Source organism: Bradyrhizobium sp. 139, assembly GCF_023074175.1.
Lineage (GTDB): Bacteria > Pseudomonadota > Alphaproteobacteria > Rhizobiales > Xanthobacteraceae > Bradyrhizobium.
In genome coordinates this window covers 1-54949 of record NZ_JADPKS010000135.1, presented here as the reverse complement: position 1 = coordinate 54949, position 54949 = coordinate 1, and the positions used below count along the sequence as shown (strand labels likewise).

Sequence of the window (54949 nt, the reverse complement as noted above, 5' to 3'; positions counted from 1 at the left end):
ATCATCGACATCCATCGCCTCGGGCGGATCGAAAAGCCGGCGCCGATCGTCGCGCTGCTCGATATCTCGGGCTCGATGAACGAGTACACCCGCCTCTTCCTGCATTTCCTGCATTCCATCGGGGACGCGCGAAAACGCGTCTCGGTGTTCCTGTTTGGGACGCGGCTCACCAACGTCACCCGCGCGCTGCGCCAGCGCGATCCTGACGAGGCGCTGGCGAGCTGCTCGGCTTCGGTCGAGGACTGGGCCGGCGGCACCCGGATCTCGGCCTCACTGCACAACTTCAACAAATTGTGGGCGCGCCGGGTGCTCAGCCAGGGCGCCATCGTGCTGCTGATCTCCGACGGGCTGGAGCGGGAGGCCGATTCCAAGCTCGCCTTCGAGATGGATCGGCTGCACCGGTCCTGCCGGCGGCTGATCTGGCTCAACCCGCTGCTCCGGTTCGGCGGCTTCGAGGCCAAGGCGCAGGGCATCAAAATGATGCTTCCGCACGTTGACGAATTCCGTCCCGTGCATAATTTGAGTTCGATCCAGGAGCTGATCACCACGCTCTCCCGTCCGCTGCCGCCGCATCACCGCAGCCTGATCCGTTCCGCAGCTTGAGAGGTAGGCCATGCTCGATCGCGACGAGGACATTCTAAGGGCGGCGGAGGACTGGCAGAAGGCCGGCCGTGGCGTCGCGCTGGCGACCGTGGTGGAGACCTGGGGCTCGGCGCCGCGCCCGGCGGGCTCGAGCCTCGTCATCAATGACGAGGGCACCTTTCTGGGGTCGGTCTCGGGCGGCTGCGTCGAAGGCGCCGTGGTCACCGAGGCCATGGACGTGATCCAGAGCGGCAAGCCCAAAATGCTGGAATTCGGCGTCGCTGACGAGACCGCCTGGAACGTCGGGCTGTCCTGCGGCGGCACTATCCGCGTCTTCGTTGAGAAAGTTGGCTAGCCGTGAAGCTCGAGATCCTGCACGAACTCAATGCCGAGCGCGCGGCGCGCCGGCCGGTGATCCTGGTGACCGACACCGAGAATGGCGAGCAGCGTCTGGTGAAGGCCAGGGACTTTGCAAAAGATCCGCTGCATGCCGAACTGGACAAGCAGCTTCGCATGGGCAAGAGCGCCAGTATCGAAGCTGGCGGCAAAAAACTGTTCCTCAACGTCTGCGCGCCGACTGCAAAACTGGTCATCGTCGGCGCGGTCCATATCAGCCAGGCGCTGGCGCCGCTGGCGCGCTCGCTCGGCTACGACGTCACCGTGGTCGATCCGCGCACGGCGTTTGCGAGCCCCGAGCGCTTCCCTGACATTCCGCTGGTTGCCGAATGGCCCGACACGGCGCTGCCGCCGCTCAATGTCGATCCCTACACGGCTTTCGTCGCGGTGACGCACGATCCAAAGATCGACGATCCGGCGCTGCTGCACGCCTTCGAGCGCAACTGCTTTTATATCGGCGCGCTGGGTTCGCGGAAGACGCATGCCAAGCGCGGCGATCGGCTGCGGGCGCAGGGCGCCAAGGAAACCGACGTCGCCCGCATCCACGCCCCGATTGGACTTGCGATCGGCGCAGTCTCACCATCCGAGATCGCGGTGTCGATCATGGCCGAGATCACGGCGGTGCTTCGGCTACCTTCCAAAGAAAAAGTAGAAGCGGCATGAAGTTCGGCCCGGCGAGCCCCAGGGATGCGATCGGCGGCGTGACCGTCCACACGCTGCGCCAGGGCCCGCTGGTGCTGAAGAAGGGCACCACGATCGGCCCGGCCGAGGTCGAGGCGCTGGAGCGCGCCGGCATCGAGGACGTCGTGGTGGTGCGCATGGAGGAGGGCGACGTCTCAGAGGACGTGGCAGCCGCCAGCATCGCGCTCGCCATTGGCGGCGAGGGCATCCATGTCGAGCGCGCTTTCACCGGCCGCGCCAATCTGTTCGCCGCGCGCCCGGGCGTGCTGGTGATCGACCGCGCCGCGGTCGATCGCATCAACAATATCGACGAGGCCATCACCTTTGCGACGCTCACCGCCTACAAGCCGGTGGTCGAGGGCGAGATGGTCGGCACCGTCAAGATCATCCCGTTCGGAGTTCAAGGAAATCTGCGCGATGCCGCAGTGAAGGCGGCGGGCAGGGACGTGCTGAAGATCGCGCCTTACGTGATCCAGCGCGTCGGCGTGGTCTCGACGTTGCTGCCGGGCCTGTCCTCCAAGGTGATCGACAAGACGCTGCGCGTCACCGCCGAGCGTCTCGCGCCGGCCGGCGCCAGCATCATCGCCGAGCGGCGTGTCGCCCATGAGGAGCAGGCACTGTCGGCCGCGATCAAGGAGTTGCTCGCGCTCGGCGCCGAGCTCGTCATCGTGTTCGGGGCGTCCGCGATCGCCGACCGCCGCGACGTGATTCCGGCGGCCGTCACCGGGATCGGCGGCGAGATCGAGCATTTCGGCATGCCGGTCGATCCCGGCAACCTGCTGCTGATCGCGCGTGCCGGCGGGGTGCCTGTGCTGGGCGCGCCGGGCTGCGCGCGCTCGCCGGTCGAGAACGGTTTTGACTGGGTGCTGATGCGGCTTCTCGCCGGCATCAGGGTGACGCGAGCCGAGCTGATGGGCATGGGTGTCGGCGGCCTCCTGATGGAGATCGTGACGCGGCCGCAGCCCCGCGCAAAGCCGGAGATCGAGGGCAACAGCCAGGTCGCGGCCATCGTGCTGGCGGCGGGACGCTCGACCCGTATGGGCGGACCGAACAAGCTGCTCGCGGAGCTCGACGGCAAGAAGCTGGTGCGGATCGCGACCGAGCAGGCGCTGGCCTCCAAGGCCTCCGAGGTGATCGTCGTCACCGGCCACCAGACCGAGCTGGTGGAGCAGGCGCTACAAGGCTTGAAGGTGAGGTTCGTCAAAAACCCGGATTTCGCCGGCGGTATTGCGAGCTCGGTCAAGGCCGGCATCGCGGCCGTGCCCGAGGCCTGCGACGGCGCGGTGGTCTGTTTGGGCGACATGCCGTTGATTGATGCCGGCCTGATCGACCGTCTTGTCGACGGCTTTGCGCCGGATCGGGGCAACCTCATCGTCGTGCCCGTCAGCGAAGGCCGCCGCGGCAATCCCGTGCTGTGGTCGCGCCGCTTCTTCAAGGAATTGATGACGCTCGACGGCGATGTCGGCGCGCGGCACCTGATCGCAAAGCATACGGAGGCGGTCGCCGAAGTGCCCGTCGACGGCGAGAGCGCCTTCCTGGACATCGACACGCCGCAGGCGCTGGAAGCGGCGCGCCAGGGATAGTGCCGTACTGCGTCTGGTGGGCAAAGCGAAACGTGCCCACCAGACAGTCGTGTTGATAGACGGTGGGCACGGCGCTTCGCGCTATTGCCCCCCCTACAGCACCTCTCAATCGTCCGATTTAACCACCCGTTCACCATCTGGAAACGACGACGGCTTAGAGTCCTCCCACCTGCCTTGGGGGGAGGGGTTTTTCCATGGCTTCGAACGTCGTCGCGCGCCGCTGCGCGATGTTTTTCTTTGCGCTGTCGGTTTGTGTCGCCGGCGCTCGCCACATCACGGATGCGCATGCTGCCGGTGCGTTTGCGGTCGGCAAGTGCGGCGCCTACGGTCAGGCCTTTGATTACGGCGCCGAGCACGAGGCGCGCGCGGCGGCGCAGAAGCAGTGCAAGGGCGACTGCACGACGGTGACGATGAGGCGCGCATGCGCTGCGATGTCGGTCGATCTCTCTAACCCTTGCGGCGCCTATGGTTACGCCGTGAAGCCGAAGATCTCGGCCACGCTAAATGCCGCCACCCGCGAATGCTACAAATACGGCGGCAAGGAATGCGTGATCCGCGCATGGGCCTGCGACGCGAAGGGCTGATTTTTCTTGCCGTCATTCCAGCGCGATGCGTAGCATCGAGCCAGGAATGACTGTTGGGGAATTCAATGCAGTTCGATACCAAGATCGCCGTCGTGATCCGCGCCGATCTTCAGGCCTGGCAGAAGCTCAACGTTGCCTCCTTTCTCACCAGCGGCATCGCCGCGGCCTTTCCGGACTGCATCGGCGAACACTATGAGGACGCCTCGGGTACGAAATACCACGCGCTGATCGGCCAACCGATCCTGATCTACGGCGCCGACGGTCCCGCGCGCTCGACCGTGCGCTCTCGCGCGACGTGACGGCCGCCGTGTATACCGAGGACATGTTCAAGACCACGCATGATGCCGCCAATCGCGAGGCGGTGAGGGCGGTGGCGCGTGCCGATCTCAATCTCGTCGGCATCGCCATGCGCGCCGAGCGTAAGGTGATCGACAAGATCGTCGACGGCTTGAAATTCCACAGCTGAAGGCTTGCCCGAACGGCGCGGGCAAAGCTTCAATCGCGTTACATCGGCGGCATGCCCTCGAACTTCGGCAGGTGCGGGTCGAGGTGATCCCAGCCATGCCCGCGCGCGGCGTAAGTCACCACCTGCGGCTTGTAGCCGCCGGGATCGTCGAGGCTTGCGGCGCGGATGGTGAAGACGTCGGGCATGGCGGAAAACGTCATGTAGACCGGCGCGCCGCAATTCGGGCAGAAGGCGCGCGTCTTCACGTTGCCGCTGTCGGCGGTCATGTCCCAGTGCTTGGCCTCGCCCGTCACCGTCACGCCCGCGCGGGGAAACGTCATGTGCGAGCCGTGGCCGGTGCCGCTTTCTCGCTGGCAGTCCCGGCACTGGCAATCATTGCTGAACACCGGCTCCCCGACGATCTGGTAGCGGATCGCGCCGCAGGCGCAGCCGCCGGTATAAGGCTTGTCCATTGCGATAGCTCCTTACTTTTGCTCGCCGCTGATCTCGTCGAGCTGCCGCACGACCTTCTTCCAGCCGCCGCTCATGAGCGTGTAGGCACTGTCGTTCCTGGGCATGACGAAGCCCGCATGAACGAGGCGGATCCGCGTACCGGCTTCGACCGGGGCGAGGGACCACGTCACCATGGTGTCGAGCGGCGCGCCGTAGCCGGTGTTGCGCTCATCGCCGCCCTTCCAGGCGTAGACGAGGCGCCGGTTCGGCACGACTTCCAGAACCCGGCAATGGATCACGCCGTCCCAGGCGCCGCCCGGGGTGGTCTGGAACGTGAAGGCGTTGCCTACGACGGCTTCGAAGCCGGTCGGCTGCATCAGCCAGCGCGCGATCAACTGCGCGCTGGTCAGCGCCTTCCAGATTGTCTCGGCCGTGTGAGGGAGGACCTCGTCGATGACGATGTCCCGGATATTTGCTTGGGTCTCTGCTTTCGACTCGGCTGCACTCACGGATCGATCTCCTTCAAGAGGTCACGCAGGTTCTGGAAGCGCTCGCGCCAGAAGACGCCGTAATGATCCATCCAGCTGACCAACGGCTCGAGGCCTTGCGGCGCGGCGCGGTAGTAGACGTTGCGGCCCTCCGCGCGCTCGGCGACGAGGCCCGCCTGCTTCAGCGACTTCAGGTGCTGCGAGATCGCGCCCTGGGTCACGCCGCTGCCGCGCGTCAGTTCGGCGACGCTGATCTCCTTGCTCTCGAAGACACGCTCGAACACGGCACGCCGGGTCGGATCGGCGAGGGCGCGCATCACGGTGGTGACGGGGTTTGGGTCGGCTTCAAACATGGCTGATAAATTAGCGCGTGCTAATGCATTAGTCAATGCTAATTGATGCAAGCCCCCAATCCGACATGTCGGTTGACTTGAATTTGACTGACCAGTCAGTCATAATTTCGAGCATGACAAAGAAAGCGACCATGGCCGTTGCGCCGTCCACCCGCCGCGCCAGCGCGAAGGGCCAAGCGCCGGATGCCAATGAAGAGGCCGTCGCTCCCGCATCGAACCGCGCGGCGCGCACGGCGGAGCGACGTGCAGCGATTGTGGAGGCCGCGCTGGAGGAGTTCATCGCGCGCGGCTTCGCGGCGACGCGGCTCGACGATGTCGCCAAGCGGGCCGGTGTCGCCAAGGGCACGATCTATCTGCACTTCAAGGACAAGGAATCGATGTTCGAGGAGCTCGTCCGCATGGTGATGGTGCCGGTGGTGGAGCGGCTGACGACGCTGCCGCCGCCGACTGGCTCGGTGCGCGACCTCGTCGAGGCCTTTGCCAGCAATTTCCTCAAGGAGGTCGCGAACACCCGTCGCGGCGATCTGGTGCGCCTGATCGTGGCGGAGGGGCCGCGCTTTCCGTCCGTCGCCGATTTCTACTATCGCGAGGTTGTCTCGCGCGGGATTGCCGGCATGCGCGCGCTGATCGAGCTCGGCATTGCCCGCGGTGAGATCCGCGAGAAGAACCTCGCGCGCTTTCCGCAGATCCTGGTTGCGCCGGCGATGATCGCGGTGATCTGGCAGAGCCTGTTTGCGCGGCACGCGCCGCTCGACGCACAGGACATGCTGCGCGTCCATCTCGATTTGATTTTTGGCGAACGGAGGACGACATGACGTCGCCGCAAATCGTCTCTCGCCTCATCCTGAGGAGCGCGGAACGCGCGTCTCGAAGGATGAAGGCCCGGCTGTTGCCCCTCGCCCTTCGAGACGCAGCTTCGCGGCTCCTCAGGGTGAGGGATCGACAGCATTGGTTGCCGCAAGAAATTTTGAGATTCGCATTGGCCGCCGTGCTCGCAATCGGGCTTGCCGGCTGCAACGAGAAGCGCGACCCCGGCTTCCAGGGCTGGGTCGAGGCCGACATGATCTTCGTCAGCCCGGACGAAGCGGGCCGGGTGACGAAGCTTAGCGTGCGCGAGGGCGATGAGGTGAAGGTCGGCGATGCCCTTTATACCGTCGATGACGACCTCCAGCTCGCCGATCTCAACCAGAACAAGGCGACGCTCGCGAATGCGCAGCAGAGCTATGATCGCGCGGCCTCGCTGAGCAAGACCGGCTCGGGCACGCAGGCCAATCTCGACTCCGCGGTATCGGCCTTGCGCGTCGCGGAAGCGCGGGTCGCGACGTCGGAGACGCGGATGGCGCGGCGCAAGGGCTTTGCCCCGGTCGCCGGCACCATCCAGCAGATCTATTTCCGCGAGGGCGAAATGGTGGCGGCGCAGCGGCCGGTGCTCTCGATCATGCCGCCCGGCAACATGAAGCTTCGCTTCTTCGTGCCCGAGGCCGAGCTGCCGAAGCTTGCGATCGGCGATACGGTGCGCATCGCCTGCGATAATTGCGCCGCCGATCTCACCGCAAAGATCTATTTCATCGCGACCTCGGCCGAATACACCCCGCCAGTGATCTACAGCCTCGAGGAGCGCAACAAGCTCGTCTATCTGATCCAGGCGCGGCCGGCGCGCCCCGACGCCTTGCGCGTCGGGCAGCCCATCAACGTTTATCTCAACCCCAAGACTCCGGTGGCGGACAAGCGATGAGCGACGGCAATGGCATCGCGATCGACGTCAAGGGCCTGACCAAATCGTTCGGCGGCCGCGAGGTCGTGCACGATCTGTCGATGCAGGTGAAGCGCGGCTCGATCTACGGCTTCCTCGGGCCGAACGGCTCGGGCAAGACCACGACCATCCGCATTCTCTGCGGCCTGCTCACGCCCGACAGCGGCGAGGGCACCTGCCTCGGCTGCGACATCTTGCGCGATGCCGAAAAGATCAAGCGCCAGGTCGGCTACATGACCCAGCGCTTCAGCCTGTACCAGGACCTCTCGGTCCGCGAGAACCTCGAATTTGTCGCGCGGCTCTACGGCCTGCGTGATGCCCGCGGCGCCGCGCGCGACATGATCAAGCGGATCGGGCTCTCTGGCCGCGAGGAGCAGCTCGCCGGCGAGCTCTCCGGCGGCTGGAAGCAACGCCTTGCGTTAGGGGCCTGCACGCTGCCCAATCCGAAACTGCTGTTGCTGGACGAGCCGACGGCGGGCGTCGATCCCAAGGCGCGGCGCGATTTCTGGAACGAGATCCACGCGCTCGCGGCCGACGGTCTCACCGTGCTGGTCTCGACCCACTACATGGACGAGGCCGAGCGCTGCCACGAGATCGCCTACATCGCCTATGGCCATTTGCTGGCGCACGGCACCGTTGACGAGGTGATCGCGAAATCCGCGCTGACCACCTACACCGTGACGGGCGAGGATTTGAACGGCCTCACGGCTGCGCTCACCGGCAAGCCCGGTATCGACATGGTGGCGCGGTTCGGCACGTCGCTGCACGTTTCCGGGCACGACGTCGCCGCGCTCGAAGCCAGCATCGCGCCGTGGCGCGAGAAGGCCGGCCTGCACTGGCACAAATCATCGCCCTCGCTCGAAGACGTGTTCATCGAGCTGATGAGCCGCTCCAAGGACAATTTCCAATGAGCGCGGTCGATCACCCCGCACCCGCGCGCGACATCCGCGAGCGCTTCGGCTTCTGGAGGCGCTCCTATGCGATGCTGGTCAAGGAGTTCATCCAGCTCAAGCGCGACCGCGTGTCGTTTGCGATGATCGTGATGCTGCCGGTGATGCAGCTTCTGCTGTTCGGCTATGCCATCAACACCACGCCGCACCATCTGCCGAGTGCGGTGCTGCTCCAGGAGGACTCGGATCTTGCCCGCTCGGTGCTGAAGGCGCTGGAGAACACCGCCTATTTCCGCTTCATCTACGAGGTGCACGACGTCGACGATTTCGACAACCTCCTGAAATCAGGCAAGGTGCTGTTCGGCGTCGAGATCCCGCGCGGCTTCGAGCGGGCGGTGCGGCGCGGCGACAGGCCGGCGCTGCTGGTTGCGGCCGACGCCACTGATCCCATTGCGGCGAGCGCTGCGCTCGGCTCGCTCGGCATGGTCGTGCAGACCGCGCTTGCGCACGATCTCTATATCGGCAATCCGCCCGAGATGCCGTTCGAGATCCGCGCGCATGCGCGCTACAATCCGGCCGCGGCGTCCAGCCTCAATATCGTGCCGGGCCTCGTCGGCACCATCCTCACGATGACCATGCTGATCTTCACCGCGCTCTCGGTCACCCGCGAGGTCGAGCGCGGCACCATGGAGAGCCTGTTGTCGATGCCGATCAGGCCGGTCGAGGTGATGTTCGGCAAGATCATCCCTTATGTGCTGGTCGGCTTCGTCCAGGCGTTCCTGATCATCGGCATCGGCGTCGGCCTGTTCGGCGTGCCCGTACTCGGCAATCTGGTCCTGCTGGCGTTGCTGTCGACGCTGTTCATCACCACCAACCTGTCGATCGGCTACACGATTTCGACTGTGGTGCAGAACCAGCTTCAGGCCATGCAGATGTCGATGATGTTCTTCCTGCCGAGCATCCTGTTATCCGGCTTCATGTTCCCCTTTGCCGGCATGCCGGCCTGGGCGCAATATGTCGGCGAATGCCTGCCGCTGACGCACTATTTGCGCATCGTCCGCGCCATCATGCTGAAGGGCGCGACCATGCAGAATCTGCGCTTCGACGCGCTGGCGCTGGCGATCCTGATGCTGGTCGCCATGACCATCGCCGTGACGCGCTTCCGCCGCACGCTGGATTGAGGCACAATGCCCCGGAATCGAGGGGTGGAATGGTCAGCTTTGCCAGCAGGAAGACCCGGCAGCATGCCGTGGTGTCGGAGGAATTCGAGCGCGAGCTGACACGGGAGGTGCTGCGGACCGAACTGTTGCGGGTGAGGGCTCTGATCACGACGGGCTGCGTGATGACGTTGTTCCTCACCGCGATCTACCTGGTCGATCCCGCCGTCGTGAACCGGGTCTGGCGCGGGACGGAAGGGCTGGTCGAGGTCTATGGCCTTCTCGCCGGCTTCATCCTGTTCGAGGTGTGGGTCCACACCGAGATCAGGAAGAACCTCAGGCTCGACCGCGATTTGCCGGTGGTCAGGCGCTATATCGGTACGCTGATCGAGACGTCGCTGCCGACCGTCATCCTGATGCTTCAGATCCGCAGCATGGGGGCAAGCCAGGCACTCGGCTTCGTCGTGCCGCTGATCTACTTCATCTTCGTCATCCTTTCGACCTTGCGGCTCGATTTCTACCTGTCCACCTTCACCGGGTTCGTTGCGGCCGCCGAACTGTTGGTCGTCGCGCTGATCTACGATCCCGCGAGCGGGAATGGGGAGCCGCAGCTCTATTTCCACGCCGTGCGCAGCACCATCATCCTGATCTGCGGCGTGCTTGCGGGCGCGGTCGGTGCGCAGTTGCGCCGCCAATTTACTGCGAGCATTGCGGCGGCGACCGCGCGCGACCGGGTGACCAACCTGTTCGGTCAGCATGTCTCGCCGCAGGTGGTGGAGCAGCTGATGGCGGCAGGAACCAGCGCGGGCGGCGACCTCCGCCGCGTCGCGGTGATGTTCGTCGATTTCCGCGGCTTCACCGCTGGCGCGCAGACGCGCACACCGCAGGAAGTCGTCGACCGGCTCGACGGCGCCTTTGCCGTGCTGGTCGACATCCTCGATCGCCAGGGCGGCATCGTGAACAAGTTTCTCGGCGATGGCTTTCTGGCGCTGTTCGGCGCGCCGCTGGAGGCCTCCGACGCCGCGCACCGGGCGGTTGCTGCAGGCCGCGAAATGCTGACCGCGATGGGCCGCATCAACGCGCAAACAAGCTGGCCGCTCAGAATCGGCATCGGTATCCATTTCGGCGAGGTCGTCGCCGGCAATATCGGCTCGCCCCGGCGCAAGGAGTACACGGTGATCGGCGACACCGTGAACTTCGCCTCGCGGCTGGAGGCGCTCAACAAGGAGTTCGGCTCCCAGCTTCTGATCTCCGCGTCCGTGCGCGAGGCGCTCGGCGACGACGGCGAGGACGCCGTCGCGCTCGGCGAGGTCGCGGTGCGCGGCTACGAGCAGAAGGTAGCGGTGTTTCAGCTGGGATAGGCAGCATCGCCCGCGGCTGGGGCGGCAGCTCTTTTGCTTCCGACTCTCCCGTCCGGGATTGCTCCGAATGCTCCGAATTTTGGGGAATGACGAGCGATATCGCCGGCCTGTAGACTGCCGGGACGCGACCAGCCATGGCCGCGATTGGCATGAGGAAATGAAGATGCAGCGCCGCTACATCACCGTCGACGTGTTCACCGACCGCGCCTTCGGCGGCAACCAGCTCGCCGTGGTGCTCGATGCCGGCGGGTTGTCGACCACGCAAATGCAGTCGATCGCAACCGAGTTCAACTATTCCGAGACAACCTTCGTGCTGCCGCCGCGCGACAAGACAAATGATGCCGAGGTGCGCATCTTCACGCCGGTCCGGGAGATGCCGTTCGCGGGGCATCCCAATGTCGGCACCTCCTTCGTGCTGGCGAGCCTCGCGAAGGAGCCGAAGCCGCGCCTCTTGTTCGAGGAAAAGGCGGGCCTCGTCCCGGTCGACATTTTTCGCGAGCAGGGCAGGGTGATCAGCACCGAGCTCACCGCGCCGCAGCCGCTGTCGCGATTGGCGGAGGTTTCCGCCGCCGACGTTGCGGCCTGCATCTCGTTGACGGCTGATGACATCAGGACCGATCACCATGCGCCGCAGGTCGTCGGCGTCGGAACGCCGTTCCTGGTGGCGGAGGTGCATTCGCGCGATGCGCTCAAGCGAGCGAGGCCCGACGCGGCCGCGTTCGGCCGGGTGTTGCCGCGCGACGATGCCCGCTCAGTGTGGTTCTATACGCGCGATGTGCCCGCGTCGGAGGCGTCTTGCGAGCGGCAGGCGCGGATGTTCATGCGCGGCGCCGGCGGTCTCGCCGAGGACCCGGCCACCGGAAGCGCCACCGTTGCGGCCGCCGCGTTGTTCGCCGATCTCGATCCCGCGCGCGATGGTGAACTCAAGCTCACAGTCGGCCAGGGCTTTGACATGGGCCGGCCGAGCATCCTCTTGACCCGTGTGCGCAAGCAGGACGGCAAGATCATATCCGCCCATGTCGGCGGCAGCTGCGTGCAGATGATGGAAGGGACGTTCCGGCTGGCGGGAGAGGGGTAGGCTCTCCATTCGTCATTCCGGGGCGCGCGTAGCGCGAACCCGGAATCCACTCATCCACCAACTCTGCGGCTCGATGGATTCCGGGTTCGCGCTACGCGCGCCCCGGAATGACCGAGCGCTATACCTGCCGCCCCGCCAGATTCTTCACCGCAACCCCATCCCGCTCCTCGATGATCTCCGCGATCATCTGGCGGTGACAATGTGTGTGGTCGCGCTCGTAGCAGAGCAGGCACACCGGGCCGGCCTTCATCACCAGCGCCGAGAGCTCGTCCATCTCTTCTCTGGCCTGCGGCGTCTTCAGGTGCTTTGCGTAGATCTTCTCCAGCACATCGTACTGGCCGCTGCGGGCGGCGAGGCGGCCTTCTTTGGGCGTACCGAGCGCGGCGAGATGGACATAGGCGATGCCGCGCTCATCGAGGCCCGCGGAAAGCTGCTTCTTCGAAAAGCCGGGCCGGCGCGATGAGGTCACCGCGCGCACGTCGACCACGAGCTTGACGCCGGCCTGCTCCAGCTCATCGAGCACCGCCTTGGGCGGCGTCTGCTCATAGCCGATGGTGAAGAGCTTTTTCGCCTTTGCCATGAGACACCCTCAGCTCACCCGCGCGATCAGTTCCATGGCGCCGGCCGGTGCACGCACCTTGCCCTCGTGGATGACATAGGCGAACACGTCGCGCGGCTCTTTCTTCGGCTTGGGCTTGTCAACCTTCGGCAGGTCGTCGGGTTCATTTCCCTCGGCCCAGTCCCGAAAGCGTTTGGCCCAGGCATCGAGCTGCTTCGGCGGATAGCAGGTCTTGATCTCGTCATCGCCCTTCTGGAGCCGTGCATAGACGAAATCGCCGGCGACGTCGGCGATCGCCGGATATTTGCCGTGCTCGGCGAACACCACGGGCGTCTCGAACTCGCGGATCAGCGCGACGAAGTCCGGCGTGCAAAAGCTGTCGTGGCGGACTTCGACGACATGACGCAGCGCGCGCCCCTCGAGCTTGCGCGGCAACAGCTCCAGGAACTTGCCGAAATCGGCGCCGTCGAACTTTTTCGTCGGCGCGAACTGCCACAGCACCGGACCAAGATGGTCGCCGAGTTCCAGCACGCCGGAATCATAGAACCGCTTGATGGAATCGCCGGCCTCGGCGAGGACGCGGCGGTTGGTGGCGAAGCGCGGTCCCTTCACCGAGAACACGAAACCGTCGGGCACTTCGCTGGCCCATTTGCGAAAGCTCTCCGGCTTCTGCGAGCCGTAATAGGTGCCGTTGATTTCGATCGAGGTCAGCTTCGAGGCGGCATAGGACAGCTCCTTGGCCTGCGTGAGCTTCTCCGGGTAGAACACGCCCCGCCAGGGCTCGAAGGTCCAGCCACCGATGCCGATGAAGATGTTGCCGGATTTTTGGGACGCGGTTTTTGCTTGGGCCACGGGAGGGTCTCGCATCGACGGGTGGAGGGACCTCATCCTAGTCAAACGAGATATGATTGGCCAGTTGCTCCGTCCCGTCTAAGCTTCACGCCGGGGTCTGCGAAAGGAGAACAAGCATGCGGATGCTGATGATGGGAGCGGCGCTCGTCATGATGACATCTGTGGCCATGGCCGACGATGACGACGACGCCAAGGGCGCGCAGAAGCTCGCCATGCAGGGCCGCGACGATTACTGGCATTGCCTGGCGCGGGAATATTCGCGCGACTCTCATCAGGGAATGTCGGAACAGGATTTCGGCCGCTCGGTCGCGGGCGCCTGTCCGTCGGAGCGGCAATATTACCGGGTGGCGTTGCTCGACTATCTGACCACGCAATATCCTGATATCGATGCCGGCGCCCATCTCGCCACCGCGAACAGGGCGGTCGAGTCGGCGCAGAAGGACATCGTGACGGCCTTCGTCAAGCACAGGCCGCCGCAGAAATAGCCCCGTCAACCGTCGCCGTCCGGCAGCCCTTTCGGCAGCGCGCTCATCCATGGTATCACTGGACGCATCTGGAACAGGGATGGGCTTTCATGTCGTCTGAGTCGGTGGGGGGCATTTTGGGCGCGATCGTCGCGGCGATCGTGCTTGCGGTCGCCGTCGTGTTCGGTCCGATCGGCCAATACGGCAAGCCGCCCAAGCCGGCGAAGGTCGAGTCGGCTCCGGCGGCGGCGCCCGCTGTCCCAGCCGTCCCCGCGCCGCGTGGGCCGGTGATCAAGGAAGTCCCGAACTAGCAGGGGTCTGAAAAAGAGCCTTTTGCTCCCTTGCGAAGCGGTTTTGCCGTTCCTATCTAGCTTGTAACGGCGACGTTGAGCGAAAACTCCGGCGCTGGGACGACCTTGGAATAGCTTGGACTTGCGCCGGATGTACGCGCGGTCCGCCGTTCCGGGGTCGTTGGCATTTTAGAGCCCGTTTTGGCCCGTTCCCCAGAGAATCCCGGCTTAGCAGCGCAAGATCTTGATGGCCAAGATCTTGGCATCGCAGGACGCGGCGGATATACGCTGCCGTCATGAATGAAGCGATCAGACCGGGCTCCAATATCCCCCCACAGGCTCAAGAGGCGCCGGAACTGTCGGTCATAGTCCCGACGTTCAACGAGCGCGACAACGTCACGGTGCTGTACCGCCGGCTGGAGGCAACGCTCACCAGCGTCGCCTGGGAAGTCGTGTTCGTCGATGATAATTCGCCCGATGGCACTTGGGACGTCGTCCGGGCGCTGGCGCAGCGCGACAACCGCGTGCGCTGTGTCCGCCGCATCGGCCGCCGCGGCCTGTCGGGCGCCTGCATCGAGGGCATTCTGGCCTCGAGCGCGCCCTTTGTAGCTGTGATCGATGCCGACCTTCAGCATGACGAGACACAACTGCCGAAGATGCTGTTGCTGCTCGCGAGCGAGCAGGCCGAGCTCGTCGTCGGCAGCCGCTACATCGAGGGCTACAAGAGCGAAGGTTTCAACAGCCAACGCGCCGGCGCCAGCGCGCTGGCGACCGAGGTCGCAAAGAAGATGCTGCGGGTCGAGATCGCCGATCCCATGAGCGGATTCTTCATGGTTCGCCGCGACCGTTTCGAGCAATTGGCTCCAAAGCTTTCCGTACACGGCTTCAAGATCCTGCTCGACCTCGTGGCCAGCGCGAACGGCAGCTTGCGCGCCGTCGAAATTCCCTACACCTTCGGTGAGCGCCAGCACGGCGAAAGCAAGCTCGATTCCATGGTCGCGCTGGATTTTCTCGGCCTGTTGCTGGCGAAGTTCACCAACGATGCTGTCTCGTTACGCTTCCTGCTGTTCGCGATGGTCGGCGGCATCGGCCTCGTGGTGCATCTCACCACGCTCTTCATCGCGCTCCAGCTGTTCAAGGCGCCGTTCGCGGAGGCGCAGGCCGCAGGGGCCATCGTCGCCATGACCAGCAACTTCGTCCTCAACAACTTTCTCACCTATCGCGACCAGCGGCTGAAGGGCTTTGCGCTGCTGCGCGGCCTCATCGCCTTCTACATCGTGTGCAGCGTCGGCCTGCTCGCCAATGTCGGCGTCGCCTTCTCGGTCTATGACCAGGAGCCGATCTGGTGGCTGGCCGGCATGGCCGGCGCGCTGATGGGCGTGGTGTGGAACTACGCAATGTCCGGGCTGTTCGTCTGGCGCAAGAAATAGCGCAACATGGGCGGGGCTGACGCGCGGATCGTCCGCAATACCGCGCTGGTGATCGTTGCGCTGGTCGGCTTGCGGCTGGTCGCTGCCGCATTCACGCCGATCACCTTCGATGAAGCCTATTACTGGATGTGGTCGAAGAGCCTCGCCGGGGGCTATTACGACCACCCGCCGATGGTCGCCTATGTGATCCGCGCTGGTACAATGATTGCCGGCGACACCGAGCTCGGCGTGCGATTGTTCTCGATCCTGCTCGCGCTGCCGATGAGCTATGCGATCTATCGCTCGGCGGCGATCCTGTTCGGCGGTGCGCGGGTGGCCGCAACCAGCGCCATCCTGCTCAATGTGACGATGATGGCTTCGGTCGGTACGCTGATCGTGACGCCGGATGCGCCCTTGCTGGTGGCCTCCAGCTTCGTGCTGTTCTTCCTTGCAAAAGTGCTGGAAACCGGTCGCGGCGTCTGGTGGCTTGCCGTCGGCGTCGCCGTCGGCGCGGCGCTGCTGTCGAAATACACGGCGATGTTCTTTGGTCCGGCGATCCTGATCTGGCTCGCCGCGGTGCCAAAGCTCAGGCGCTGGTTCCTGTCGCCCTGGCCCTATCTCGGCGGCCTCGTTGCGCTGGCGCTGTTCTCGCCGGTGATCCTCTGGAATGCCGATCATCAATGGGTCTCGTTCGCAAAGCAGCTCGGCCGCGCGAAGATCGAAGACTTCCGTCCGGTCTTCATTGCCGAGTTGATCCCGACCCAGATCGCGTTCGCGACCCCACTGGTCTTCATTCTCGGCGCGATGGGGCTGCACGCGTTGACCTGGCGCAGGGCCGGCGCGCTGGCCTCGCGTGTGCTGATCGAGACGATGTTCTGGACCATCGTCGCCTATTTCGTCTGGCATTCCCTGCATGCCCGCGTCGAGGCCAACTGGTTCGCGCCGGTCTATCCGCCCTTCATCGTTGCCGCGGCCGCCGCCGCCAATCTCGTGCAGTGGCAACCATCTCAGCGGCGCCTCGTGGATTTCTGCCAGCGCTGGGCCGCGCCGGTGGGCATCGTGATGTTTGCCGCGCTGATCGTACAGGCCAACACCGGCTGGCTGTCGGGCTATCGCCGCGACGCGACCGTGCGCAGCGTCGGCGTTGGCTGGCGCGAACTCGCCGCCGAGATCGAAGCGGTGCGTGCGCGCAATGGCGCGACCTGCGTGCTCGCGCAGGACTACGGCACCACGGGCTGGCTCGCCTTCTACCTGCCGCGCGGCACCTGCGTGGCGCAGCAGAACCAGCGCATCCGCTGGGTCAACATGCCTGAGCCCGATCCAGAGCTGCTTGCCGGCAAGCTGATCTTCGTCGACGAGCTGCGTCCGGACGGCCATCCCGCCCTCAACGACCTCTTCGCGAAGGTGACGCAAATTGCGCAATTGCAGCGCAAGCGCGGGCCGCTCGTGGTCGAGACTTACGGCATTGATCTCCTGGAAGGCGCCAAGGGCGACGTGCTCGACCGCTCGCCGCCGCCGGAAGCGCGGTAGCGGCCTCAAAATCAGTTGATCATCTCGGCTTTGGCCGCGGCCTGGCTGGGTCCGTTCCGATCGCGCCAGAACCAGACGGTCACGACGCCGGAACGGCCGCGGACCTGCGTGAGCAGAGGACCTGACAGAACGCCGTCGGGATCGCCGTGGAAGTCGGCCGCATCCAGCAGCGTATCGGTCAGGGCGAGCCGCGCATCGTTCTGGGCAGCAACCTCCATCAGCCGGCTCGCAACGTTGACGGTGTCGCCCGTCGCGGTGATGTGCTGGTGGCTTTCGCCGAGACGAGAGGCGACGATCGGGCCGAAATGCACGCCGATCTTGAAGCCGAGCTGACCGCCGATTGCAGGCGGCAGCAAGGCGATCCAGCGTTCGATACTGCGATGCAGGTGGATCGAACATTTCAGCGCGCGCGCCGCGTCGTCGGGCATCGCGCCGGGCAAGCCGAACAGGATCATGGCGCCATCGCCGAGAAAGCCGGTGATCATGCCGCCGCAATCGACCGCGGCCTTGTCGATCAGCGCGTGGAACGCCTTCAGCAGATCCCTCAGCGCGTCCGGACCAATGCGTTCACTCAGCGCGGTGAAGCCGGAGAGGTCGATGAAGACGATGGCTGCGTCTTGCCGGACCGGTTTCGACAGGAAGTTGGGATCGCGCGCCAGCCATTCCTGTACCGCCGGTGCCTGGAATTGCGCGAGCGACCGGCTCTTGGCAACGAGATATTGCGTGCGGCGACCTCCCGCCCACAATTGCACGCCGGCAAAGATCACCACCGGCGGCACTGCTGCGGCGAGCGTGGTCGCAGCGTTCAGCCAGATGCCGTGCATGAACGCAAACAAATTGAGACTGGCCCAGGCGATCGTCACCGCGGCCGCCGCGACGAGGCCGAGCGCGCTGCGCCGCCAGGCGAGCAGCCCGACCAACAGCATCGGCAGCAAGATCGCGAAAAGCGCGTCGGCGATGTGAACCTTGCGGTCGCGCACGATGCCGTCGCCGGCGACGAGATGGGTGATCGCGGTCGAGACCACTTCCACGCCGGGCATCAGGGAATCGAACGGTGTCGGGTAGAAGTCGCCGCCGCCGGCCACCGAGGCGCCGATCACGACGATCCGGTTCTCGATCGCAGCGCGATCAAGCGTGCCGTCGAAAATGCTCTGCGCGCTCACGGTGCGGATGGTCCGGCGCGGGCCGTAATAGGTGATCGGCAGCGCGAAGTCGGTGTCGGTCGGCACCGCGCGGTCGCCGAGCATGAGATGATCCGGCGCGATCGTCAGCGGCTTGTCGAGCGCGCGCGTCGCGACCCGCAGCGGAAATGACAGTTCGACCTTGTCGCGCGTCCGGAACAGCATCGGTACCGAGAGCGGCGAGCCTGATTGGCCGGTCGCGACGTTGACGACGCCCACCTCGGCATGTTCGGCGAAGGCCGGCAAGGGCAGCAGGAAGCGCTCGGCCTGCGGCAGGGCGGCGAGGGGGCCTTCGCTGCCAGGCGCCACAGTCTCGCTGGCGGCCGGGAAGATCGCCGCGGCGGCGAGCACCATGGGACCGGTGGCCAGCGTGTTGGCCAGCGTGGCGTCGCCGATCGCAGCGCTGCGGTCGACCAGGAGCAGGTCGATCGCGACGACCTTCGGCCTGAACTGCACGATGGTGTCGACGACGCGCGCAAGGTCGGCACGCGGCAGCGGATAGCTGCCGCCGCGTTTCACGACGGTGTCGTCGATCGCGACGATGGTGACGATATCTGGCGGAGCCTGCACGCCGCGGACCTGCGTCCGCCAATCCGTCAGCGTCGCCTCTAGCCGATCGAGAAAGCGCAGATGGGCGTTGGCGTGGCCGGCATAGATGCCCGCGCCCCACAGCGCGGTGAGGACGAGTGCCACCAGCATCTGAACGCGTCGGCTACTCATGCGATTGTTTTGCAATCTTCTATCGTCCAAATCCTGTTGCCCGAGCCGTATTGCCAAGCGCGTGTGATGAATCCTTATTGGCCCAGTCTTGCCATCAGCGCGTCGACGCGCGGCTGGCCCCATGTCTTGACGGTCAACGGACCGGTTGCCTCGACATCGACGCCTTCGCCCGGTCCGAGCACAACGCCGCGTCCACGAGCCCTGCGGCTCACGCCGACACGGCCGTCCGCGACGAAGACGGCAGTCTTGGCCTCGGCGACATCGACCGCCCATCTGGTGCCGCGCACCGCAGCGATCGCTTGCGGCGTCAGCACCTTGAAGGGATTGCCGCCGGGTTTCCTGGGCACCTCGACCAGCAGCGCTTTGCTGCTCAACTCGATGGAGTCTATATGTCCGTCGCGGTTGGCGTCCTTAAGTTCAAATCTGGCGCCGCTTTCAGCAACGATCGTGATGCCGCCGTCGCAGCGCCAGGTCTGCGCGCCGACGGCCGACGGCGATACCGTGCAGCCCGTATTGGCGGCAGGCTGTGCGGCTGCGTATTCAATCAACAAAAACGACCACGCCAGAGCGAAAAACCCGGCGCGCGCGAACCCTCTCATGCCAGCCTCCGTTTGCGTGCTCGGCACAGTCCAAGGCGATGTTGATACGGTACCGTATTACGCGCAGAGGCTGCTGGAAAGTGCCGCAGTGGGAGCTACTTTCTCGCCGAGTCCATGTCCAGATTGCGCGCGATCAACTTTCGGTCAGGCGACGTTTGCGCGAGGCGCGGCTGGCCGGCGGTCGCGCACGCACGTCGCACGGAGGCGGAGCGAGTCCACCAGCCTCGCGCAACGCGTCGGCGCTATGTTCGGGCCGGTTTGATATCACGAAAAGGACTTGGTTGGATGTGTTGAGAGAGGCGGCCGGTGACGTTCGCCGACCGCACCGATCCGGCCGAGAATTATAGTTAACAGACGCGCCTAAGTCGGTAGTTCTGCGGGCTTTTTCTCGAAATGGGACGGCGTTGACGGGTTGCCCCACATCCGCCCGAACTTAATCCGCATTTAACTAAAAGTCGCCTTAATGACGCTCCGAGCTCCTGCGAGATGCTGTTCCCGGATCGTGACCAGCGGCACTTCGAAGGGGGACTGAGTGACACCGTCCTGGACGCAAGGCGAATGAGTACGAGTATCGCTGCGCAGAGTAACGCGGCACGGAAGTCCAAGAAATATTCGCGGAAATCTTCCCGGAAAATGACCACTACCAATTGGCTCGGCGCCGCGGCGATCGGCTGCGCCGTGATCGGCGCCGGCTGGACCATCTACAGCAACATCCTCGGTGCCAGCGTCTATCCGACCGTCGGCAGCATTGGCTACGACGAGCCCGTGATCAAGCGCGCGCCCAAGGTCGTGTTGCGCGAGGCGGGCGAGGCCATCAAGGAAACTTTTGCGCTCCTGCCCGACCGGTTGCAGGTCGCCGCCCCGATCTCGCGCGAGATGTTCAACGAGCGCTTCGCTGCGGCTGCGACGCAAGGCGTGCAATCGAACGCGGCGAGCGCCGCTCCGGCAACGAAGGTCGCGGAAGCCCCTGCGAAGCCGACCGTGATCGCCAAGGTCGCGGAGGCGCTGAAGCCGCTGAGCCCGCCCAAGGTCACTGAAAAGATCGCCGATGTTGCTAAGGTCAAGCGCGGCGCTGACGCGTCGGTGCAGCTTGCCTCAGCGGATCCGGCCGAGATCGTGCCGGCGCCCGAGCCGAAGCCCAAGTCGATCGCCGATCGGGCCAAGGCCGCCGTGATGGCGATCACCGGACCGCGTCAGTCGATGGTCGAAAAACTCTGGGGCAAGCGTGAGCCGTCCGGCGGGCTGCTGGCCTATGCATCGGCCGATGCCAGCGTGACCGCTTCCATCGCGCCGAAGGAACAGAATCCCATGCTCGGCGGCTCGGCGCCCTATGAGCGCGACACCGCCGTCTATGACATCACCGCCAGGACGGTCTACCTGCCCGACGGCACCAAGCTCGAGGCGCATTCCGGCCTCGGCTCCAATCTCGACGATCCGCGCTCCTCGCGCGTGCGCATGCGCGGCGTGACGCCGCCACACATCTACATGCTGAAGCCGCGAGAGGCGCTGTTCCACGGCGTGCCCGCGCTGCGCCTGACCCCGATCGGCGGCGAGAGCGCGATCTACGGCCGCGACGGCCTGCTCGCCCACACCTTCATGCTCGGGCCGAACGGCGATTCCAACGGATGCGTGTCGTTCAAGGACTATTACGCGTTCCTCGACGCCTATCGCAACAAGGGCATCCGCAAGCTCGCGGTGCTGGCGCGGGTCGACTGATCCCCGTCTAGGCGGCTACGGTCTTGCGGAGCGCCATCTCGGTGGCGATTGCTTCCTTCACGGCGGGCCGTGCCTGCATCCGTTCGAGATAGGACCTCAACGACTGCCATTGCGCGATGTCGACGCCTGCGGGACGAAGCAGCAGCAAGGCCCAGGTGAGGTGGGCATCCGCGACGGTGAAGCGATTGCCCACGAGGAATTCGCGGTCCGCCAGATGCGCGGCAGGCACCGACAAGGTCTGCGCGATTCTTGCACGCGGCTTGGCGAGCGAGCCATCGTCCTTGTACCAGAAGGTCGGAAACAGGAACGCCTTGTGGATCTCGGCGCCGATGAAGCTCAGCCATTCCTGCAGGCGATAGCGATCGGGATCGCCGGACTGCGGCGCAAGGCCTGCCTCCGGCTTCAGATCGGCGATGTATTGCAGCACCGCCGCGCTTTCGGTCAGGCGTTCGCCGTTCTCGAGGACCAGGACCGGCACCGCGCCCTTCGGCGACACGTCGTGAAAATCGCTGCCGTCGTCCACCACTTTCTTGGTCCAGATATGGGCGAGGTGATAGTTCGCCTCGATGCCGGCCTCCGTCAGTGCGATACGGCTGGCGAGCGAGCAGGCCATCGGAAAGAAATACAGCTGCAGCATCTCCGCACTCCGTCACGTTAGCGCATCGCATTGCGCGATGATCGCGAAGCGATCCGATAGTTCTGCCAGCGCGACCTCATGAATGGTCCTTGCGGATAGTGCCCCGCCATGTCCGTCGGGCAGATCGCGCGTAGCGCAAGCATCGGCCGCGATCGTCGTCCGCAGGCCGAGGTCGAGCGCGGCGCGCGCCGTCGAGCTCACGCACATATGGGTCATGAAGCCGGCCAGCACGATGTTCGTGTGGCCGGTCGCCGCGATCCGCGTTTGCAGGTCGGTACCGGCGAAGGAATTCGGAAGTGCCTTCTCGATCACGAGCTCGTTCGCGAGCGGCATCAGGCTCGCAACGATCGCGCCGCGCTCGGCCTCGCGGTCAAACAGGCCGCCGGCGCGGCCCTTGTGCGCGATATGGAAGATCGCCGCGCCGCATCGCCTGGCGCGTGCGAGAAGGCGGGCGGCGACAGCGATTGCGGGCTCCGCATCCGGCAAGGCAAGGGGCCCCGCGAGATATTCGTTCTGGATGTCGATCAGCACGAGGCAGGCCTCAGTGAGCTTCGGCGGATTGAGATCGGCGCCGGACAATTCGAGCAGGGTCTTTGGAGCGGTCATGCTGGCCGAGCCTTTTTGGATATTTCGGATGGCGGGACATTAGCGCGGCGGCGGCCTGCCATTGTGCAGGACTATTGCAGCATATGGCTGCAAATTTGCAGGATGCGCCGGCGGCTGCTAGGTTCGCGCCGATGAACTGGGACGATCTGCGCATCATCGCCGCTGTCAGGGACGAGGGCACCTATGCCGGCGCCAGCGCGCGGCTGCGCATCGACGAGACCACCGTCGGCCGAAGGGTCGCGCGCATCCAGCGCGATCTCGGCGTGACGCTGTTCGACGCGGTGGACGGCCTGCGCCGGCCGACCCGCCATTGCGAGGCGGTGCTGGAGCATGTCGGCGCGATGGCCGCGCATGTTGCGGCGATCGACCGGATCGGTGAGAGCCAGCCCGGCCCGGTCGGCCGCCTTCGCATCGCCTCGACCAATGCAGTCGCCGAAGAGCTGCTGGCGCCGCGCGCCAGCGCCTTCCTGCGCGATCATCCCGGCCTGACCCTGCAATTCCTGACCTCCAGCGGCAACGTCAAATTCTCGCGCTGGCAAGCCGACCTCGCCATTCGCCTGCGCAAGCCGGAGAAGGGCGATTTCACCATCTCCAAGCTCGGCGACGTCAGGCTGTATTTCTTCGAGCCCGCCGATCGCGCGGGCGGCGAGCCGATCGCCTGTGTCTATCCCGAGGAGCTCGATGCTATTCCGGAGGCGCAGTTCCTGCGCGCGAAGCGGTTGAAGAACGTGCGCTGCGTCACCGACAATGTCCGCATCATCACGACCATGATCCAGTCGCATCAGGCGGTCGGCGTCTTGCCCGAACACAGCTGCGGGGTGTTGCTCACCGACCGCAGCCTGCGCGCCACGCTTCTGCCCAGGCGCCGCGACGTCTGGCTGCTTGTGCAGAACCACCTCAAGCGCGATCCGGCGACGCGGCTCACCATCGAATGGGTGCGGCACTGTTTCAAGGAAGCTTCACGCGGCTGATCGCAGCCGGTGCCTCGCTATGCGTGAACGCAATCCGGGCGGCGCGACCAAGTTCTGGGATTGCATGCGCGCAAAGGCTGCGTAATCTGGCGTCGTCTTGATCAGGGCAGCCGCATGACCATTCTTTCGGGAACGATCCGGCCGCGGGCGCAGCCGTCGGCGCAATCGCGGGAATGGAAGGCGATCGTCGTCCTGATCCTGCGAGTGTCTCCACTTGTCATTCCGGGGCGCGCCTCTTGGCGCGAGCCCGGAATCCATTGATCCGCAGGCTCAGCTCGCGATTTGCGGATACAAATCAATCCACCGGGGATTCTGCTCTTCGATGAGCCGGATCTTCCATTCCCGCCGCCATTTCTTCAATTCTTTCTCGCGTTCGATCGCGGTGACGGGATCATCGTAGATCTCGAACCATACAAGCCTGTCGATCGAGTATCGCTTGCTGAACCCAGCGACGACTTTGCTCTTATGTTCGTGGATGCGGCGCACGATATCATTCGTCACGCCGATGTAGAGCGTGCCGTATTTCTTGCTGGCGAGGAGATAGACGTAATAGGCCATGAGCAAGTGGTGAAATGGATTCCGGGCTCGCGACTTTGTCGCGCCCCGGAATGACGAAACAAGATATGACTTATGCGTGTGCTTGCAAGAAAGCAGTACCCAAAAACAAAACCCCGGCATCGCTGCCGGGGTTTCGCATGTCTTGACTTCGCCTGAAGTGGCCGGACTTAGAAGTCCATGCCGCCCATGCCGCCGCCCGGAGGCATCGCCGGACCGGCGCCGCCCTTCTTGGGCAGCTCGGCGACCATGGCTTCCGTGGTGATCAGCAGCGCCGCAACCGAGGCTGCGTTCTGGATCGCGGTGCGGACCACCTTGGTCGGGTCGATGATGCCCTTGGTGACCAGGTTGACGTACTCGCCGGTCTGAGAGTCGAAGCCGTATGCGTACGTCTTGTTCTCCAGGATCTTGCCGACGATCACCGAGCCGTCTTCACCGGCGTTGATCGCGATCTGGCGAGCGGGAGCCGACAGTGCCTTGCGCACGATCTCGACGCCGGTCTTCTGGTCGTCGTTCTTGGTACGCAGACCCTTGAGCTGCTCGGAGGCACGGAGCAGGGCGACGCCGCCGCCCGGGACGATGCCTTCCTCGACCGCCGCGCGGGTCGCATGCATCGCGTCATCAACGCGATCCTTGCGCTCCTTCACCTCGACCTCGGTCGCGCCGCCGACGCGGATCACCGCGACGCCGCCTGCGAGCTTGGCGAGACGCTCCTGGAGCTTCTCACGGTCGTAGTCCGAGGTGGTCTCCTCGATCTGCGCCTTGATCTGGGACACACGTGCCTCGATGTCGGCCTTCTTGCCGGCGCCGTTGACGATCGTGGTGTTCTCCTTGTCGATCATCACCTTCTTGGCGCGACCGAGCATGTTGAGCGTGACGTTCTCGAGCTTGATACCGAGATCTTCCGAGATCGCCTGGCCGCCGGTCAGGATCGCGATGTCCTGGAGCATGGCCTTGCGGCGATCGCCGAAGCCCGGAGCCTTGACGGCTGCGACCTTCAGACCACCGCGCAGGCGGTTGACGACGAGGGTCGCGAGGGCTTCACCTTCGACGTCCTCGGCGACGATGATCAGCGGCTTGCCGGTCTGCACCACGGCCTCGAGCAGCGGCAGCAGCTCGTTCAGCGAGGAGAGCTTCTTCTCGTTGATGAGGATGTAGGCGTCGTCCATCTCAACGCGCATCTTGTCGGCGTTGGTGACGAAGTAGGGCGAGATGTAGCCGCGGTCGAACTGCATGCCCTCGACGACGTCGAGCTCGGTCTCGAGCGACTTGGCTTCCTCGACGGTGATGACACCCTCGTTGCCGACCTTCTTCATGGCGTCGGAGAGGAACTTGCCGATCTCGGCGTCGCCATTGGCCGAGATGGTGCCGACCTGGGCGATCTCGTCGTTCGAGGTGACTTTCTTGGAGTTCTTGACGAGGTCGGCGACCACGGCTTCCACGGCCAGGTCGATACCGCGCTTCAGGTCCATCGGGTTCATGCCGGCAGCAACCGACTTGGCGCCTTCACGAACGATCGCAGCGGCGAGCACGGTTGCGGTGGTGGTGCCGTCGCCGGCCGCATCGGCGGACTTGGAGGCGACTTCGCGCACCATCTGTGCGCCCATATTCTCGAACTTGTCGTCGAGCTCGATCTCCTTGGCGACGGTGACGCCGTCCTTGGTGATGCGGGGAGCGCCGAACGACTTGTCGAGGACGACGTTGCGGCCCTTGGGGCCGAGCGTGACCTTCACCGCGTTGGCGAGGATGTCGACGCCGCGCAGCATCTTGTCGCGTGCATCGACGCCGAATTTGACTTCTTTAGCTGACATCTGGATTTTTCCTTAGGTGTTTAGCTGGTGGAGAAAAGGGCGCTTAGGCCGCCTTCTTCTTGGAAGCGGGGACGTCGAGGACGCCCATGATGTCGCTTTCCTTCATGATCAGCAGGTCGACGTTGTCGATCTTGACCTCAGTGCCGGACCACTTGCCGAACAGCACGCGGTCGCCGACCTTCAGGTCGATCGGGATCAGCTTGCCGGCTTCGTCGCGGCCACCGGGGCCAACAGCGACGATTTCGCCCTGGGAGGGCTTTTCCTTGGCGGTGTCGGGAATGATGATGCCGCCAGCGGTCTTCTCTTCTGCGTCGATGCGCTTGACCACGACGCGGTCGTGAAGCGGACGGAATTTCATGCAGTCCTCCTAAGTATTTGTACGAGTTGTGGAATTTTAGTCGTTGGCAGTCTGTGCCAACGAGTGCTAGCACAGGCGAAGCTGAAATAGGACAGGAATTTTGCGGGAGCAAGGCCTTCTAGCAGAAAATTTGGCGCTCCGAAGGCCTGCCTGCCAGAATCTCTTTACCATCGTTAACCGGCCTGCCTGACCGTATTAGCACGGTGCCGTGTCTGCTGCTAACGCATTGAATTTCAACAGCTTGTTAAACTTTTGGGCTTGAGATGGATTGTCAGTTTGCGTCACATTTGTCTCATGTGAGCGCATCTCCACCGGGTGGCTCGTAGGGCGTACCGGAAAGCCACCCTTGAAAATGCGCTCCTGAAAAGGAGGTTGGCATGGTCTCGCAGGTCGGGGTTGTTTCCGACGATTTCCGGAAACAGGTGCTGGGTTACGGGCTGACGACGGCGCAAATTCTCTACCGGATGCCGGATCATCCCTCGCTGCTCCAGACCTACATCTGGCAGAACTACGACATGTTTCCGAAATTTCCGGCGCTGAAGGATTTCCTCGCGTTCTGGGAGGAAAAGCTTGACGGCCCGCTTCACTCGGTGACAGTGGTGCATTCGAAGCTGATCAAGCCGGCCGAGCTGCGCGCGGTAGATGGCGTGTTCAGGCTGCATTGAGACGGGGCTTTGTAGGCTGGGCAAAGACGCGCTCGCGCGTCGTGCCCACCATCTTTTTTCGCGATCGCATTTTCGTGTTGGTGGGCACGCTTTCGCTTTGCCCACCCTACGATTTCCCAATGTGTGATAGCCTCTCTCCATAACAACAACGGGAGGCAGCCATGGTCAAGAAGGTGAAATCGCGCAGCGCGGCGCAAGCCGCCGTGAAGAAGCGGAGCGGCAGCAAAGCCGCGGCTCGATCCTCGGCGCGCAAGGCGGTGAAGACGAAGGCGCGCAGTGTCGCTCCGAAAAAAACCGCACGGCCCAAGCAGCGTATCGCCATCAGCCATCACCGCGAGGAAGACTTCAAGGCCGACGGCCTGCGCGCCTACGCAAAGTACCGCGACCTCGGCATCGCCGCTGCAAGCCACGGCCTCGCGCAAGCGCACGTGATCCGGCTGCAGGGCCCGTGCAATCCGGCGGAAGTCTCGAAGCTGCACTTCCACGCCGTCGATTTCCAGATGGTCTACGTGCTCAAAGGCTGGGTGAAGACCTACATGGACGGGCAGGGCGAGACCTTGATGCAGCAAGGCAGCGCCTGGACCCAGCCGCCGAAGATCAAGCACATGATCCTGGATTATTCGGACGACGTGGAGCTGCTGGAGGTGATTTTGCCGGCGGAGTTCAAGACGGTGGAGTTGAAGGCGTAGGCGCTCTCGCCTCGTCATTGCGAGGAGCTCTTGCGACGAAGCAATCCAGAATCTCTCCGCGGATGCAGTCTGGATTGCTTCGCTTCGCTCGCAATGACGGGGCCTTGTAGCCTGGCTGGAGCAAAGCGAAATCCGGGGCCGCTGTTTGCGACGGAGAGGATTTCCCGGATGGCGCTGCGCTCCATCCGGGCTACGTGCTTCAGCTGATGGCTCCGACCACCGCCCCCATCAAACACGTCGTCAGCGTCCCCGACACGATCGATTTCAGCCCGAGCGTATTGATCTCCGCGCGCCGTTCCGGCGCCATCACGCCGAGGCCGCCGATCATGATGCCGAGGCTGGCGAAATTGGCGAAGCCGCACATCGCGTAGAGCATGATCAGGCGCGAGCGCGGATCGAGCGCGTCCGGTCCAAGCTTCGACAGATCGACATAGGCGATCAATTCGTTGAGCACGGTCTTGGTGCCCATCAGGCTGCCGGCGGTCACCGCCTGACCCCATGGCAGTCCCATCAGCCAGCATACCGGCGCCATCATCAGTCCGAGGAGGCGCTGCAACGAGATCGCAGCACCGCCGATATGCGGCAGCAGGCCGAGCATGGCATTGACGAGATAGACCAGCGCGACCAGCACCAGCAGCATGGCAACGATGTTGATCAGCAGCTCGATCCCTGCGCTCGTCCCTTTCACGATCGCATCCATCGTGCCGGAGACTTCCATCTCCGGGTTCTCGAGCGCGCCGCCGGTGCGCTTGTCCGAGGTTTCCGGCACCATGATCAGGCTGACGAGGATCGCGGCAGGTGCGCCCAGGACCGAGGCAATGACGAAATGCGCGGCTGCGTCGGGAATCAGCGGCGCCAGCAGCGTCGCATAGAGCACCAGCACGGTGCCGGCGATGCCGGCCATGCCGCCGGTCATCACCAGAAACAATTCGCTGCGCGTCATCTGTGCCAGATACGGCCGCACGAACAGCGGTGCCTCGACCATGCCGAGGAAGATGTTGGCGGCGGTCGAGAGCCCCACCGCGCCGCCGACCCCGAGCGTGCGTTCGAGCAGCCAGGCCATGCCGCGCACGATCGGCGGCAGCACCCGCCAATAGAACAGCAGCGTCGTCAGCACGCTCATGACCAGCACGATCGGCAGCGCCTGGAACGCCAGGATGAAGTCGGCGCCCGGCACCTTTACGTCGAAGGGCAGGGGGCCGCCGCCGACATAGCCGAACACGAAAGAGGAGCCGGCGCGCGAAGCCGCGGAGATCGCGCCGACCGCGTCGTTGATCGCGCCGAACGCATGTGCGACGACGGGCAGCTTCAAAAGGACGATCGCGGTGACGAAGGTGACGACGAGGCCGATCACCGCCTGGCGCAGCGACACCGCGCGGCGATTCTCCGCCAACGCCCAGGCGATCGCCAGCAATGCGAAAACGCCGAGTGCCGATTGCAGCCGCAGCATGATGTCCCCAAACCTCCAGCGATTATGGCCGCGCGTGCGACGCAAACGCAATGCCGGAAGATGACCGGCCCCGCTCGCTGTTGACAAGCACGCCTGCGTCGGCCACGCGAGGGCTCGTCAATATCGGGCGGATGGTCCAAGGGTGAGCCAGGAGCTAACTGAAGTGCGGCCGGTGCCGGCGAATCAGCCGGTCAGCGCCCGCGCGCTCCTCGCCCACCGCGCCTTCCTGTTCTTTCTGCTCTCGCGCAGCCTGTCGCGCTTTTCCAGCCAGATCGCGGCGGTCGCGATCGGCTGGCAGATCTACGATCTCACCGGCTCGGCTTTCGACCTCGGCATGGTCGGCCTCGTGCAATTCCTCCCTACGGCGCTGCTGGTGTTCGTCGCCGGCCATGCCGCCGACCGCTACGAGCGCAAGCGCGTCGTCCAACTCTGCCAGCTCGTGGAAGCCGCGACCGCGCTTTATCTCGCAGTCAGCACTTATCTCGGCGCGGTCAGTGAAGTGCAGATTTTTATCGCGACCTTCGTGCTCGGCATTGCCGGGGCCTTCGAAAGCCCGACCACCGCGGCGCTCTTGCCGCTGATCGCGCCGCAGGGGTCGCTCCAGCGTGCGACGGCAGTCGCGAGCGGCGCAGGGCAGGTTGCGACCATCACCGGGCCGGCGCTCGGCGGTTTCGCGTACGCGATCGCGCCGCATCTCGCCTATGCTGTGATGGTGCTGTTCTGGATTCTCGGGATGATCCTGACCGGCTTCATCCGGCCGCGTCCGCAGGCGGTCGCCAAGGATATGGCGGGTGCGGACAACATCTTTGCCGGCGTCCGCTTCATCCGCAGCAACCCGGCGATCATCGGCACCATCTCGCTCGATCTGTTCGCCGTGCTGTTCGGCGGCGTCACCGCGCTGTTGCCGATCTATGCCCGCGATATCCTCCAGACCGGCCCGATGGGGCTCGGCATTTTGCGCGCCGCGCCCGCGGTCGGCGCGCTGTTGATGACGATGGTGCTGGCGCGTCATGCCATCTCGCGGCATGTGGGGTTGCGCATGTTCCAGGCCGTGATCGTGTTCGGCGTCGCCACGGTTGTGTTTGCGCTGTCGTCCTGGATGTGGCTGTCGGTGCTCGCGCTCGCCATTCTCGGCGCGGCCGATACGATCAGCGTCGTGATCCGGTTCTCGCTGGTGCAGCTCGCCACCCCTGACGAGATGCGCGGCCGCGTCGGCGCGGTCAACTTCCTCTTCATCAACGCCTCCAACCAGCTCGGCCAGTTCGAGAGCGGGGTCGCAGCCGCATTGTTCGGCGCGATGCCGGCCGCGGTGCTCGGCGGCGTCTGCACCATCGCGGTGGCGCTGCTGTGGATGAAGCTGTTCCCGAGCCTGCGCCAGGTGGAGAGTCTGGAGTAGGGGGACGCTCTCTCCGCCGTCATTGCGACGAGCGAAGCGAGGAAGCGATCCAGACTGTTTCCGCGGAGGGATACCTGGATTGCTTCGCTTCGCTCGCAATGACGACTGCGGAAATAGCGTAGATAAATCAACAGGGCGCGGCGAGGCGCCTACTGTGCATGGGGTTGTTTTCGCGTTTTTGTAGCTAGCCCCGTCCGACGAACGGCATCTTGGTCGCCATGACGGTCATGGTCAGTACGTTGGCATCGAGCGGCAGGCCGGCCATGTAGGCCACGGCATCGCCGACCGCCTTCGCGTCCATGCGCGGCTCGTGCTTCATCGTGCCGTCGGGCTGCATCACGCCGGGGCCGGCGACCATGCGGTCGGTCATCGGCGTTGCCGCATTGCCGATGTCGACCTGGCCGACTGCGATGTCGTACATGCGTCCATCAAGGTTGGAGGCCTTGGTGAGGCCCGTGATCGCGTGCTTGGTCGAGGTATAGGCTGCCGAGAACGGCCGCGGCGCGTGCGCCGAGATCGAGCCGTTGTTGATGATGCGGCCGCCGCGCGGGGTCTGGTCCTTCATGATGCGGAAGGCATGCTGGGTGCACAGGAACGGGCCGGTGAGATTGGTGTTCACCACGGCCTGCCACTGCTCGAGGCTGAGATCCTCGAAGTTCACCGGCGGTGCGCCCATGCCGGCGTTGTTGAAGAGCACGTCGAGCCGGCCATAGGTCTGCGCCACCTTGGCGAACAGCGCAGCAATCGAATCCGGTTTGGTCATGTCGGCGGTGACACACAGGCTCTTGCCGGCGGGGCCGAGCTTCGCCGTCTCCTCGAGCATATCGAGGCGGCGCCCGACGAGCACCACGGTGAAGCCGGTGTTCATCAGCGCCAGCGACGCCGCGCGTCCGACACCGGTGCCGGCGCCGGTCACCACTGCGATCTTTTTCGCTTCACTCATCGTTTCCTGCCTTTTCTCTTAAGCTGTCAGGTTTTGGGTTCTTTTTCGTTCTTGTAGGGCGGCCGCGGAATGTTCTGATGCGCCGCGCGCAACGCCGCCGACCAGCGCGAGCGCAGATCGTGGAAATAGGGCTCGCCCGCCTCGATGCGGTGATTGAGATCGGCTTCGCAGGCGTCTGCCCGCACCACCAGCACGTCGATCGGCAGGCCGACGCCGAGGTTGGAGCGCATGGTCGAATCCATCGAGATCAGGCCGGTCTTCAGCGCTTCGTAGAGCTCGACGTCGTAATGCATGGCGCGGTCGAGCACCGGCTTGCCGTATTTGTGCTCGCCGATCTGCAGGTACGGCGTGTCTGTCGTGCACTCGATGAAATTGCCGGCGGTGTAGACCATGAACAGGCGCATGCGCGCGCCCTTGATCTGGCCCCCGAACAGGAAGGAGACGTCGAACGAGACGTCCTCGGATTTCAGCGCCGGCCCCTCGGTCGCGTGCACCGCGCGGATCGCCCGCCCGATGCGCTGGGCGGCCTGGAACATGGTCGGCGCGTTCATCAGCGTCTCGATCTCGCCCGTGTCAGGGTCTTCCAGGCCCTCGGTGAGGGTGGAGAGCACCGATTGGCTGATGGCGAGGTTGCCCGCGCTGGCGATCGCCATGATGCGGTCGCCGGGCTTGGAAAAGATGTGGAGCTTGCGGAAGGTCGAGACATTGTCGAGGCCCGCATTGGTGCGGGTGTCGGCGATCATGACGAGCCCGTCCCGAACCAGGATTCCGCAACAATAGGTCATTTCCAGTCCCCGAACGCGTTTGCGCGGAATTACTAGCCAATTTCAAGGGCCGCTCCAACCCCAATTCCCGGGGGAGCCGTCATTCCGGGGCGCGCGTAGCGCGAACCCGGAATCCATCGGGCCACAGGACCGGCGGGTAAATGGATTCCGGGCTCGCGACTTCGTCGCGCCCCGGAATGACGCGCTTCAGCTCTGCCGCTGCGATTGTGACTGCGATTGGCTGCCGCGGCCGGCCTGCTCGACCTTCACGGCGACCGTCAGCGTCTCCGCACCGCCGCCATAGCGGGTGCCGCGCACAGGGGCTGCGCCGAGATAGTCGAGCCCGATCGCAACGCGGACATGGGCGTCGGTGGTGCAGATGCAGTTGGCGGGATCGAAGCCGACCCAGCCGAGTCCGTCGACGTAAGCTTCCGCCCAGGCATGGCCGGCCTCTTGGTGCACCGTGCCGTCCGAACGCAGGAAATGCCCGGAGACGAACCGCGCCGGCACGCCGCCGCTGCGGGCGCAGGCGATGAAGATATGCGCGTAGTCCTGGCAGACGCCGCGCTTGAGCGTGAACGCGTCGGCCGCCGACGTGCCGCTGTTGGTCGGGTCCTCGTCGAAGGTCATGTGATCGCTGATTTGCGTCATCAGCGTGTGCAGGAAGCCGAGCATGTCGCTCTCGGCCTCGCTGCGCAACTGCCGCGCGACGGCCGTCATCGCCGGATTGACGGACGTGAGATCGGTGGCGCGCAAAAACATGCCGGCCGGAAAGCGCTCGTCGGCGCCGCGCAGCACGCCGCCGGTGTCGTGGGTCTCGATCAGGCCCTCGGCAGTGATCTTGATATCGCCGACCGGTCCGCAGGACAGCACATGCGTGACATTGCCGAAGGCGTCCTCGTGGGTGTCGAGCTTGGTGTCGGTCGAGACGTCGATCTGCCACTCCGCCACATATTGCCCGTCATGGCTGCTGGGCGTCATGCGCAGTATTTGGATCACGCTGGTGGCCGGCGGCTCGTAGCGATAGGTCGTGGTGTGTAGGATTCGCAGGCGCATGGTGGACCGTGCAGTTAGTGGTTAGGCCCGACTGCCTACCGCGAAGAAGTTCGTCATGCCCGGGCTTGTCCGTGGCATCCACGCTCTTCCTCGCCGCGCGGAAGCAAGAACGTCGATGGCCGGGACAGGCCCGACCATGACGATATCTCATTTCGTCAGCCGGGGAACATCAGATCAAATACTGCTTCGTGATGATTTCGCCCAGCCTGGAATTGTCCGTGATGAATTCCTGAATGAATTCATGCACGCCATGCTGGAAAATATCGTTCATATTGCTGTGTTCCAGCCGGTTGCGAATGCCGCGGGCGTGGCGTTGGGCGGGTCCCTGGCGGCCATAGGCGACGCCGATCTGGTCCAGGTTGCGCACGAGGTTGCCATAGCAGCTCGCCAGCGAGCGCGGCAGCGTGTCGTTGAGGATGAGCAGGTCCGCGATCAGCCACGGCTTCAGCGTCTCGCGATAGACCCAGTGATACGCCGTCAGCGCAGACACCGAGCGCAGGATCGAGCTCCACTGATAGAAATCGAGCGGGCCGCCGACATGCTCTTCCTGGGGCAGCAGCACGTGGTATTTCACGTCGAGAATGCGCGCGGTGTTGTCGGCGCGCTCCAGATGCACGCCCATGCGCGAGAACCAGTAGGCGTCGTTGCGCAGCATGGTCCGGTAGGCCGAGCCGTCGAAGCGCAGCGAAGTCTCCTGCACGAAGCGCAGGAATTTCGCGAGGTCCTCGCGCGTGGAGGTGCCCTTGCTCCAGACGGCCTGGAGCTCGATCCAGGCCGAGTTGATGGTGTCCCACATCTCGCTGGTGAGCGCAGTGCGCACCGAGCGCGAGTTCAGCCGCGCCGCCTCGATGCAGTTTCGGATCGATGACGGATTGTTCGCCGAGAACGAGAGGTAGTCGACGACGTTGTGTTCGTTGGCTTCATCGTAGGTCTGATAGAAGCTCGCGGCGACGCCGGCGGTCAGCAGTGCCGAATCCCATTCATTGGTCTTGCCGATATAGGCGGCGGGAAGCGCAGTGACGCGCAGCGTCGCATCGATGGTGCGCGCGAGGTACTCGGCCCGTTCGACATAGCGGGCGAGCCAGTAGAGGTTTTCGGCGGTACGCGACAGCATCTGACTACTCGTCCAGGATCCAGGTGTCTTTGGTGCCGCCGCCCTGGCTCGAATTCACCACCAGGGAGCCTTCCTTCAGCGCGACACGTGTCAGGCCGCCTGGCACGATGGTGGTGCCCTTGCTGCCGGTCAGCACGAAGGGCCGCAAGTCCACGTGGCGCGGGGCAAGGCCGGATGCCGTGCAGGTCGGACAAGTCGAGAGCGCCAGCGTCGGCTGTGCAATAAAACCTTCGGGCTCGCGCTTGAGCTTCTCGCGGAAGGCTTCGATGGTTGCCTTCGTCGCGGCGGGGCCGATCAGCATGCCATAGCCGCCGGAGCCGTGGACTTCCTTGACGACGAGCTCGCCGAGATTGTCGAGCACATAAGCGAGATCTTTCGGCTCGCGGCAGCGCCAGGTCGGCACGTTCTTGAGGATCGGCTCCTCGCCGAGATAGAACTTCACGATATCAGGCATGTACGAGTAGATCGCCTTGTCATCGGCGATGCCGGTGCCGACCGCATTGGCGAGCGTGATGTTGCCGGCCGCATAGGCCGACATCAGCCCGGGCACGCCGAGTACGGAGTCGGGGCGGAAGGTGAGGGGATCGAGGAAATCATCGTCGACGCGGCGGTAGATCACGTCGATCCGCTTCACCCCCTCGGTCGTCCGCATGAACACTTCGTTGTTCTTGACGATGAGGTCGCGGCCCTCGACCAGCTCGATGCCGAGCTTGTCGGCAAGGAAGGAGTGCTCGTAGTAGGCAGAGTTGTAAACGCCGGGCGTGAGCAGGGCGACAGTCGGTTCGCCGGAGGCGCTTTGCGGCGCAACCGAGCGCAGGGCGGAGAGCAGCTCGTCCGGATAGCGTTCGACCGGCGCCACCCTGTGGCGGGCGAACAGATCCGGAAACAGCCGCATCATGATCTCGCGGTTTTCCAGCATGTAGGACACGCCCGAGGGCGTGCGCGCATTGTCCTCCAGCACGATGAAATCCTCGGCATCGACCCGGACGATGTCGATGCCGGCGATGTGCACGTAAACGTCGTGCGGCACCTGCTGGCCGTTCATCTCGGGGCGAAACACCGGGTTCTGGAAGATCAGATCGTCGGGCACGATCTCGGCGCGCAGGATGTCGCGGCCATGATAGATGTCGCGCAGGAACATGTTGAGCGCGCGCACGCGCTGCTTCAGGCCTTTCTCCAGCAACGCCCATTCCTTGCCGGACATGATTCGCGGGATCACGTCGAACGGGATCAGGCGCTCGGTGGACTCGGCCTCGCCGTAGACGGCAAAGGTGATGCCGATGCGGCGGAACAGGAGCTCGGCCTCTTGGCGGCGATATTCGAGCGCCTCGGGAGGCGTCTCCTTGAGCCAGCGCGCCAGCTCCTGATAGGCGGGGCGAAGGTCCCCACCGGGAATGTTCATTTCATCAAAGGCGACTGCCATAGATCCCGACTTGTCTCCGCAAGGCGTTGCGCCATTGGACAGATCGCCAAGGCCTTTGAGACCGCAACGTCCTGGCCATGCGGCAAGAGTGCATGACTCCCAGGTGGTAGCAAGGGCTGGGCCAGCGCGATAAGCATGGAGGGAGGGCATTTGCCGGGGGCGGCCGGCAGCGTGCCTGAAAAAATGGCTGAAGACTGCTTATTTCGGTAGCAAAACCGCGTGACTTCAACGCGTTACCTCGGCAAAGTCAGGCCGACAGGTGAGGGACTGAAGGCATGAGCGACATCGTCACGGCGGGCATTCTGGTCATCGGGGATGAAATCCTGTCCGGCCGAACCAAGGACAAGAATATCGGCTTCATCGCCGAATACCTCACCAATATCGGCATCGACCTGAGGGAAGTCCGGGTCGTCTCCGACGACCAGGACGACATCATCGCCGCCCTGAACGCATTGCGGCATCGCTACACTTATGTCTTCACCACCGGCGGCATCGGTCCGACGCATGACGACATCACCGCCGACAGCGTCGCCAAGGCGTTCGGCGTCGGCATCGACCACCATCCGGAGGTCGTCGCCCGCTTCCGCGAGCGCTGGAGCGAGCAGGACCTCAACGAAGCCCGCCTGCGCATGGCCCGCATCCCCGATGGCGCCGAGCTGATCCAGAGCGCCACCATTCTCGCCCCCGGCTTCAAGATCGGCAACGTCATCGTGATGGCCGGCGTGCCCTCGATCATGCAGGCAATGATGGACATCGTCTCGCCCAAGCTGAAGTCGGGCGTGCGCATGCTCTCCGAATCGGTTCGCGCCAATGCGCGGGAAGGCGACATCGGCAGCCCGCTGCGAGAGATCGCCGCCGCCCATCCCGACACCATCATCGGCAGCTATCCCTTCATGGATGAAGAGCAGAAGCCGAACACCAATCTGGTGGTCCGCTCGCGTGACGCGGACAAGCTTGCGGCGGCGATGGCGGCGGTGAAGGAAATGCTGGCGGGATTGAACATCACTCGGTAGCTAAAGAAGCTGCCGGACGATGATTGGCGGGAGAACACGATGGCTGGTGAAGCACCCGAACTGAGCGCGCAGGAGCGGGCGGGCAAGGCCTTTCCGGTGTCGTGGGACCAATTCCACCGGGACTGCCGCGCGCTGACCTGGCGGCTCAACGAGGTCGGCCCGTTCCACGCGGTGATCGCGATCACCCGCGGCGGCCTGGTGCCGGCCGCGATCGTCGCGCGCGAGCTCGGCGTGCGCGTGATCGACACGGTCTGTATCGCCAGCTACGACCACACCAAGCAGGGCGAGCTCCAGGTCCTCAAGGGCATTTCCGAATCGGCGATGAAGCTCGGCGGCGGCACCGGCAAGGGGTTGTTGATCGTCGACGATCTCGTCGACACCGGCAAGACCGGCAAGCTGGTGCGCGAGATGCTGCCCGACGCGCATTTCGCGACTGTTTATGCCAAGCCGAAGGGACGCCCGCTGGTGGACACCTTCATCACGGAAGTGTCGCAAGACACCTGGATTTTCTTCCCCTGGGACACCGCGCTGTCGTACCACCCGCCGCTTCGCGACGGCGCCGCGTGATTTCCTCCGTCATTGAGAGGAGCGAAGTGACGAAGCAATTCAGACTGCCTTTGCGGATTGCTTCGCTTCGCTCGCAATGATGAGCCGAGATACCCATGCCCCTGCAAAACCGCGTCACGCCGACCGGCGACCTCATCGCAACGCCACATCGCGGGCTGTTCACGGGCAACCGCGGCATCATCCACGATCCCGCGACCAAGACGCTTCTGAAGAAGCGTTGGTCCTCGCCGGCATGGATTATCTGCCTGTGCGAATTCCGTGGCTGGCGCCGCCCGGTAATGGCGCGGCGGAGCTGGACGGAGTTGTTTTTTCTCGATGAAGCCACGGCCTTTGCCGCTGGCCATCGGCCCTGCTTTTTTTGTCGCCGCGACGACGCCACGCGTTTTCGTTCTCTATGGCAGGACGGAAATGGTGTGAAGACTATCAGCGCGAAAACGATGGATGCCGTGCTGCACAGCGAACGGCTCGATCGCGGACGTAAGCGGCTTCACGCATTGCCGATGCCACTGGCGGAATTGCCCGATGGGGCGATGGTGCAACAGGGCGAGGAGAGCTTTCTGGTGACACAAGGCAAGGCGCTGCTGTGGTCACCCGCGGGCTATGCGCCGGACGCGCGCACCCTCGATCGCCCGATGTTGCTGACGCCCCCTTCCACGCTGCGCGCGGTCATCGCCGGATATCAGCCTGTGTTGCATCCGACGGCGCGCGGCTAGCGTAGCGGCCGTCCCTGTTCATCCATGGTCGTCCGCGCAGTGCCCGCGGAGCGATCTTCCGCGTGCGCCGGAGATGCAATCGCCGCAAGGGCTACGATCACGAGCGTTGATCAGATCAGCATCACCCTAGCTTCTCACGCGCCAGCGCGGCGCCCGCACCGAGCGCCATCAGCTTGGCTTCCGCGATCTCCCGCCGCATCGGCGCCATGCCGCAATTGGTGGTGGCGATGATGTTGCTCTTGGGAACGAACTTCGACACCGAATCGATCACCTGCACGACGTCCTCGGCGGTCTCAATCGTGTCGCTGGCGACGTCGATCACGCCGGCCTGTACGATCTTGGTCTTGAGCAACGCGAGGAGATCGAGCGGCACCTTCGAATTGCGGCACTCGATCGCGACCTGCTGGATCGCGCTGGCATCGATCGCAGGAAAGATCTGCTCGTACTGCCGCCACTGCGGGCCGAGCGTCTCTTTCCAGTCGGTGTTGGCCTTGATGCCGTAGCCATAGCAGATGTGCACCGCGGTGGCGCAGGTCAGTCCCTGCGCGGCGCGTTCCAGCGCCTTGATGCCCCAGTCATTGACCTCGTCCATGTAGACGTTGAAGGCGGGCTCGTCGAACTGCACGAGATCGACGCCGTCGGCCTGCAGCGCCCGGGCTTCCTCGTTGAGGAGTTCGGCGAACGCAAAGGCCATCTTGACCCGGTCGCCATAATAGCGATCGGCAATGGTGTCGATGATGGTCATCGGGCCGGGCAGGGTGAACTTCAGCTTCTTGCTGGTGTGCGCGCGCGCAACGCGCGCTTCGTCCGCATGGACGCGGCTCTTCAGTTGGAGCGGCGCGACGACTTGCGGCACCATCGCCTTGTAGCGATCCTTTCTGATGCCCATCTCGACCTTGTGGGCGAAGTCGATCCCGTCGATCTTCTCCAGAAAGCCGTGCACGAAATGCTGGCGGGCCTGCTCGCCCTCCGTGACGATGTCGATGCCGGCGTCTTCCTGGATCTTGACGGCAAGCATCGTCGCATCGCGCTTGGCGCGGAGAAGCTCCGCTCCTTGCGACTTCCATGGCGCCCAGAGCATGTTGGGCTCGGCGAGCCATTCCGGCTTCGGCAAGGAGCCGGCGATCGTGGTTGGAAACAGCATGGCGGCCCTCCCGGCACGTTGTGTTGCGCCCCTTCCTGCCATGTCCTAACGTCAAGGTACAGAACAACAAAAGTCGGCATTGTCGTCATTCCGGGGCGCGACGAAATCGCGAGCCCGGAATCCATCGGGCCGCAATGAACGTGGTGAGATGGATTCCGGGCCTGCGCCTTGCGGCGCATCCCGGAATGACGAGATCGGATGTTGATGGTGAACGAACAAGACACAAAAAAGGAAACGCCATGATCGAATTCTTCTTCGACTGTTCGAGCCCCTGGACTTATCTCGCCTTCCACAACATCCAGCCGCTCGCCACGGAACTCGGCGCGGAGATCATCTGGCGGCCGATCCTGGTCGGCGGCATCTTCAACACGGTCAATCCGAGCGTCTACGCGCAGCGCGAGACGCCGGTGCCGCTGAAGGCGCGCTACATGAAAAAGGACCTCGCCGACTGGGCGCGCTCGGCGGGCCTTGCGATCAAAATGCCGCCGACCGTGTTTCCGGTGAACAGCGTCAAGGCGATGCGCGGCTGCATCTGGCTGGGACAGGACATGGTGCCGTTCGCGACCGCCGTATTCGAGACCTATTGGGGCGGCGACAAGGACATCTCGCAGGACGCGGTGCTGGCCGAGATATGCAAGAAGGTCGGCATCGACGAGCAAGAATTCTTCGCCGGCATTTCGGAGCAGGGAATCAAGGACCAGCTCAAGGCCAATACGGAAGAGGTCGTCGCCCGCGGCGGCTTTGGCTCGCCGACGATCTTCGTCGGCAAGACCGACATGTATTTCGGCAATGACCGCCTGCCGCTGATCCGCGAGGCGCTGCTGCGCCGCAAGGCGAGCGCAGCCTGATGGTGCGGGCCGTCGTCTGCCGCGCACTTGGCGCGCCCGAAGCGTTGTGGCTGGAAGAGTTTCCATCGCGCGCCATCAAACCGGGCGAGGTGCGGGTCGCGATCCGCGCCGCCGGGCTGAATTTTCCCGACGTGCTGATGGCGGCCGGCGAATACCAGCTTAAGCCGGAGCTGCCATTCACGCCGGGCATGGAGGCAGCGGGAGACGTGACAGAGATCGGCGCGGAGGTGCGCGGCGTTGCCGTCGGCGACAAGGTCATCGTCAAGATGCGCCATGGCGCTTTCACCGATGAAGCTGTGGTGACGCCCGCGCAGCTCACGCCGATGCCATCCACCTTCGACTACGCGGAGGCCGCGACCTATCTGGCCGGCCACGGCACGGCCTATCACGCGCTGATCGATCGCGGCAGGATCGAGCCGGGCGAGGTGTTGCTGGTGCATGGCGCCGGCGGCGGCGTGGGTCTTGCCGCGGTCGAGATCGGCAAGATGCTGGGCGCGAGCGTGATCGCGACCGCCTCCAGCGACGAGAAGCTCGCCATCGCAAAGGCGCGCGGCGCCGACCATCTCGTCCGCTACGACCGCGAGCCGTTTCGCGACGCGGTCAAGCGCATCACCGACGGCCGTGGTGCAGACGTGGTGTTCGATCCCGTCGGCGGCGAGGTGTTCGAGAACTCGATGCGCTGCATCGCCTGGGGCGCGCGGCTCCTGGTGATCGGCTTCACTGGCGGCATCGGTTCGGCCAAGACCAATCTCTTGCTGATCAAAGGCGCCAGCGTGCTCGGCGTGCGCGCGGGCGAAGCCGTGCGGAAAAACCCTGCGCTTGGCGAAGTGCGCCTGAAGGCGCTGCTGCAATGGGCGGAGGAGGGCAAGCTCCGCCCCAACGTCTCGCATCGCCTGCCGCTGGAGGACTTTGCAAAGGCGATGCGGCTGCTGATCGACCGCAAGGCGATCGGGCGCGTCGCGCTGGTGATGGATTGACGGTGCCGTGGGGTGGGCAAAGGCGCTCTTGCGCCTAGCCCACCATTCATCCGCGATCGAAAATCGAAATGGTGGGCACGCTTCGCTTTGTCCACCCTACGATGCGTCACTTATACTCCCGCTCGCTCCACCACGGGAAATAATCCGGCATATCGCTCGACACCTTGTTCTTGAACTGCGCCGGGCGCTTTTCCAGGAACGACACCACGCCTTCCTTGACGTCGTCCGAGCGGCCGCGGGCGTAGATGCCGCGGCTGTCGACCTTGTGGGCTTCCATGGGGTCGTCCGCACCCATCATGCGCCACATCATCTGACGGATCAGAGCCACTGATACCGGCGCGGTCTTGGCGGCGAATTCCTTGGCGAGCGCGCGGGCGGTCGGCAGCAGATCGTCCGGGGCTACGACCTTGCTGACGAGGCGGCCGGTGAGCGCCTCCTGCGCCGGGAAGACGCGGCCCGAATAGCACCATTCCAGCGCCTGCGAGATGCCGACGATGCGCGGCAGGAACCAGCTCGAGGCGGCCTCCGGCACGATGCCGCGCTGGGAGAACACGAAGCCGAAGCGGGCAGCATCCGAGGCAATGCGGATGTCCATCGCGAGTTGCATGGTGACGCCGATGCCGACCGCAGGACCGTTCACCGCGGCGATGACAGGCTTCAGGCACTTGAAGATGCGCAGCGTCACCTGGCCGCCGCCGTCGCGCACCTGCGGGTCGCTGTAATCGACCTTGCCGTCCGCGAAACGCTTTACCGGGCCGCGCCGCGCGTCGCGATCAAAGGTATCTGCGCCCGAGGAAAGATCGGCGCCCGCGCAAAAACCGCGGCCGGCGCCGGTGACGATGATGGCGCGGACCTCGTCGTCCTTGTCGGCGGCGTCGAACGCGTCGATCAACTCGGTCTGCATCTGCGCGTTGAAGGCGTTGAGCTTGTCGGGCCGGTTCAGCGTGATGGTGAGGATCTGCTCGTCGACCTCGTATTTGATCGTCTCATACGCCATGGTGGTTTCCTTCCTTGTCATTCTTGAATCGATTGTGTCATTGCCGGGCTTGACCCGGCAATCCATCTTTTTTGAAGAGGATGGATGCGCGGGCCGAGCCCGCGCATGACGATTTGTGCTTAGATGCTATCGCGCCGGCGGGCTGGGCCACGGCCGTTGCGGGCCGCGCAGGCTCTCGAAGGCCTTTGCCATGCCGAGCACGCCGATATCGTCGAAGCGGCGGCCGACGATCTGCACGCCGATCGGAAAACCCTTCGCGTCGAAGCCGCCATTGACGGAGACGGCGGGGTTCTCCGACATATTCCACGGCACGGTATAGGCGATGTGCTCGAACAGCTTCATGGGATCGTTGGTCGGCGAGGCCCATTCGGCCGGGTAGTTCACGTTCGGCGCGGTTGGCGAGATCACGTAGTCGAGCTCGCAGAACAGCTTTGAAGCGGCAGCGCGGATCGCCATGGTCTGGTTGAAGCCCCTGATGACGTCAACACCGGATAGCTTTGCGCCGGACTCGCCCCATCTGAAGATATAGGGCAGCACTTTTTCCTGCTCGGCCGGCGTCAGCTTCGACAGATCGTCCCACATCCGCGCGCGCCAGAAATTGTCGAGGCCGTCGAGCATCTCGCGCGTCAGGATGCCGTCGACTTCGGTCACGACGGCGCCGGCGGATTCGAATGCTTTCGCCGCCTTCACCGCGACCTCGCGCACCGGCTTCTCCAGCGCCAGGCCGACGCCGGGATCGAGCATCAGGCCGATGCGCAGTTTGCGTGGTGACTTCTCCAGGCCTTTCCAATTGAGAGGCTCGGCGGGCAGGCTCATGCCGTCGCGCCGGTCGGGCTTTGCGATCACGCTCATCATCAGCGCGCAATCATCAACCGTGCGGGTCATGGGACCGGCGACACGGCCGACATAGGTCGGGTCGATCGGCACGCGGCCAAAGCTCGGCTTGAAGCCGACGAGACCGCACCAGCCCGCAGGCAGGCGGACCGAGCCGCCGATATCGGTGCCGAGATGCAGCGGGCCGTAGCCGGCTGCAGCTGCTGCGCCTGCGCCCGCGCTGGAGCCGCCGGGATTCTTCGAGAGGTCCCAGGGATTGCGCGCCAGCGCGTGGAAGCTGGAGAGTCCCGAGGACAGCATGCCGTAATCGGGCATGGTGGTTTTTGCGAAGATGATCGAGCCGGACTCGCGCAGCCGCGCGGCGGGCGGTGCGTCCTTATCGGCCGGCACGAGCTTGACGCTGGCGGCGCCCAGCGGCACCGGCACGCCCTTGGTTGCGATGTTGTCCTTCACCGTGACCGGCACGCCGTCGAGCGCGCCGGACGGCTCGCCCCCGCTCCAGCGCGCGGTCGAAGCATTTGCAGCCTCGCGCGCGCTGTCAGGATCGAATGCATAGAGCGCCTTGAGGTGCGGTTCCCACGCAGCGACGTGCGCAAGCACGTCCTCCAGCACCTCGCTCGGCGAGAACTGCTTTGCGCGATAGCCTGCGATCAGATCGACTGCGGACAGATCATGCAGCGAGGTGACGACCTCTTCGACGCTCTTTTTGTGCATTGCTAACCTACCGGCATGCGCGTTTCGATGATCCGGGCGAACATGCTGGCGCCGATCGGCAGGATCTTGTCGTCGAGCACGTAGCCCGGGTTGTGCACGGGCACCGAGCCGTCATGGCCGACCCAGAAATAGGCGCCGGGGATGGTTTGCAGCATGTCGGCGAAATCCTCGCTGCCCATCTTCGGCTGGGTGCGTGTGATGACGTTGGCGGGGTTGACGACCGTGCGCGCGACCTCTTCGACCACCTTGGACTGCTCGACCTGGTTGACCAGCACGTCGAAGGTGTCGCGGATGTCGACGTCGATCACGCACTGATAGGCGCTGGCGATGCCGGCGCAGATGGTGCGGATGCGTTCGCTGATCAGGGTGCGGACTTCTTTCGAGAAGGTGCGGATGGTGCCGCACAGATGCGCGTCGCCGGGGATGACGTTGTAGGCGGAGCCGGCGTGAATCTGCGTGATCGACACCACCGCGGCCTGCAGTGGCTCGACGTTGCGGCTGACGATGGTCTGGATCGCCTGCGCCAGCGTGGTCGCGATGATCACCGCGTCCTTGGAGCGTTCGGGCATCGCACCGTGCGCGCCATAGCCGGTGATGCGGAGGTCGAAGAAGTCGGCGCTGGCCATCGCGGGACCGGGCAGGATCGCGATCTCGCCATGGTTGAGGTCGGGAGCATTGTGCAGGCCGTAGAGCTCGTCGCAGGGAAACTTCTCGAACAGCCCGTCCTTGATCATCGCGCGCGCGCCGCCGAGGCCTTCCTCGGCCGGCTGGAAGATCAGGTGCACGGTGCCGTCGAAATTCCTGGTTTCGGCGAGGTAGCGCGCGGTGCCGAGCAGCATGGTGGTGTGGCCGTCATGACCGCAGCCATGGAAGCGGCCGGGGATCTTGGAACTCCATTTCAGATTGGTGTTCTCCTCCATCGGCAGCGCGTCCATGTCGGCGCGCAGGCCGATGCGCTTGCCGCCCGAACCCTTGCCCTTGATGACGCCGATCACGCCGGTGCCGCCGAGACCGCGATGCACCTCGATGCCCCAGCTCTTCAGCTTGTCGGCGACGATGCCGGAGGTGCGCACTTCCTCGAAGCCGATCTCGGGATGGGCGTGGAGGTCGCGGCGGATGGCAGTGAGTTCGTCGGCATAGCCGTCGATGCGGTCGATCGTGGGCATGTGTTCCTGTCCGGTTGGCGTGACTTGGGATTAGTGCGACTTGGATTAGTGCGACTTGGATTAGTGCGACTTGGGATTAGTGCGACTTGGGAGTGAAAGCGGGGCCGTTCGGCTTGATGCGGATGCCCGGCCGCAGGCGCGTCCAGGGCAGCGTGGCGGTGTCGGCCGGCATTGCGCCGGGCGCGGCGCAGATCATCAGCTTTTCCGCGATCGGCTCGAAATCGGCGCGGAAGTGCACCGAGCTCTTGTTGACCAGAATCTTCTCTTCGGTCGGCTCGATGCCGACATAGCGATACATCGCCTGGTCGGCGAGCTGCGCCTTGTGCGAAGAGACGACGATACGCACGTCGCCGATGCGCAGGCACGCTGAGAGGCCCATCTCCATCTCGCGGCCGCCATAATAAGGGCCGGGCGCGATGAAGCGGCCATCAGAGAGCTTTTCGACGACGAAGGACTCGGTATAGGGCTCGTCACCGGGAATGCCGGACTTGCCGCCGAGCGACAGCGTCACGGTCGCGCCGACGCCGGCCGCATGCGCGGCCTTGGCCGAGACCGGATCGTAAATCGCGCCGGTCGCGGCACTGGCCTTGTTGCGCACCAGTGCGCGCAGCATGCCGGTGGTGTCGGAATCGCCGCCGGCGCCGGGATTGTCCTGGGTGTCGGCGATGATGATCGGCTTGCTCGCGCTCCTGGCGAGTTCCATCGCATGCCGCACGCCGTCGTCGGGCGACCAGATCTTGCCGTCGAAATCGTCTTCGTGGCTTTCGATCAATCTTACGATCGCATCAGCCGCGCGGTCGGCATCGGCCTGCGTCTTGCCATAGGCGAACACGCTCGGGCCGCAGTCGCAAAAATCGGCGGCGGGGAAGCCGGGTGCGAACGATAGCGTCGGAATGGCGTCGCTCTCCAGCGCGGCAAGCCTCTCGTAGATGCCCCTGGTCGGCTGGTCGTTGGTGCATTGCCAACTGATCGGGATCAGGAACGGCAATTGCCGGAAGGCTTTTGCGAAACGCTGCCTGGTCCTCAGGAGGAGCGCGAGGTGCGTTGCGGCGGCGCGGCCGGTCTCGGCCATGTCGACATGCGGATAGGTGCGGTACGCGATCAGCGCGTCCGCGTGTTCCATCATGTCGGGCGTGACGTTGGCGTGCAGGTCGAGGCTGGCAACGAGCGGAACGTCCTTGCCGATGACGCGGCGGACCCGCGCCAAAATCTCGCCTTCGCCGTCGTCGAGATGTTCGGTCACCATCGCGCCATGCAGGTCGAGATAGACCCCATCGAGCGGGCCGGCGGCTGCGATGCCGTCGACCATCACCCTCACGATGCGCTCGAAGGCGTCCCTGGTGACATGCGCCGACGGGCTTGCGCCGCAGGCGATCGTTGGAATGAGGTTCCAGCCATTCGCTTCGTCGCTGTCGACGAAGCCGGCGAGGCCGACATTAATGCGGCGCATCACCTTCAATACCTCGGCGCCTTCCGTCATCGCCGGCCAGCCGCCGCCATGCTGGAAGTCCGCGAAGGTCGCCTTCGTCGGAGCGAAGGTGTTGGTCTCGTGCAGGAAGCCGCCGACGGCGATACATGTCATTCAATCTGGTCCCACGCAAATGATGCGCGACGTTAGCCTTGGCCTTGCTGTGAGAGCAAGGTGGGAAGCAATCGCGCCATGCATAGGGTCAGATCGTTTTAGGAATGCTGCGGATACGGTGGGGTGAGAGCGCACCATCTCTCCCCGCAGTCATTCCGGGGCGCGCCCACTTGGGCGCGAGCTACGGTGCGCAATTGCGCACCTGAGAATCCATTGTGCAGCACACTCTGCCGCTCGATGGATTCCGGGCTCATCGCTTCGCGATGCCCCGGAATGACAGCGGAGAAACCTACGCGCTCGCGACCATACCCTCCGACACCGGTCGGAAATTCGCAAAATCCCAGCCGCGGCCAGGCGCTGCCTCGAGCAGCGCCCTGGTATAGGCTTCCTTCGGGTGTGTTAGCACTTCGGCGGCCGGGCCCTGTTCGACGACGCGGCCGTGCTGCATGACCACGACCTCATCGCAGATTTGGGCGGCGACGCGCAAATCGTGGGTGATGAACAGGATCGCGATGCCGAGCCGCTTCTGGATCTCGTCGAAGAGTTCCAGCACCTGCGCCTGAACCGAGACGTCGAGTGCCGAGACCGCCTCATCCGCCACCAGCACGTCGGGGTCGAGCGCGAGCGCACGGGCTATGGCGATGCGCTGGCGTTGGCCGCCGGAGAACTGGTGCGGATAGCGCGTCACGGCGTCCGCGGGCAGGCCGACGAGCTCGAGCAGCTCGCGCGCCCGCTTCATCGCATCGGCATGCGAGACGCCGTAATTGATCGGGCCTTCCGCGATGCTTTCACCGACCGTGACGCGCGGGTTGAGCGAGCGATAAGGATCCTGGAATACGATCTGGATCTTCTTTCGATGCGGCTGGAGCAGGCGACGCGAGATGTCGGAGATCTCGCGGCCGGCCAGGCGCACGCCGCCGGAGGTCGGATCGATCAGACGAACGATGCAACGCGCGACCGTAGACTTGCCCGAGCCGCTCTCGCCGACGATGCCGAGCGTGCGGCCCTTGCGCAGCGTCAGCGTAACCTTGTCGGCGGCGACGACCTCGCGGCCTTTGCCGAAGAACGCGCGCTCGCGATAGACCTTGCCGAGTTCGTTGGCCTCCAGCACCACCGGTTCCTTGCTCTCCTCACGCGGAGCCCGCGGCACCAGGCTCGGCACTGCGGCGAGCAGGTTGCGAGTGTACTCCATGGTCGGATTGCGCAGGATGGAATCGAGCGTGCCGGTCTCGACCAGGCGGCCCTGCCGCATCACCGCGACGCGGTCGGCGATCTCGGCCACCACGCCCATATCGTGGGTGATGAACAGGACGGCCGTGCCGTGATCTCGCTGGAGGTCGCGGATCAATGTCAAAATCTGTTTCTGCGTGGTGACGTCGAGCGCGGTGGTCGGTTCGTCGGCGATGAGGAGCTTTGGTTCGAGCACCAGTGCCATCGCGATCATGATGCGCTGGCGCTGGCCGCCGGAGAGGCGATGAGGATAGGAGGCGAAGATGCGCTCGACCTGGGGCAGGCGGACCTGCTCCATCATGTCGAGGATGCGCTTCTTCCGCGCTTTCGCGTCGAGATCGGTGTGGGCGCGCAGGACCTCGTCGATCTGGCGGCCGACCGGCACCACCGGATTGAGCGCGGTCATCGGTTCCTGGAAGATCATCGCCATCTGCGTCGCACGGAGCTGGCGCAGGCGGCGGTCGGTCGCGGTGAGCAATTCTTCACCGACCAGCTTGATGCTGCCGCCGGTGGGCACCAGCGTACCCTTCGGCAAAAGGCCCATCGTGGTGAGCGAGGTCACCGATTTGCCCGAGCCGCTTTCGCCGACCAGACACAGCGTCTCGCGCTCGCGGACCTGGATCGAGATGCCGTCGAGGATGTTCGCGCCTTTCGGCTTCTTGCCGATGGAGACGACGAGGTTGTTGATGTCGAGGATGGTGTTGGTCATCACTTGCCTTCCCGCTGCTTCATGCGCGGATCGAGGGCGTCGCGCGCAGCGTCGCCGATCAGGTTGATGCTGAGGATCGCGATCGAGAGCAGCAGGCCCGGCCAGAAGATCAGCGTCGGCTTGAGCTGAAAGTACTGGCGGCCCTCGGCCATGATGTTGCCCCAGGTCGGCGTCTCCGGGGAGATGCCGGCGCCGAGGAAGGAGAGGATGGCCTCAGTGAGGATCGCGGAGGCGCAGACGTAGCTGCCCTGTACGATCAGCGGCGCGATCGTGTTCGGCATCAAATGCCGCCACATGATCTTCGGCAGGGATGAGCCGACCGAGATCGCCGCTTCAACATAGGGCTCCTCACGCGCCGACAACACGACCGAGCGCACCAGGCGAGCCACGCGCGGAACTTCGGGAATCGTGATCGCGATCAGCACGGTCCAGATGCTGGCGCCCGACAGCGACACCACGGCGATCGCGAGCAGGATGCTCGGCATCGCCATCAGGCCGTCCATGATGCGCATCATGACGGAATCGACCAGCTTGAAGAAGCCGGAGACGAGGCCGATCGCGAGGCCAATGACGACCGACATGATCGCGGAGCCGATGCCGATCAGAAGCGAGACGCGGCCGCCATACATGACGCGCGAGAGCAGATCGCGGCCATAGGCGTCGGTGCCGAGCAGAAACTGCGACGAGGAGGCCTTCAGCCGCTGCGACGGCGCAAGCTGGATCGGGTCATGTGGCGCGATCAGCGGCGCCAGGATCGAGATCAGCACGATCAGCGCGAGGCACATTGTTGCCGCCGCGATGATCGGCGTCGAGGTGAGGAATCCGAAGCGCAGCCGCAGCGGCGACGTGATCGGAATGGACGACTGGGGAAGGCTATCGACCGACATTTTGTTCTTATCCTTGCCTCAGTACCGGATCCGGGGATCGAGCAGCGTATAGGCGACATCGATCAGGAGATTGACGACGACATAGATCAGCGACGTCAGCAGGATCATCGCCTGGATCACCGGATAGTCGCGCGCCAGCACGGCGTCCACGGTGAGGCGGCCGATGCCGGGGATGTTGAATACGCTCTCGGTAACGACGACGCCGGAGATCAGCAGCGCAAAGCCGGTGCCGATCACGGTGATCACGGGGACGGCGGCATTGCGCAGCGCATGCCGCATCATCACCGCGACCTCATTGATGCCTTTTGCGCGAGCGGTGCGGACGTAATCCTCGCCGAGCACGTCGAGCATCGCGGCCCGCGTCATGCGGGCGATCAGCGCGATGTAGATGAAGGACAGCGCGCAGGTCGGCAGGATGATGCGCTCGAAGAACGGTCCAAAACCGTTCGAGATGCTGCGGAAGCCCTGCACCGGCACCCAGCGCAGGTCGATCGCAAACACTTCGATCAGGAGATAGCCGACCACGAATACCGGCACGGAGAAGCCGAGCACGGAAAGCCCCATCACGAACCGGTCGATCCAGGTGCCGTGTTTCCACGCCGCGACCACGCCGAGGGGAACGGCGACGATGACGGCGAGGAGGATGGTCGACAGCGCGACCGAGATCGACGGCTCGACGCGCTGGCCGATCATCTTCATGACGGGTAGGTTGGAGATCAGCGAAGTTCCGAGATCGCCGTGCAGCAGCTTGTTCACCCAGGTGATGAACTGCACGATCAGCGGCTCGTTGAGGCCGAGCGAGGTGCGGATACGTTCCAGTCGCTCCGGCGTGGCGTTGTCTCCGGCGAGAATCGCGGCAGGATCGCCGGGCGTCAGCCGCAGCAGCAGGAACACGAACAGCGCGACGACGCCCATCACGGGCACCGCGGCCAGAACGCGGCGAATGAGATAACCTAGCATGCACCTATCTCCCGCTGCGGAACTTGTGGGGCCGAGGGCCCCACGTGGAATCGATTGTGTCTATCATGCACGCCTGTCACTCGAGCTGGAAAGCCGACCGGAGAAGCCGATCTTTCGGGGCAAATTGTGTGCCAAGGGCAGGACGGTCGCAAGTGGCCGCCCAGCTTCCGACATCGACCACTCAGGATGCATGCCGCAACTCGCGCTCAACCTTGAGTGACAGTGCGGACGGCGGTGCGTTGAGCCCGCGCCAGCCGTCGATGCTCCCGGCAATCATCTGCGCGGTCGCGGCCGACAAGGTCCAGCCGAGATGGCCGTGGCCGGTGTTGAAGAACACGCCGGGCATCCGTCCCGCGCGTACCACCGGCATCATGTTGGGCATCATCGGTCGCAGCCCCGCCCAAGGCACGACGCGTGACGTCTCGATGGCGGGGAAGTTGCTGCGCACCCAGTCGACCAGCGGCTGCACGCGGTCGGCGCGAATGTCCCGGTTGAAGTCGTTGAATTCGGCGGTGCCTGCGACGCGGAAGCGATCGGCGCCGAGCCGGCTGGTGACGATCTTGGCGGACTCGTCGAGCAGGCTCACGGTCGGTGTCGCGTTGCGGCTTGCGGCGGTATCGAGCTGCACGGTGATCGAGTAGCCCTTCACCGGATAGACGTTGACGCGCTCGTCGAGCAGGGCGGCGAAGCGACGGCTGGCAACGCCGGCACAGACCACGATGCCGTCCGCCTTCAGCATGCTGCGCGCGGACGTGACAGCATCGCTTGCGGAGAGGTCAGCCCAACCGATGACAAAGCCGCCGCCGGCGCGAGCAATGGAATCGATGTTGGCTTCGTGGATAAAGGTCGCGCCGCGCCGCTTGCAGGCTTCCGCAAGCCCGCGCGTGAACTTGTGGATATCGCCGGTCGCATCCGACGGCGTGTAGAAGCCGCCATAATAGTCCTTTCGCAGCGCCGGCTCGATCTCGCGGATCTCTTCCGGCGTCACCGGGCGGCGATCGAGGCCACCTTCCTGCAACAGCGCGTTGACGCGCAGGCCGGATTCGAAGCCTTTCTTGTCGCGATAGATGTGGAGGATGCCGCGGCGTTCGAGATCGAACTCGATGCCTTCGCGTGTCGCGATCGCGAACAGATGCTTGCGGGCTTCGATCGCGAGCCGCGTGGTCTCGATGGTGTTGGCGCGGTAGTTGCCGATGTTGGCGACGAACTCGCTCATCCAGGAATACTTGTGCCAGTTCGGCCGCGGGTTCATCAGCAGCGGAGCGTCGCGCCGGAACATCCAGCGCAGGCCTTTGAGGATCGTCGCGGTGCTGTTCCACACTTCGGCATTGCTGGCGGAGAGCTGTCCGCCATTGGCGAAGGACGTCTCCATCGCGGCGTAGCGGTGCTTGTCGAGCACCGTCACCTTGTATCCGCGTTCGAGCAGGGCATAGGCGGTCGTCACGCCGGTAATGCCGGCGCCGATAATGGCGATATGGGTCATGGCAGGTTTCGGGGCTCCCGTGAGTTAGAGTCGGCTAACCGCCGGCGAATGGCCGTTGGCGGCGCCCCATCTGTCACGGTTACCTGAGAGCTTGATCCGGCGGGACCTCGACGAGATCTTTGCGACGGACTGTCCCCTTCGGTGGACGTCACGACCTGAATCGTGCCGTCTCTCTCCAGATCGTCCTGACGATACAGTCCTTTTGCCTGAGAGTTTCCGGGGCGGTTGCTCCGTCGGCGCCGCAACGAAAGCTTGAAACCTTCGTCGCGATCTCTCCCGCGTCGTCGCGTGGACAATCGAGCAGTACGATGCGCCTCATTTTTAGACAAGGCTAAATTTCAACCGCGACTGCCAACGTATTGTGCAGTGCGAAGTCGATTCAATTTACTCCAGCGTCGCCAGCAGTCCCGCCATCAGCCGGGCGCGCTCGACCAGGCTCTCGACCTCGATGAACTCCTCCAACGTGTGGCCATTGCCGCCGCGCACGCCGAGGCCGTCGAGCGTCGGGATGCCCATCGCACCGGTGAAATTGCCGTCGGAGCCGCCGCCCGAACTCGCATGCGGCAGTTCGGCGCCGAGCGATTTTGCGATGCTGCGCGCCTTCTCATACAGCGCCATTGTGCCGGCATCCGGCTCCCACACGGGTCGGGTGACGCCGCGGGTGACCTTGAAGGTGACATCATTGCTCGTGCCCGACAGCGCCAACATCTTCTCGACGCCGCGGTCGAGATCGGCCTGGCGCTTGGCCATCGACAGCGCCTCGCCGGTGGCGGTCGTGGCAACGCAATTGACCCATTGTCCGCCATGCACGACGCCAACCGAGAAGGTGCAGTCCTCCGACGTCATCGCGTCGATGGCGAGGATCTGCCGCGCCATCTCGCGGATCGCCGAGCGTCCGGCTGACAATGTCGCGCCGGCATGGCTCGGCCGTCCCGTCGCCTCGAGATTGAAGCGCGCGATGGCGTAACGTCCAGTGGTGACGCCGTTGTCCGCGCGGCCGGGCTCGGGCACCAGCACATATTTGTTGCGCGCGGCCTCCGCCTCGATGATGTCTCGCGTCGAGGGCGTGCCGACTTCCTCGTCCGGCGTGAACAGCACTGTGATCGGCAAGGGCGTGGTGAAGGACGCGCGCGCCAGCTGCCGGATCGCTTCGAGCGAGAGGTAGTTGCCACCCTTCATGTCGTAGATGCCGGGGCCGTAGCACTTGTTGCCCTCGCGCCGCCATTTCAGCTTCGCGATGGTGCCGACCGGGTGGACGGTATCCATGTGCCCCGCGATCAAGATGCCCGGCTCGCCCTGCTTCGGATGCGGGAAGCGCGCGCGGATCACGCCGCCAAAGCCTTGCCGGCCGGCGATGCGTTCGATCGTCGCACCCATGATCGCCATATCCCGCGCTGCGATATCGAGCATGCGATCGACCGCGCCCGCGTCCCAGGTCGGGCTCTCGCATTCCACCCAGGTGCGCAGGCCCTGGAGCATCGCCTCGGAATCGAAAGGAAGATTGGCTGGATTCATCTCAATGTCTCTCAAGCTTCGAAAGATGGAACGCGCATTGCATCGGCGCAGGGCAGGACGAGTGAGAGCGTTGTAGAGCCAAACCGATCTTTGTAGAGCCCGTGCGCGCGCCGCTGGGGCTTGCAGCGAAACCGGATTGACGCGCTAGGCAGTGTCTGCAAGTCTCGAAAAGATAAAGGCATTGCATGAGGTTAGTTGGCCTAAAGAACGAACCTGATGCTTAATCAATAACCGGCCTTTGAACAGTTTCACGTCAGGAGAAATTTTTATGTTGAGCTTGATGCGCCGGGGGCGTCGCACGTTCGCCTCCAAACTTGCGCTATCGGTCGTCGCGCTTTCGACCGTGCTGGTCTCGCCGGTGCTTGCGGCGGGCAAGACCATCACCGCCGTGATGCATTCGGATCTGCGCATCATCGATCCGATCTTCACCACGGCCTACATCACGCGTGACCATGGCTACATGGTCTACGACACGCTGATCACGACGGATGCGAACTTCAAGATCCAGCCGCAGATGGCGGACTGGAAGATCTCCGACGACAAGCTCACCTATACCTTCACGCTGCGCGACGGCCTCAAGTGGCACGACGGCGCGCCGGTGACGGCGGACGACTGCGTCGCTTCGCTGAAGCGCTGGGCAGCCGTCGACGGCATGGGCCAGCAGTTGATGACTTTCACCGCCAGCATCGAGGCGACCGACCCCAAGACCATCACGCTGAAGCTGAAGGAGCCCTACGGCCTGGTGTTGGAGTCGATCGGCAAGCCATCCTCGCGCGTTGCCTTCATGATGCCGAAGCGCCTGGCCGAGACGCCGCCGGACAAGCCGATTCCCGAGCAGATCGGTTCCGGCCCGTTCAAATTCGTGCAGGGCGAATTCCAGCCCGGCGTGAAGGCGGTCTACATCAAGAACACCGATTACGTGCCGCGCAAGGAGCCGGTGAGCTGGACCGCCGGCGGCAAGGTGGTGAAGGTCGACCGGGTCGAATGGGTTACGATGCCGGACTCGCAGACTGCGGTGAACGCGCTGCAATCGGGCGACATCGATTTCCTGGAGAATCCGTCGTTCGATCTCGTTCCGGTCCTTGAGGGAAATCCGGATCTCAAGGTCGAGGTGCTGAACAAGTTCGGCTTCCAGACGCTCGGACGCATGAACTTCCTCTATCCGCCGTTCGATAACGTCAAGGTTCGTCGTGCGGCGCTGATGGCGATCAAGCAGAAGGACGTGCTCGACGCGCTGATCGGCAATCCCAAGTACTACAAGATCTGCGGCGCCTTTTTCATCTGCGACACGCCATTCGCGACCGACGTCGGTTCCGAATCGCTGGTCGAGGGCAACGGCATGGCGGAAGCCAAGAAGCTGCTCGCCGAGTCCGGCTATGACGGTACTCCTGTCGTGATCATGGCGCCGGGCGACGTCACCACGCTGAAGGCCCAGCCGATCGTTGCTGCGCAGGCGCTTCGCGAAGCGGGGTTCAAAGTCGACCTGCAGGCAACCGACTGGCAGACCGTGGTGAGCCGCCGCGCCAGCCAGAAGCCTCCGAAGGAAGGCGGTTGGAACATGTTCTTCACCAACTGGGTCAGCGCCGACGTCTCCAACCCGATCTCCAACCTGTCGATCGGCGGCCAGGGCAAGAAGGGCTGGTTTGGCTGGGCGGAGAACGCCAAGATCGAAAAGCTCAAGGACGACTTCGTTCGCGCCGCCTCGCTCGACGATCAGAAGAAGATCGCGACCGAGATCCAGAAGGAAGCCTATGATCAGGTGATCTACGTTCCGCTCGGCCAGTATCTGGCGCCGAGCGCGTGGCGGAAGTCGCTCACCGGCGTGCTCGACGGCCCGGCGACCCCGGTGTTCTGGAATGTCGACAAGACGGAGTAACGTCTCCGCCTGTGTATGAACGCGAACGGCGCCGCAGATCCAGCGGCGCCGTTTTTCTTTGGTGCGCCCAGCATGATCCGGGCGTATCTGAACAGCGGGATCATGAACGATGGCGTGATCCAGACGCGCACGATGGGGACGCCGCAAGGCGGGCCGCTATCGCCGCTGCTGG

At 64.4% G+C, this 54949-nt stretch carries 54 protein-coding genes, 1 pseudogene and 2 riboswitches (1 of these 57 cut by a window edge); of the genes and pseudogenes, 27 read left to right on the top strand and 28 right to left on the bottom strand.

Annotation, left to right across the window (positions count from 1 at the left end; genetic code table 11):
* From IVA80_RS30250 to IVA80_RS30225, 6 genes and pseudogenes are all read left to right on the top strand, one after another.
* Window positions 1-603, top strand: partial view of a VWA domain-containing protein gene (locus tag IVA80_RS30250; RefSeq protein WP_247438347.1) — the 3' portion only. It extends 600 nt beyond the left edge of the window; 603 of the gene's 1203 nt are visible here — the last part of the coding sequence; its start codon lies beyond the left edge, outside the window; its stop codon occupies window positions 601-603.
* Window positions 604-613: 10 nt separating this feature from the next.
* Window positions 614-937 carry an XdhC family protein gene (locus tag IVA80_RS30245; protein ID WP_247438346.1) on the top strand — a complete coding sequence of 108 codons (324 nt, stop codon included), beginning with the start codon at window positions 614-616 and terminating at the stop codon, window positions 935-937.
* Between the two features lie 2 nt (window positions 938-939).
* The gene (locus tag IVA80_RS30240; protein ID WP_247438345.1) at window positions 940-1641 is read left to right on the top strand and encodes an XdhC family protein; all 702 of its coding nucleotides are present in this window, start codon (window positions 940-942) and stop codon (window positions 1639-1641) included.
* Window positions 1638-3242 (top strand): molybdopterin-binding/glycosyltransferase family 2 protein, encoded by a 1605-nt coding sequence (locus IVA80_RS30235; RefSeq protein ID WP_247438344.1) that lies wholly within the window; start codon window positions 1638-1640, stop codon window positions 3240-3242. Before IVA80_RS30240 ends, IVA80_RS30235 begins: the two co-directional genes overlap by 4 nt.
* A gap of 194 nt (window positions 3243-3436) precedes the next feature.
* Window positions 3437-3826, top strand: coding sequence for a DUF4189 domain-containing protein (locus IVA80_RS30230; protein ID WP_247438343.1), 390 nt, complete (start codon window positions 3437-3439; stop codon window positions 3824-3826).
* Window positions 3827-3891: 65 nt separating this feature from the next.
* A pseudogene (locus IVA80_RS30225) lies at window positions 3892-4292 on the top strand (DUF2000 family protein).
* A gap of 38 nt (window positions 4293-4330) precedes the next feature.
* On the opposite strand, the gene IVA80_RS30220 reads toward IVA80_RS30225, so the two are convergent.
* Genes IVA80_RS30220 through IVA80_RS30210 form a run of 3 tightly spaced genes read right to left on the bottom strand, consistent with a single transcriptional unit; the run spans window position 4331 to window position 5565 of the window.
* Entirely contained in the window at window positions 4331-4744 is a 414-nt protein-coding gene (locus IVA80_RS30220; protein WP_247438341.1) for a GFA family protein, read from the bottom strand.
* Window positions 4745-4756: 12 nt separating this feature from the next.
* A complete protein-coding gene (locus IVA80_RS30215; protein ID WP_247438340.1) occupies window positions 4757-5233 on the bottom strand; it encodes an SRPBCC domain-containing protein in 477 nt (158 codons plus the stop codon).
* Complete coding sequence (locus IVA80_RS30210; RefSeq protein ID WP_247438338.1) at window positions 5230-5565, bottom strand: metalloregulator ArsR/SmtB family transcription factor; 336 nt, start codon at window positions 5563-5565, stop codon at window positions 5230-5232. Before IVA80_RS30210 ends, IVA80_RS30215 begins: the two co-directional genes overlap by 4 nt.
* A gap of 113 nt (window positions 5566-5678) precedes the next feature.
* On the opposite strand from IVA80_RS30210, the gene IVA80_RS30205 reads away from it, so the two are divergent.
* From IVA80_RS30205 to IVA80_RS30180, 6 genes are all read left to right on the top strand, one after another.
* Window positions 5679-6380, top strand: coding sequence for a TetR/AcrR family transcriptional regulator (locus IVA80_RS30205; RefSeq protein ID WP_247438336.1), 702 nt, complete (start codon window positions 5679-5681; stop codon window positions 6378-6380).
* A complete protein-coding gene (locus IVA80_RS30200; protein WP_276007979.1) occupies window positions 6377-7300 on the top strand; it encodes an efflux RND transporter periplasmic adaptor subunit in 924 nt (307 codons plus the stop codon). Before IVA80_RS30205 ends, IVA80_RS30200 begins: the two co-directional genes overlap by 4 nt.
* A complete protein-coding gene (locus IVA80_RS30195; RefSeq protein WP_247438332.1) occupies window positions 7297-8229 on the top strand; it encodes an ABC transporter ATP-binding protein in 933 nt (310 codons plus the stop codon). The genes IVA80_RS30200 and IVA80_RS30195 overlap by 4 nt, the downstream gene beginning before the upstream one ends.
* Window positions 8226-9389, top strand: coding sequence for an ABC transporter permease (locus IVA80_RS30190; RefSeq protein ID WP_247438331.1), 1164 nt, complete (start codon window positions 8226-8228; stop codon window positions 9387-9389). The genes IVA80_RS30195 and IVA80_RS30190 overlap by 4 nt, the downstream gene beginning before the upstream one ends.
* 29 nt (window positions 9390-9418) lie before the next feature.
* Window positions 9419-10726 (top strand): adenylate/guanylate cyclase domain-containing protein, encoded by a 1308-nt coding sequence (locus tag IVA80_RS30185; protein ID WP_247438329.1) that lies wholly within the window; start codon window positions 9419-9421, stop codon window positions 10724-10726.
* A gap of 163 nt (window positions 10727-10889) precedes the next feature.
* Window positions 10890-11804, top strand: coding sequence for a PhzF family phenazine biosynthesis protein (locus IVA80_RS30180; protein ID WP_247438327.1), 915 nt, complete (start codon window positions 10890-10892; stop codon window positions 11802-11804).
* Between the two features lie 118 nt (window positions 11805-11922).
* On the opposite strand, the gene IVA80_RS30175 is transcribed toward IVA80_RS30180, so the two are convergent.
* Window positions 11923-12384 (bottom strand): DUF488 domain-containing protein, encoded by a 462-nt coding sequence (locus IVA80_RS30175; RefSeq protein ID WP_247438325.1) that lies wholly within the window; start codon window positions 12382-12384, stop codon window positions 11923-11925.
* 9 nt (window positions 12385-12393) lie between these two features.
* The gene (locus IVA80_RS30170; RefSeq protein WP_247438323.1) at window positions 12394-13230 is read right to left on the bottom strand and encodes a DUF72 domain-containing protein; all 837 of its coding nucleotides are present in this window, start codon (window positions 13228-13230) and stop codon (window positions 12394-12396) included.
* A gap of 101 nt (window positions 13231-13331) precedes the next feature.
* On the opposite strand from IVA80_RS30170, the gene IVA80_RS30165 reads away from it, so the two are divergent.
* From IVA80_RS30165 to IVA80_RS30150, 4 genes are all read left to right on the top strand, one after another.
* Window positions 13332-13700 carry a hypothetical protein gene (locus IVA80_RS30165; RefSeq protein ID WP_247438321.1) on the top strand — a complete coding sequence of 123 codons (369 nt, stop codon included), beginning with the start codon at window positions 13332-13334 and terminating at the stop codon, window positions 13698-13700.
* Between the two features lie 89 nt (window positions 13701-13789).
* Window positions 13790-13990, top strand: coding sequence for a hypothetical protein (locus IVA80_RS30160; protein ID WP_247438319.1), 201 nt, complete (start codon window positions 13790-13792; stop codon window positions 13988-13990).
* Between the two features lie 275 nt (window positions 13991-14265).
* Window positions 14266-15399, top strand: coding sequence for a glycosyltransferase family 2 protein (locus IVA80_RS30155; RefSeq protein WP_247438317.1), 1134 nt, complete (start codon window positions 14266-14268; stop codon window positions 15397-15399).
* A 6-nt stretch (window positions 15400-15405) separates the two neighbouring features.
* Complete coding sequence (locus IVA80_RS30150) at window positions 15406-16908, top strand: glycosyltransferase family 39 protein (protein WP_247438315.1); 1503 nt, start codon at window positions 15406-15408, stop codon at window positions 16906-16908.
* Window positions 16909-16919: 11 nt separating this feature from the next.
* Here the strand turns inward: IVA80_RS30150 and IVA80_RS30145 are convergent, their stop codons facing one another.
* Together IVA80_RS30145 and IVA80_RS30140 are read right to left on the bottom strand one after the other, a co-directional pair.
* Window positions 16920-18809: an adenylate/guanylate cyclase domain-containing protein gene (locus IVA80_RS30145; protein WP_247438313.1), complete on the bottom strand. Its 1890-nt coding sequence runs from the start codon at window positions 18807-18809 to the stop codon at window positions 16920-16922.
* A gap of 74 nt (window positions 18810-18883) precedes the next feature.
* Window positions 18884-19408, bottom strand: a complete 525-nt coding sequence (locus IVA80_RS30140) for a FecR domain-containing protein (RefSeq protein WP_247438311.1) — start codon at window positions 19406-19408, stop codon at window positions 18884-18886.
* A 633-nt stretch (window positions 19409-20041) separates the two neighbouring features.
* On the opposite strand from IVA80_RS30140, the gene IVA80_RS30135 reads away from it, so the two are divergent.
* Complete coding sequence (locus IVA80_RS30135; RefSeq protein ID WP_247438310.1) at window positions 20042-21124, top strand: DUF2778 domain-containing protein; 1083 nt, start codon at window positions 20042-20044, stop codon at window positions 21122-21124.
* A 7-nt stretch (window positions 21125-21131) separates the two neighbouring features.
* Here the strand turns inward: IVA80_RS30135 and IVA80_RS30130 are convergent, their stop codons facing one another.
* Both IVA80_RS30130 and IVA80_RS30125 read right to left on the bottom strand, forming a co-directional pair.
* Window positions 21132-21761 carry a glutathione S-transferase N-terminal domain-containing protein gene (locus IVA80_RS30130; protein ID WP_247438308.1) on the bottom strand — a complete coding sequence of 210 codons (630 nt, stop codon included), beginning with the start codon at window positions 21759-21761 and terminating at the stop codon, window positions 21132-21134.
* A 12-nt stretch (window positions 21762-21773) separates the two neighbouring features.
* The gene (locus tag IVA80_RS30125) at window positions 21774-22367 is read right to left on the bottom strand and encodes a cysteine hydrolase family protein (RefSeq protein ID WP_247438306.1); all 594 of its coding nucleotides are present in this window, start codon (window positions 22365-22367) and stop codon (window positions 21774-21776) included.
* 131 nt (window positions 22368-22498) lie between these two features.
* Between IVA80_RS30125 and IVA80_RS30120 the strand changes: the two genes are divergently transcribed.
* Window positions 22499-23338: a LysR family transcriptional regulator gene (locus IVA80_RS30120; protein WP_247438430.1), complete on the top strand. Its 840-nt coding sequence runs from the start codon at window positions 22499-22501 to the stop codon at window positions 23336-23338.
* Window positions 23339-23608: 270 nt separating this feature from the next.
* Here IVA80_RS30120 and IVA80_RS30115 read toward each other — a convergent pair whose 3' ends face one another.
* The 3 genes from IVA80_RS30115 to IVA80_RS30105 form a co-directional block, all read right to left on the bottom strand.
* Window positions 23609-23896, bottom strand: coding sequence for a GIY-YIG nuclease family protein (locus IVA80_RS30115; protein ID WP_247438303.1), 288 nt, complete (start codon window positions 23894-23896; stop codon window positions 23609-23611).
* Between the two features lie 167 nt (window positions 23897-24063).
* Window positions 24064-25704, bottom strand: a complete 1641-nt coding sequence (groL, locus tag IVA80_RS30110; RefSeq protein ID WP_247438301.1) for a chaperonin GroEL — start codon at window positions 25702-25704, stop codon at window positions 24064-24066.
* 43 nt (window positions 25705-25747) lie between these two features.
* Entirely contained in the window at window positions 25748-26062 is a 315-nt protein-coding gene (locus IVA80_RS30105) for a co-chaperone GroES (protein ID WP_027518760.1), read from the bottom strand.
* A gap of 377 nt (window positions 26063-26439) precedes the next feature.
* On the opposite strand from IVA80_RS30105, the gene IVA80_RS30100 reads away from it, so the two are divergent.
* Window positions 26440-26727, top strand: a complete 288-nt coding sequence (locus tag IVA80_RS30100) for an usg protein (RefSeq protein WP_247438299.1) — start codon at window positions 26440-26442, stop codon at window positions 26725-26727.
* 161 nt (window positions 26728-26888) lie between these two features.
* On the top strand, window positions 26889-27416 hold the full coding sequence (locus IVA80_RS30095) for a cupin domain-containing protein (protein WP_247438297.1): 528 nt from the start codon (window positions 26889-26891) through the stop codon (window positions 27414-27416).
* 199 nt (window positions 27417-27615) lie between these two features.
* On the opposite strand, the gene IVA80_RS30090 is transcribed toward IVA80_RS30095, so the two are convergent.
* Window positions 27616-28866, bottom strand: a complete 1251-nt coding sequence (locus IVA80_RS30090; protein ID WP_247438296.1) for a nucleoside transporter C-terminal domain-containing protein — start codon at window positions 28864-28866, stop codon at window positions 27616-27618.
* Window positions 28867-29038: 172 nt separating this feature from the next.
* Between IVA80_RS30090 and IVA80_RS30085 the strand changes: the two genes are divergently transcribed.
* Window positions 29039-30262 (top strand): MFS transporter, encoded by a 1224-nt coding sequence (locus IVA80_RS30085; RefSeq protein WP_247438428.1) that lies wholly within the window; start codon window positions 29039-29041, stop codon window positions 30260-30262.
* A gap of 184 nt (window positions 30263-30446) precedes the next feature.
* On the opposite strand, the gene IVA80_RS30080 is transcribed toward IVA80_RS30085, so the two are convergent.
* The 5 genes from IVA80_RS30080 to IVA80_RS30060 all read right to left on the bottom strand — a co-directional run bounded on the left by IVA80_RS30080 (window position 30447) and on the right by IVA80_RS30060 (window position 35562).
* Window positions 30447-31205, bottom strand: a complete 759-nt coding sequence (locus tag IVA80_RS30080; RefSeq protein WP_247438294.1) for an SDR family oxidoreductase — start codon at window positions 31203-31205, stop codon at window positions 30447-30449.
* Window positions 31206-31231: 26 nt separating this feature from the next.
* Window positions 31232-31990, bottom strand: a complete 759-nt coding sequence (locus IVA80_RS30075) for a proteasome-type protease (protein WP_247438292.1) — start codon at window positions 31988-31990, stop codon at window positions 31232-31234.
* 186 nt (window positions 31991-32176) lie between these two features.
* Complete coding sequence (locus IVA80_RS30070; RefSeq protein ID WP_247438290.1) at window positions 32177-33025, bottom strand: transglutaminase family protein; 849 nt, start codon at window positions 33023-33025, stop codon at window positions 32177-32179.
* Between the two features lie 169 nt (window positions 33026-33194).
* Complete coding sequence (locus IVA80_RS30065; protein ID WP_247438289.1) at window positions 33195-34139, bottom strand: alpha-E domain-containing protein; 945 nt, start codon at window positions 34137-34139, stop codon at window positions 33195-33197.
* A 4-nt stretch (window positions 34140-34143) separates the two neighbouring features.
* Entirely contained in the window at window positions 34144-35562 is a 1419-nt protein-coding gene (locus IVA80_RS30060; RefSeq protein ID WP_247438287.1) for a circularly permuted type 2 ATP-grasp protein, read from the bottom strand.
* Window positions 35563-35837: 275 nt separating this feature from the next.
* Between IVA80_RS30060 and IVA80_RS30055 the strand changes: the two genes are divergently transcribed.
* From IVA80_RS30055 to IVA80_RS30045, 3 genes are all read left to right on the top strand, one after another.
* Window positions 35838-36575: a molybdopterin-binding protein gene (locus IVA80_RS30055; protein ID WP_247438285.1), complete on the top strand. Its 738-nt coding sequence runs from the start codon at window positions 35838-35840 to the stop codon at window positions 36573-36575.
* Window positions 36576-36614: 39 nt separating this feature from the next.
* On the top strand, window positions 36615-37142 hold the full coding sequence (gene gpt / locus IVA80_RS30050) for a xanthine phosphoribosyltransferase (RefSeq protein WP_247438283.1): 528 nt from the start codon (window positions 36615-36617) through the stop codon (window positions 37140-37142).
* 95 nt (window positions 37143-37237) lie between these two features.
* A complete protein-coding gene (locus IVA80_RS30045) occupies window positions 37238-37855 on the top strand; it encodes a hypothetical protein (RefSeq protein WP_247438281.1) in 618 nt (205 codons plus the stop codon).
* A 121-nt stretch (window positions 37856-37976) separates the two neighbouring features.
* On the opposite strand, the gene IVA80_RS30040 is transcribed toward IVA80_RS30045, so the two are convergent.
* Window positions 37977-38999 carry a methionine synthase gene (locus IVA80_RS30040; RefSeq protein WP_247438279.1) on the bottom strand — a complete coding sequence of 341 codons (1023 nt, stop codon included), beginning with the start codon at window positions 38997-38999 and terminating at the stop codon, window positions 37977-37979.
* Between the two features lie 239 nt (window positions 39000-39238).
* Here IVA80_RS30040 and IVA80_RS30035 point away from each other — a divergent pair, with 239 nt between their 5' ends.
* The gene (locus tag IVA80_RS30035) at window positions 39239-39847 is read left to right on the top strand and encodes a 2-hydroxychromene-2-carboxylate isomerase (protein ID WP_247438277.1); all 609 of its coding nucleotides are present in this window, start codon (window positions 39239-39241) and stop codon (window positions 39845-39847) included.
* Window positions 39847-40824 carry an NADPH:quinone oxidoreductase family protein gene (locus IVA80_RS30030; protein ID WP_247438275.1) on the top strand — a complete coding sequence of 326 codons (978 nt, stop codon included), beginning with the start codon at window positions 39847-39849 and terminating at the stop codon, window positions 40822-40824. The genes IVA80_RS30035 and IVA80_RS30030 overlap by 1 nt, the downstream gene beginning before the upstream one ends.
* A gap of 106 nt (window positions 40825-40930) precedes the next feature.
* On the opposite strand, the gene IVA80_RS30025 is transcribed toward IVA80_RS30030, so the two are convergent.
* The 9 genes from IVA80_RS30025 to IVA80_RS29985 form a co-directional block, all read right to left on the bottom strand.
* Window positions 40931-41821: a crotonase/enoyl-CoA hydratase family protein gene (locus IVA80_RS30025; RefSeq protein ID WP_247438274.1), complete on the bottom strand. Its 891-nt coding sequence runs from the start codon at window positions 41819-41821 to the stop codon at window positions 40931-40933.
* A gap of 126 nt (window positions 41822-41947) precedes the next feature.
* Complete coding sequence (locus IVA80_RS30020; protein WP_247438273.1) at window positions 41948-43369, bottom strand: amidase; 1422 nt, start codon at window positions 43367-43369, stop codon at window positions 41948-41950.
* A gap of 2 nt (window positions 43370-43371) precedes the next feature.
* The gene (locus tag IVA80_RS30015; RefSeq protein WP_247438272.1) at window positions 43372-44535 is read right to left on the bottom strand and encodes a M20 aminoacylase family protein; all 1164 of its coding nucleotides are present in this window, start codon (window positions 44533-44535) and stop codon (window positions 43372-43374) included.
* A gap of 76 nt (window positions 44536-44611) precedes the next feature.
* Complete coding sequence (locus IVA80_RS30010; protein ID WP_247438271.1) at window positions 44612-46117, bottom strand: M81 family metallopeptidase; 1506 nt, start codon at window positions 46115-46117, stop codon at window positions 44612-44614.
* Between the two features lie 289 nt (window positions 46118-46406).
* Window positions 46407-48056: an ABC transporter ATP-binding protein gene (locus tag IVA80_RS30005; protein ID WP_247438270.1), complete on the bottom strand. Its 1650-nt coding sequence runs from the start codon at window positions 48054-48056 to the stop codon at window positions 46407-46409.
* A complete protein-coding gene (locus IVA80_RS30000) occupies window positions 48056-48943 on the bottom strand; it encodes an ABC transporter permease (RefSeq protein ID WP_247438269.1) in 888 nt (295 codons plus the stop codon). The genes IVA80_RS30005 and IVA80_RS30000 overlap by 1 nt, the downstream gene beginning before the upstream one ends.
* Window positions 48944-48961: 18 nt before the next feature.
* The gene (locus tag IVA80_RS29995) at window positions 48962-49903 is read right to left on the bottom strand and encodes an ABC transporter permease (RefSeq protein ID WP_247438268.1); all 942 of its coding nucleotides are present in this window, start codon (window positions 49901-49903) and stop codon (window positions 48962-48964) included.
* 181 nt (window positions 49904-50084) lie between these two features.
* A complete protein-coding gene (locus tag IVA80_RS29990; RefSeq protein WP_247438267.1) occupies window positions 50085-51386 on the bottom strand; it encodes a D-amino acid dehydrogenase in 1302 nt (433 codons plus the stop codon).
* Window positions 51387-51454: 68 nt separating this feature from the next.
* A riboswitch (glycine riboswitch) is annotated at window positions 51455-51567 on the bottom strand.
* A 3-nt stretch (window positions 51568-51570) separates the two neighbouring features.
* Window positions 51571-51675, bottom strand: a riboswitch (glycine riboswitch).
* Window positions 51676-51770: 95 nt separating this feature from the next.
* A complete protein-coding gene (locus IVA80_RS29985; protein ID WP_247438266.1) occupies window positions 51771-52901 on the bottom strand; it encodes a M20/M25/M40 family metallo-hydrolase in 1131 nt (376 codons plus the stop codon).
* A 268-nt stretch (window positions 52902-53169) separates the two neighbouring features.
* Here IVA80_RS29985 and IVA80_RS29980 point away from each other — a divergent pair, with 268 nt between their 5' ends.
* Complete coding sequence (locus tag IVA80_RS29980; protein WP_247438265.1) at window positions 53170-54777, top strand: ABC transporter substrate-binding protein; 1608 nt, start codon at window positions 53170-53172, stop codon at window positions 54775-54777.
* Window positions 54778-54949 lie beyond the last annotated feature (172 nt).

Bases quoted from the DNA above. Each gene is read 5' to 3' on its own strand.
- IVA80_RS30195 (WP_247438332.1), top strand. From the start codon at position 7,297: ATGAGCGACGGCAATGGCATCGCGATCGACGTCAAGGGCCTGACCAAA.
- IVA80_RS30120 (WP_247438430.1), top strand. From the start codon at position 22,499: ATGAACTGGGACGATCTGCGCATCATCGCCGCTGTCAGGGACGAGGGC.
- IVA80_RS30100 (WP_247438299.1), top strand. From the start codon at position 26,440: ATGGTCTCGCAGGTCGGGGTTGTTTCCGACGATTTCCGGAAACAGGTG.
- IVA80_RS30180 (WP_247438327.1), top strand. From the start codon at position 10,890: ATGCAGCGCCGCTACATCACCGTCGACGTGTTCACCGACCGCGCCTTC.
- IVA80_RS30230 (WP_247438343.1), top strand. From the start codon at position 3,437: ATGGCTTCGAACGTCGTCGCGCGCCGCTGCGCGATGTTTTTCTTTGCG.
- IVA80_RS30065 (WP_247438289.1), bottom strand. From the start codon at position 34,139: ATGCTGTCGCGTACCGCCGAAAACCTCTACTGGCTCGCCCGCTATGTC.
- IVA80_RS30095 (WP_247438297.1), top strand. From the start codon at position 26,889: ATGGTCAAGAAGGTGAAATCGCGCAGCGCGGCGCAAGCCGCCGTGAAG.
- IVA80_RS30040 (WP_247438279.1), bottom strand. From the start codon at position 38,999: ATGCTGTTTCCAACCACGATCGCCGGCTCCTTGCCGAAGCCGGAATGG.
- IVA80_RS30190 (WP_247438331.1), top strand. From the start codon at position 8,226: ATGAGCGCGGTCGATCACCCCGCACCCGCGCGCGACATCCGCGAGCGC.
- IVA80_RS30235 (WP_247438344.1), top strand. From the start codon at position 1,638: ATGAAGTTCGGCCCGGCGAGCCCCAGGGATGCGATCGGCGGCGTGACC.
- IVA80_RS30015 (WP_247438272.1), bottom strand. From the start codon at position 44,535: ATGCCCACGATCGACCGCATCGACGGCTATGCCGACGAACTCACTGCC.
- IVA80_RS30035 (WP_247438277.1), top strand. From the start codon at position 39,239: ATGATCGAATTCTTCTTCGACTGTTCGAGCCCCTGGACTTATCTCGCC.
- IVA80_RS30220 (WP_247438341.1), bottom strand. From the start codon at position 4,744: ATGGACAAGCCTTATACCGGCGGCTGCGCCTGCGGCGCGATCCGCTAC.
- gpt (WP_247438283.1), top strand. From the start codon at position 36,615: ATGGCTGGTGAAGCACCCGAACTGAGCGCGCAGGAGCGGGCGGGCAAG.
- IVA80_RS30150 (WP_247438315.1), top strand. From the start codon at position 15,406: ATGGGCGGGGCTGACGCGCGGATCGTCCGCAATACCGCGCTGGTGATC.
- IVA80_RS29980 (WP_247438265.1), top strand. From the start codon at position 53,170: ATGTTGAGCTTGATGCGCCGGGGGCGTCGCACGTTCGCCTCCAAACTT.
- IVA80_RS30010 (WP_247438271.1), bottom strand. From the start codon at position 46,117: ATGACATGTATCGCCGTCGGCGGCTTCCTGCACGAGACCAACACCTTC.
- IVA80_RS30135 (WP_247438310.1), top strand. From the start codon at position 20,042: ATGACCACTACCAATTGGCTCGGCGCCGCGGCGATCGGCTGCGCCGTG.
- IVA80_RS29985 (WP_247438266.1), bottom strand. From the start codon at position 52,901: ATGAATCCAGCCAATCTTCCTTTCGATTCCGAGGCGATGCTCCAGGGC.
- IVA80_RS30205 (WP_247438336.1), top strand. From the start codon at position 5,679: ATGACAAAGAAAGCGACCATGGCCGTTGCGCCGTCCACCCGCCGCGCC.
- IVA80_RS30170 (WP_247438323.1), bottom strand. From the start codon at position 13,230: ATGCGAGACCCTCCCGTGGCCCAAGCAAAAACCGCGTCCCAAAAATCC.
- IVA80_RS30025 (WP_247438274.1), bottom strand. From the start codon at position 41,821: ATGGCGTATGAGACGATCAAATACGAGGTCGACGAGCAGATCCTCACC.
- IVA80_RS30045 (WP_247438281.1), top strand. From the start codon at position 37,238: ATGCCCCTGCAAAACCGCGTCACGCCGACCGGCGACCTCATCGCAACG.
- IVA80_RS30165 (WP_247438321.1), top strand. From the start codon at position 13,332: ATGCGGATGCTGATGATGGGAGCGGCGCTCGTCATGATGACATCTGTG.
- IVA80_RS30075 (WP_247438292.1), bottom strand. From the start codon at position 31,990: ATGACCTATTGTTGCGGAATCCTGGTTCGGGACGGGCTCGTCATGATC.
- IVA80_RS30145 (WP_247438313.1), bottom strand. From the start codon at position 18,809: ATGAGTAGCCGACGCGTTCAGATGCTGGTGGCACTCGTCCTCACCGCG.
- IVA80_RS30005 (WP_247438270.1), bottom strand. From the start codon at position 48,056: ATGACCAACACCATCCTCGACATCAACAACCTCGTCGTCTCCATCGGC.
- IVA80_RS30090 (WP_247438296.1), bottom strand. From the start codon at position 28,866: ATGCTGCGGCTGCAATCGGCACTCGGCGTTTTCGCATTGCTGGCGATC.
- IVA80_RS29990 (WP_247438267.1), bottom strand. From the start codon at position 51,386: ATGACCCATATCGCCATTATCGGCGCCGGCATTACCGGCGTGACGACC.
- IVA80_RS30175 (WP_247438325.1), bottom strand. From the start codon at position 12,384: ATGGCAAAGGCGAAAAAGCTCTTCACCATCGGCTATGAGCAGACGCCG.
- IVA80_RS30155 (WP_247438317.1), top strand. From the start codon at position 14,266: ATGAATGAAGCGATCAGACCGGGCTCCAATATCCCCCCACAGGCTCAA.
- IVA80_RS30130 (WP_247438308.1), bottom strand. From the start codon at position 21,761: ATGCTGCAGCTGTATTTCTTTCCGATGGCCTGCTCGCTCGCCAGCCGT.
- IVA80_RS30210 (WP_247438338.1), bottom strand. From the start codon at position 5,565: ATGTTTGAAGCCGACCCAAACCCCGTCACCACCGTGATGCGCGCCCTC.
- IVA80_RS30070 (WP_247438290.1), bottom strand. From the start codon at position 33,025: ATGCGCCTGCGAATCCTACACACCACGACCTATCGCTACGAGCCGCCG.
- IVA80_RS30080 (WP_247438294.1), bottom strand. From the start codon at position 31,205: ATGAGTGAAGCGAAAAAGATCGCAGTGGTGACCGGCGCCGGCACCGGT.
- IVA80_RS30245 (WP_247438346.1), top strand. From the start codon at position 614: ATGCTCGATCGCGACGAGGACATTCTAAGGGCGGCGGAGGACTGGCAG.
- IVA80_RS30160 (WP_247438319.1), top strand. From the start codon at position 13,790: ATGTCGTCTGAGTCGGTGGGGGGCATTTTGGGCGCGATCGTCGCGGCG.
- groL (WP_247438301.1), bottom strand. From the start codon at position 25,704: ATGTCAGCTAAAGAAGTCAAATTCGGCGTCGATGCACGCGACAAGATG.
- IVA80_RS30000 (WP_247438269.1), bottom strand. From the start codon at position 48,943: ATGTCGGTCGATAGCCTTCCCCAGTCGTCCATTCCGATCACGTCGCCG.
- IVA80_RS30125 (WP_247438306.1), bottom strand. From the start codon at position 22,367: ATGACCGCTCCAAAGACCCTGCTCGAATTGTCCGGCGCCGATCTCAAT.
- IVA80_RS30060 (WP_247438287.1), bottom strand. From the start codon at position 35,562: ATGGCAGTCGCCTTTGATGAAATGAACATTCCCGGTGGGGACCTTCGC.
- IVA80_RS30105 (WP_027518760.1), bottom strand. From the start codon at position 26,062: ATGAAATTCCGTCCGCTTCACGACCGCGTCGTGGTCAAGCGCATCGAC.
- IVA80_RS30185 (WP_247438329.1), top strand. From the start codon at position 9,419: ATGGTCAGCTTTGCCAGCAGGAAGACCCGGCAGCATGCCGTGGTGTCG.
- IVA80_RS30055 (WP_247438285.1), top strand. From the start codon at position 35,838: ATGAGCGACATCGTCACGGCGGGCATTCTGGTCATCGGGGATGAAATC.
- IVA80_RS30020 (WP_247438273.1), bottom strand. From the start codon at position 43,369: ATGCACAAAAAGAGCGTCGAAGAGGTCGTCACCTCGCTGCATGATCTG.
- IVA80_RS30115 (WP_247438303.1), bottom strand. From the start codon at position 23,896: ATGGCCTATTACGTCTATCTCCTCGCCAGCAAGAAATACGGCACGCTC.
- IVA80_RS30030 (WP_247438275.1), top strand. From the start codon at position 39,847: ATGGTGCGGGCCGTCGTCTGCCGCGCACTTGGCGCGCCCGAAGCGTTG.
- IVA80_RS30200 (WP_276007979.1), top strand. From the start codon at position 6,377: ATGACGTCGCCGCAAATCGTCTCTCGCCTCATCCTGAGGAGCGCGGAA.
- IVA80_RS30140 (WP_247438311.1), bottom strand. From the start codon at position 19,408: ATGAGAGGGTTCGCGCGCGCCGGGTTTTTCGCTCTGGCGTGGTCGTTT.
- IVA80_RS29995 (WP_247438268.1), bottom strand. From the start codon at position 49,903: ATGCTAGGTTATCTCATTCGCCGCGTTCTGGCCGCGGTGCCCGTGATG.